A 57,486-nucleotide genomic window follows, 5' to 3' on the forward strand; every position below is an offset into this window, starting at 1 on the left:
GCGCATTTGCCCAGAATCGGCAAACCACACCACAAGGAAAATTACGGGTTTCCATGCCCACTGAGTTCAAGGAATTTGCCCTGGTGTCGTTCCTCGAGAAATTTACCCGTCAGTATCCTCAGGTTTGCATTGAGTTGGATTTGTCGGCAAGACGGGTGGACTTGATTGTGGAGCGTTTTGATATTGCCATTCGTATCGCTCCTGCTTTGCCCGATGACAGTACATTGGTTGCTCGCAAAATAGCGGTACTGAATAATGGCCTTTATGCCAACCCGTTTTATCTGAAAAAACACGGCACGCCTTCATCACCCGAAGATTTACTCAAGCACCAGGGAATGGTATTGATTAACAGCCGGGGAGATTTTCTCCCCTGGAAACTGAATAACGGTAAAGAAGAATGGGTGGGCTTGCCCCTGCACAGGATTTCATCGAACTCGCTAGGCCTGCACCAGGATCTGGCCGCTCAGGGCATGGGTATTGTAGGGCTGTCAGAAATGTTTGCACGTACCTATGAAAAAGAAGGCCGTCTGCTGCGCGTCTTGCCAGAGTGGTCGATGCCTGCCGATACGGTCTGGTGCGTCACCCCCGGAAGACGGCTGTTACCTACCCGAACACAGGCATTTATTGATTTGTTCAAGCAGGAAATGCAAGACTCATAATTGAAATCATCCCCTGACTTGAATTCACGCACATAACCGGGCAGCAGAAAACCACCACCTGAACGCATAGCGTTTAGTGGCGGTCGTTCATTTTTATTTAAACGCATTCACCGGTAATTTTAAATAAACAAGCCCGTTGTCTTCGGGTTCTGGCATATTGCCCGCCCTTATGTTTACTTGCAGGGAGGGCAAAATAAGGCGTGGCATGCCAAGGGTTTTGTCACGAGCCCGGCGCATTGACACAAACTTTTCCAGACTGATGCCTTCCTTCACATGAATATTATGCTTTAACTGGTCTGCCACCGTGGTTTCACACGCATACTCCCGATCGTTAGGGGCGTAATCGTGACATACAAAGATACGGTAATTACCTGGCAGACTTAATATTTTATGAATGGAACGATAGAGTTCGGCAGCATCACCACCCGGAAAATCGGCACGGGCAGTACCACCATCGGGCATGAAAATAGTATCACCAACAAAAATGGCATCACCAATAATATGACTCATGCAGGCAGGCGTATGACCAGGCGTATATAAGGCGGTAGCTGTCAGATGACCAATTTTATAGGTCTCGTTTTCTTTGAACAAATAATCGAACTGACTTCCATCACGCGCAAAACCCGGACCGTCATTAAACAATTTTCCAAAGGTTTTCTGAACCGTGGTTATTTTTTCACCAATGGCGATTTTCCCACCCAGGGCCTGTTTGATATAGGGAGCGGCGGACAAGTGATCGGCATGGGCATGCGTTTCAATAATCCACTCGGTTTGCAAACCCTGTTGCTTAACCGCCGCAATAATGGCGTCTGCCCCCTCATAACTGGTTGTTCCCGATGGATAATCAAAATTCAAAACAGGATCCACAATGGCACAGGCCTTGGACAACGGGTCTTGCACAATATAGGAATAAGTATTGGTTTGTTCATCAAAAAAAGCAGTCACCAGCGGTTTGATTAATTGATCGGTTTGCGGGATGTTTGAATCATTCATGGACGGAGCACTCCTGTTATAGGGTAATAATAGTCTTGTCGCTATTATATCAATAAATCATGAAATTTAAATATATTGATATTTATTGATTGTTACTATCGCAATGCCTATAATTACAGCATTCTTCAATTATACGGATCCATTATGCAAGACATGGCTGCCAGTGCCGAGAAAGCGGCCCGCTTTTTAAAACTTATCGCACATCCTCACCGTTTGCTGATTTTATGCGCGCTTCTTGAAAGCGAGCGTAACGTTACCGAATTGACCAAAATCGTTGGCATCAGCCAAACGTCCATGTCCAATCACCTGGCCAAATTGCGTAGCGAAAATGTGGTTGATTTCACGCGCGATCAGCGTACTTTGACCTATCGTTTAAGCACGGCAAACGCCGAGCCCATTATTGCCGCCCTGTACAAAATTTACTGTTCCGGCTCTGGGGCTGAAACAAACCAATAAATAGCCTTATAACGCCAGTGGCAATATATTTAAACCCTCCAAAAAAAACCGGATCCGATAAAATCAGCAGACCCGTTTTTTTATTTTCAAAATGACAAGTTGATCGAACAGGCGGAAATAATCATCCTTCAGAAAGATCAACAGGCCATATTTGTCATGTTACGCTCTGGCTTTTCGTATGATGCCAAACAAAGGCCACACCAGCAAGGCTCCATAAACACCAATGCCAATGGCCATTGATATATTCAACAACCAGTCGGGAAGATAGTTTAGTTCAGTTACCGAAGAATCCACCCACCATGGGACGCCAAAAAACGCGGCAACTGCCACCAATAACCCCACCTTCCAGCTAAGTGGCCAGCTGCCTTTCCAGTTAAGCGGTTTCCTGGCCATCGCCCACACATAAGCGGCTATTAACAACACCGCCATTACTGTTGGCAAAACAGGACTTAACAAAAACCATTCATACAAAATATTCAGGCCCAGTAACAATTCAGTCATTATGTTCTCCTAAACTAAGCCTTGCCTTTAAGGACAGCCATATAAGCAGGTTTTAACAATTCGTCTTCCAGGAACCAGGCCAGGTAACTGTCCTTTAAAGGATCGATAAGCGGCATGGTGGGAGTCAGCTCCCCGGCATAGTTGAATTCAACCAACCAGGCCGAGCCACGGCGAATGAGCATGGGGCACGAAGTATAACCATCAAATATCTGGTCTGCCGGCTTGCCTTGCATTTGTTGCAGCAGGTTATGCACCATAATAGGTGCACTTTTCTTGACGGTGGCCGCTGTTTTACCGCGTGGCGTACCATTTACATCACCCAATCCGAACACATTCGGGTAACGGGTATGCTGCAGGGTTCCCTTATCCACATCAAGCCAGCCTTTTTGTACGCCATCTGCAACCACCAGACTGCTTTGCCTTACCGCATCAGGGGCATACATGGGAGGTACCACATGCAGAAAATCATAATCTTCTTTATGGACAGCACCATCCTGATCGGTAAAGTAAGCGGTTTTCGCTGAAGGATCAACCCCGGTCAGTTGCCGGTGAAAATGAACTTTGGTGCTAACCGGCAAGGCTTCCCAGCGCTTTAACACCAGATCATTAACTGTTTTCACACTGAAAATAGAGGTGGATGGCGCAAAAAAATCAACCTGTGAATTGTTTTTAACGCCTGACTCATTAAGCCAATCTGCCACCATAAAGGTCATTTTCAGAGGCGCACCGGCACACTTCATGAAGGTGGGTGCCAGTGTCATGACGGCACGGCCACCTTTCTGACGAAATGCATCAATGGCTCTCCAGGTATTGGCGGCGGCATCGGGACTATGGTAGACACTGCCCACACCATTTTGGCCAATAAGAGAAGGGTCCATACCCTCGATTTCATCATATTTTAAAATCAGCCCCGTGGCGACAATCAGGTAATCATAATCAAATTTTTTGCCAGAAACGGTTTGCACCTGGTTCAGTTCCGGCTCAAAACTGGCAACCGCTTCTTGCACCCAATCAACCCCGGGTGGCATTAAGCGTTCATTGCGATCACGGACACTTTGGGTGGAATGCCAAATACCGGTTGCCAACAAGGTATATCCCGGCTGGTAATTATGTTCTTTCTTGGCATCAATAATGGTAATTTTGGCGTTCGGAAGCTGCTTGCGCAAACGATGAGCAGCCGCTAAACCGGCCAGGCCACTACCTGCGATCACAATACTGACATTTGCATCCAATACTGTTTGAGCAGAAGCAGTTTGAGTGACAGGAATCAGGCCAGACATGCCAAGACCTGAAGCCCCCATGATTTTGATAAGTTTTCTTCTGGCTGCAGATAACTCCGGCTTGGTATTAACCATATTCTCTCCTTGGTGAGATTTATGTAAAAACATAAAGTTCTTATATCACAACCATTATAGTTTGTAACAAAAAATATATCAATATATTTAAATGTATAGATATAAATTATCGCGCTACCAAATCTTCATCTTCAGATACAGAACCTATTTTATAGATGAATTCATTGGTTTGATCAAAAAATGCTCAAAAAAACGGGGTAAAATAAAATTCCAGCCTGTGGATAACTGCTAAGAAAATGATTTGTGGATAACTTTTGTATGAAAAGTTCATAAGCAGATCTTCAAATTTTTGTGGATAACTTGTTCAACTTTATCCAATTTCAAAAAGAGCATGAGTAAACAGCAGAATTTTGCTGTAATTTATTGAAAATAAAGAAAATTATAGGGTAAACAGACTTATCCACAGAGCATCTGTCTATTCATCATTTATATATGAATAAGTTTAACAACATAAAAGAAAACCCAAAAACAGCATAAACACCTGTTTTTGGTAATTTTCAAAATTGTCCTGAAAATATAAATTTTGGCCAATAAAAAACTGCATTTATCAGAGGATTCAATATCCAGTAATAAATGCAGTATTAAAAAATCTTGCCGTAAAACCGGCTTTAATAACTGAAAAACCGGTTTTTACAATTTTGCCGGTTCAACACCTGCTGCTTTGGCCGCTTTCCCCCAATTTTCAATTTCTTTTTCAATAAATGCCTGGCTTTCTTGCGGACTGGCAATAAAAACTTCATTGCCAATCGTCGCCAGTTTTGCTTTAAGCTCAGGATCCTGCAAAATTTTGTTCATGGTTTTATTTAATGTCTGGATGGCTTCATCAGGGGTGCCGGTAGGGGCAATCAATGCAATCCAGGCAGTGGCATCAAAATCGGGGACACCCAGTTTATCCAGTGGCTGTACGCCTTCAAAAGCCTGGGCACCACTTTTATTGGCAACGGCAAATACTTTCAGGCGCCCGTCCTGGACCAATGGTTTGATCGCTGGAGCCGCTTCAAACATAACACTGGTATCACCACCCACCAAACCTGCTACCGCGGCAGTGGCACCCCGGTAGGGAACGTGCAGCAAGCTAAGGTCGGTAGCCTGTTTGAACATTTCCATGGTTAAGTGATTGGTTAAGCCAATGCCACCTGAACCATAATTGATTTTGCCCGGATTCTTTTTAATATGGTCAATCAGTTCCAGGACTGTGTTTGCCGGGAAATCGTTGCGGGTCACCAGAAACAGGGGCACCATGGAAACCATGCCAACGGCCGTGAAGTCTTTGGCTGGATCATAAGGCAGGTTGGTATAAAGTGATGGGTTAATGCCCAGTGGACCCGATGCGGCAATAAGCAAATTATAACCATCGGGTTTGTCCCTTTTGGCGGCTTCCACGCCAATAATGCCACCCGCACCACCTTTGTTTTCAACCACAAAAGGCTGCCCCAGTTCTTTCGAAAACTGTTCTGCCAGCAAACGGGCAATCACATCGGTGGTTTGACCGCTGGGATAGGGTACGGTAATACGAACGCTTTTTTCAGGATAAGCGGCCAAGGCTGCAGTAGTAACAAGTGTGCAACCCAGTAAAACTGAAGCGATAAATTTCTTCATATATTGTCTCCATAAGGAAGGATGAATAAGTTCTTTATTGAATAACATTATTTAATTAAACTTTTGGTTTACTCATTGTCTTTCTGCCATGTGGTAATCAGGCGGAAGTTGTTTTCAATATAGAAGTTGTCTGAGGCCGCCAGCAGGCGGTTTGATTTGTCAAAATAAACTCGGGTAATGCGTAAAGCCAGGCAATCTGGTTTAAGTTGCAGCGCCTGTATGCCTTGATGGGGCATAAGGCATGCACCCACTTCCTGATGAACTTTTTCGATTTCCTGATTGAATTCCGTTTTTAAAAGCTCAAAAACACTGGGGTGGTTACCTTTAAGGCGGTTTTTAAGACTTTTGAAAGCAGGATTCAGGTAAATGTGTGAATAGGAAATCAGCAAATCATTCTTGACCAGTTTGCGGTAGGCGTGTAAACGGACCAGTTTTTCGTTAAGCGGTACAAGCAGCTGTTGCGCTATGTCCTGATCGGCCAGTATGGTTTCATGGGCAAAGGGTTCAATGCGGGTTTGTGCGGTATACAGCATTAAATCATTCATGGAACCAAAGGTTGACACATAGACCGATTGGTTTTGTATGGGGGTTGCCGAATTGACAACCGTTCCGGTACTGGGTGACCGGGTAATCATTCCTTTTTCGGCCAGACGACGGGTGGCTTCACGAACCGTATGCCGGCTGACGCCATAAATAGTGCTTAATTGTTCTTCGGTTGGCAAATAGCTGCCTACCGGATATTTGCCTGATTCAATATCCGTGAGCAAGGTTTGATGCAACCATGCATAACGGGGCATCCGCTTGTTGCCGGATTCCCTGGGGGTGGACTTTTTCAGGGGAACAGATTTTTGTTGCATGGCCGGGTTCGTGAATGTCTGGATGGAAGATCATAATTCATATTTAATATACGTACAATTATAAATTATTAAAGTATTTGATTTAATTGAATTTAATTGATAAATATTTATAATGTACGTACAAAAGAAAGTAAATATATTAATGCCTGTGCAAATAAATTTATATAGGGACAAACATGGTTTTTGAATTAACCGGATACGAAACAATAACAACCGAACTGCGTCATGAGCACGTCCTGGTCGTCACCCTTAACAGGCCGTCTGCCGGCAACTCGCTAAATACGCAAATGGGTCATGATTTACTGGATTTATGGAATCGTCTGACGGCCGATGCCGGTCCGGTTCGCTGCGTTATTCTGACGGGGGCACAAGAAAAAATATTCTGTGCTGGCGGCGACCTAAAAGAGCGCAATGGCATGACCCGTGAACAATGGCAAAAGCAGCATGAACTGTTTGAACGCATGTACTGGACGCTGGTTGATTTGCCGGTTCCCGTGATTGCGGCTGTTAACGGGCATGCTTACGGGGGCGGTTTTGAAATGGCCTTAAGCTGCGATTTTATTTATGTTGGCAGCCATGTCCGGTTTGCCTTGCCCGAAGTTGGCCTGGGTATCATGCCAGGTGCCGGTGGAACACAAAACCTGCCACGCGCGATTGGAGAGCGGCGGGCCAAAGAAATTCTCATGACGGGTAAACCGTTTACGGCAGAGCAGGCCCTGGAATGGGGCCTGGTGAATAAAGTTTGCGAACCCGCTGCTGTTCTTGACGCCGCATTGGAAACGGCAACGGTGATTGCCGGTAATGCGCCGCTTTCGGTGAAACAAATCAAGAAATCCGTGCGCTATGGCGGCCAAATGGAATTGCGTACCGCTTACCGTTTTGAAGTGGAAGCCTATAATCATTTGGTTGAAACCGAGGATCGCTATGAGGGTGTGCTTGCCTTCAATGAAAAGCGCAAACCGGTCTTCAAAGGCAAATAAGCAAAATTTAATTCAGGATAAGAAAAATGAATAGTCTGACGCAGGATATTGTCCATTTTATTAGCCAGTTTGATCAATATCCGGTTGATCCGGAGGCATATCGCCTGGCCAAAATTGGCATCATGGACAGCATGGCTTGCATGTTTGCCGGCAGTGAAGAGCCGGTGGTGCAAATTCTGGAAAAGCATTTTGGCCAGCGGGCAGGCAATGGCCAAACTGATGTAGCGGTGCCTTTTCTTGAACAAAAACACTTACCTCTGGAACAGGCGGCTTGCCTGTGGGCAACCGCAGCGCATGCCCTTGATTATGACGATGTAGCCATGTCGGCGCATCCCAGCACGGTACTGATGCCGGTTGTGATGACGGGAGGTATTCATTTGTCGGCATCTGGGCAAGCGGTGTTAAATGCCTATATTTTGGGGTATGAGGTGTGGGCCGAGCTGTTTGCCCGTGAAAAAGACCCCTACCATATCAAGGGATGGCACCCGACTGCCATTTTCGGCACCGTGGCAGGGGCCGCCGCCTATGCGTATTTAAGCCGATTGCCCCAGGCCTTGATTGCCAATGCACTGGGAATTGCTGCCAGCATGGCCAGTGGGCTGGTGGCCAATTTCGGTACGATGACCAAACCCCTACATGCAGGACGGGCAGCCAGTATGGCCATAGAGGCCGTGGAACTGGCCCGTGCAGGCATTACCGCCTGTCCGGATATTTTCGAGCATCGGGCCGGTTTCCTGAAAGCCACTTCGCCGGCAGGCAATGTGGATACCCAGACACCCGCCACATTGGGTCAAACCTGGCGGCTGGTGCAGCAGGGATTGAATATCAAGCAATATCCGGTTTGTTATTCCGGTCACCGGGTGATAGATGGCACCTTGGCCATTATCAATAAAGAAAATTTTAATCTTGAAGATATTGAATCTATTGTCGCCACTATTGGCCAGCCGCAGGCATCCATGCTAAGGAACCCATGCCCTGCAACGGGCCTTGAAGCCAAGTTCAGTCTTGAGTTTGATATTGGCTGTGCATTGCTGGTTCGCAAAGTGGGGTTGGCGGAGTTGAGTGATGATTTTGTCAAAAGGACTGATTTGCAAGCGATATATCCGAAGATACGCATCACGATTACCGATGAGCTTGATCCGGCAGATACCGCTTTCGCCTTGCATGACCGGGTTGTTATTGCATTGAAGGATGGCCGTGTATTTGATTCGGGTAATATCCGTTACCCGATCGGGCATGCCAATTTGCCACTGGATGCCGAAACACTGAAAGCCAAATTCATGGATTGCCTGCAGATCTGGCACAACCATACGGGTATCACCGGCAAGGCCCAGCCATTGTTTGACGCATTGTCCGGGCTGGCGCAACAGGATAATATCCGCGTTACCCTGGACGGGATTTTTGCCTGAATATGACACGACCTTCTGTCCGTTATGTCCGGACAGTTTGTTAATGATGAAGAGAATATGACTATGCTTGCTTCAGAACCCTGCGGTCCGCTTAAAGGTATCCGTATTATTGATTTGACATCGGTGGTGATGGGGCCATTTGCCACGCAGATTCTGGCTGATCTGGGGGCCGATGTGATCAAGGTTGAGTCACCCGCCGGGGATACCACCCGGAATATGGGCTATCGGCAGCATAAAGGTATGGGAGCCAATTTTCTGCATTTGAATCGTAACAAGCGTTCGGTTGTACTGGATCTTAAAACGACGGAAGGTCGTGAAGCCTGTCTGGCCCTGGCTAAAACCGCGGATGTTTTTTTATACAATGTGCGCCCGCAGGCAATGGGCAGACTGGGTTTGTCTTATGAGGCAGTGAAAGCCGTCAATCCGGCAATTGTATATGTAGGGGCTTATGGCTTTGGCAATGAAGGCCCTTATGCCGGGCGGCCTGCCTATGATGACCTTATCCAGGGCATGACCGGTATTCCAAGCCTGTACAGCGAGCAAACCGGTTTGCCACCGCGTTATGTGCCTTTGACCATGGCAGACCGGATTGTGGGTCTGCAGGTGGGTATTGCCATCCTGGCGGGTGTATTGGAAAGCCGGCAATCGGGGCAGGGGCAGTCAATTGAAGTGCCCATGTTTGAGACGATGGCGCAGTTTGTGTTGAATGATCATTTTGGCGGTGCCACGTTTGACCCTCCCAAAGGCGAAATGGGTTATTCCCGTTTGCTGGTGGAACCACGTAAACCGTATCAGGCGGCAGATGGTTATGTTTGCGTGATTGTGCACACCGATGGGCATTGGCAGCGCTTTCTGGACCTGGTGGGCCGACCCGATTTGCTGGTGCCAGGTTCAGTATTTGAGTCGGTGGAATCCCGGGCCCGGCATGTGAACCAGGTATATGGTTTTCTGGCTGACATGATTTTGGGCAATACCGTTGCCTATTGGGTTGAAACCCTGTCGGCGGCAGATATTCCGGTTGCCCCCTTGAATCAGGTGGAAGATTTGCTGGAAGATCCTCATTTGCAGGCGATGGGACAGATTGTGAAAATGGTGCATCCCACCGAGGGTCATTTACGTACGGTGGCACCAGTGGGTAATTATTCACGCACCCCGCCCGGTATTTACCGGCATGCCCCCAATTTGGGCGAACATACTGAAGAAATTTTGCGTGAAGCGGGTTTTTTGCCTGAATCCGGCCTGCCTTGCGAAAAGTGAAATCCAGTGGTGGTGACCTGAATGTGCATGTGGAGGAGCCATTAACATGGCTGGTGATCTGTCATGCCTGAAATTCGGGTGCAATTGCGGTTAAAATCGTTGTCTTTAAACGGAGAACGATTGCATGAGTCAGAAAATCAGAGTGGGTATTGCCGGTTACGGCAATTTAGGTCGTGGTACGGAACTTGCCATTGCAAAAACACCCGATATGGAATTGGTAGCGGTATTTACACGTCGTGATCCAGCCGATGTTGCACTGGTCAATAAAAACGTACCTGTGTACAAGCTGGACGATATTGCCCAATTTCAGGACAAAATAGATGTACTGGTATTGTGTGGTGGTTCGAAAAGCGATTTGCCCGAGCAGGGACCGGCTCTTTCTGCCTTGTTCAACACGGTTGACAGTTTTGACACGCATGCCAAAATTCCGGAGTATTTTGAAGCAGTGAACAATTCGGCCGAACTGGCTGGCAAGACATCCCTGATCGCCATTGGCTGGGATCCGGGTCTGTTTTCAATTAACCGTCTGTTTGGCGAAGCCATTTTGCCAGAAGGCGCTACTTATACGTTCTGGGGCAAGGGCTTAAGCCAGGGGCACTCTGATGCGATTCGCCGCCTGCCGGGCGTTAAGGCCGGTGTGCAATACACCATTCCGGTGGAAGAAGCCATGAACAAGGTACGCAGTGGTACCATGCCTGTACTAAGTACCCGTGAAAAACACAAGCGTGATTGCTATGTGGTGTTGGCCGAAGGCGCCAGTGCCAGTGAAGTGGAACGGTCGATCGTGACCATGCCCGATTATTTTGCCGATTACGACACCACGGTTACTTTTATTACCGAAGAAGAACTCAAACGTGATCACGCGGCCATGCCGCATGGTGGCTTTGTGATTCGCAGTGGCAAAACCGGTACGGGCACCAACCAGGTTATGGAATATTCACTGGCGCTGGACAGCAATCCTGAGTTTACCTCCAGCGTGCTGGTGGCCTATGCCCGTGCCGCTTACAGATTGAACCAGATGGGTCAAACCGGCGCGAAAACAGCGTTTGATGTGCCACCAGGTTTGCTGTCGCCCAAGAGCGCTGCCGAGTTGCGCAAAGAGTTGCTTTGACATCCTCCCCTCCCTCTCGCTAACGCTCGGCCCCAAGGGGCCAGGGAAGGGGATTCCTGCCGTGTTTAGCCCACAGGGGCTAACTCACCTCGGTGGGTTCCTGCTGCAAGTGCAATGCCTGGTTATACACATACCGACAGGAACCGGCAAAGCTGCGCATGGCGCGCTGCTGTTGGCCATTGGGCATCAGTTCGAATCGGTAGGCTTGAAGGCGTTGCATAGGGTTAGTATAACCCCGTGCTATCCATCCCCACCATGAATGATGGGGCTTTCCGCACTTAGTGGTAAATATTCGTTACCACGCAGGAGCGTGGGGACCACTAAGTTCTAAAAAAACAGGCTGTATATACTGCATCCTGTTTAAAGCCGCTGTCGCAAACCGTATGTGACAGCGGCTTTTTTATGCGTGTTCTATCAATACAGATTGGCCCTTTGAACAATCACCATTGAGCCATTGCCAGCTTTCAATGAGTTTTAGTTTGCCATTCTGTTCTGTGAGTATAGTGCTATGGCATTGGCCTGCACGTATGTCATCATTCAGGTTTACATGATGATAGAACATGGTAAATGTATTGTCGCCCGTCATTACGCCAATCAGGTGTCCTTTTTTAATGGCACCTCCTGAATAAACGGCTTCTATTTGCTTGCCATCCTGTTTATAGTTAAAAACGGTTTCGCCAGATACCTCTCCATTTGCTGTATTTTCTGCATTTATAAATTTTTTATTATTTAAAATATTTGCCATTATCTATTCTGATTTAATTTGAAATTAATTTCAGTTTATACGATTTTTTTTGAATTAAGCCTGGACGGCAATCAGGTTGCGCACCTGACGCGCGGCTTCAAGCACTTCACCGGCCGTCATGCCGACAGGGCCAATGCCCTGTGATACCAGATAATCGGCTGCGGCGCCATGCAACCATACCGCTCCGGCAATGGCCTGTTCAGGCGTGATACCCTGTGCCAGACAGGCGCCAATCATGCCTGCCAGCACGTCACCGGTGCCTGCTGTGGACAGGCCCGGGTTGCCGGTGTGATTAACCGTGATCTCACTTTTTGGGCTGCAGATAACGGTTTGATAGCCTTTCAGGACCGTCCAGGCGGTATATTTTCCTGAAATTTGTCGTGCTGCCTGATTCCGGTCTTTCTGGATATCGGCAGTGGTGCAACCCAGCAGCCGGGCCGCTTCACTGGGGTGAGGTGTCAAGACCAGTGAACCCTTTTCATGGGAAAGCGCAAAGGCGTGTTCAGACAAGAGGGTCAGGGCATCGGCATCCAGTACAATGGCGGCATGCGGATAACGGTTGAAGAGGGTTGCCAGGCAATTTTGCGCCAGTGGTGTCAGGCCCATGCCGCAACCGGCCACCCATGCGCCAATATCTTCTTTGCCCAGCAGTTTGCCTGCCGTATTGAGCATGAGTTCGGGCTGCACGGTATCGACTTCCAGTGGTTGGCTGTCCTGGGTAAAACCGACATGAACCCGTCCTGTACCCTGTTTCAGGGCCGCGCGCGCTGCCAGCAGGGCCGCACCCACCATGTTTTTGCCACCGGCCAGAATGCCCAGGGTACCAAAAGTACCCTTGTGGCTGTCCAGGGGGCGGGGCTGGCACAGTTCCGGAAAATGCTGTCGGGCGAAGCGGGTATATTCAATAATCATTTAAAGTTTCAACTTTTTATGATGGTGTGTTTATACGGAAGGCGCGGCAGAAAAAACCACATGGCTCCAGTGAACCTCATTGCGACCCAGCGTGTCACCCTTGTGAACACTGTGATGCAGCAGGTGCAGGCCATGTGCCTTGCCCAGTTCAATTACTTCCTCATCGGGAATATCAAACATATGGCGGTCGACAGGTACCGGACCATGACGCAGGGACAGGGACATGACGCCATTGGGCAGGAGCAGGCCTTTGCAAACGTGCATGGCGGTTTCCCTTTCTTTTGGTGTCAGGTGCATCCATACCGCGGTTAACAGTAGCAGGTCATACTTTTTTTTGCTGGCGGTAATGGTGTGCAAATGGGGCAGGTTATCGTCAATCCAGTTGATTTGTTCCTGGGCATGCAGTTGCTGGCCATGTTCACGCATACCGGCAGTGGGTTCAACGGCATCCACAAAGTGGCCAGCCCGAGCCAATGCGGCGGCATCGCGACCGGTACCGGCACCAATATCCAGAATGCTGGCCAGTTTGTCGTGAATGGGGTAATAGTGCATGACGGCCTTGTGGACTTTTTCAAACGTGACGCTTTCATAGTCTTTGGCGAATTTTTCGGGCTTTTGAGCGTAACCTCGTGTTCCTGGAACAGATGACATCATGATTATGTAATATGAAGAATGTTAAAAAGATGGAATAATCATAGCGCAATCAGGGACTGCTGGAAACGTTGGTATTTATTCCGCAGTCAGGCAAGCAAGTCAATCATCAGGAAACAGGCATGGAGAATGCAGACACGATTGTGTCCATCAGGGAACTGGACAAAACATATAAAAACGGTTTTAGTGCGCTTAAAAAGGTCAGTCTTGATATTCGGCGCGGGGAAATCCTGGCCTTGCTGGGGCCCAATGGTGCCGGTAAAACCACCTTGATTGGCATCGTGACCGGTTTGCTGAATGCGACCGGTGGCAGCGTAACTGTTGATGGCATGGATATTGTCCGGGATGCCAGGAAAATACGCCCCAAGATTGGTCTGGTGCCCCAGGAGCTGTATACCGATGCTTTTGAAACCGTCTGGGCCACTGTCAGCTTCAGTCGGGGACTGTTTGGCAAGCCGTCCAATCCGGCTTATATCGAAAAGGTATTGCGTGATCTGTCATTATGGGACAAACGCAAGAACAGGCTTTTGAGCCTTTCCGGAGGTATGAAGCGGCGAGTGTTAATTGCCAAGGCCCTGGCCCACGAACCGGACATTTTGTTTCTGGATGAGCCCACTGCAGGGGTGGATGTGGAACTTCGTCATGATATGTGGCGTATGGTGCGTCGTTTACGGGAAAACGGGGTAACCATTATTTTGACCACCCATTACATTGAGGAAGCTGAAGATATGGCAGACCGGATTGCGGTGATCAATCATGGTGAAATTGTGCTGGTGGAAGAAAAAGCAACTCTGATGCGTCAGTTGGGCAAAAAAGAGCTGCATGTGCAGCTCAATACTCCGCTGATGTTTATTCCGCCCGAGTTGGCAGCATTTCGGTTGAGTCTTGCCGATGGGGGTAAAACACTGGTTTATAGCTATGATACCCAGCAGGAGCAGGGCGGTTCCGGTAATATCGCTTTATTTCTGAAACGGCTGGGCCAATCGCAGATTGAATTCTCCGATCTGAAATCAAAGGAAAGTTCACTGGAGGAAATTTTTGTCAATCTGGTCAAGGAGCGGTCATGAATTGGTATGCCATTAAAGCCATTTACCTGTTTGAAATGAACCGGGCTTTCCGGACCCTGACGCAAAGCATTGCTTCGCCGGTATTGTCCACTTCCCTGTACTTTGTGGTGTTTGGTGCGGCCATCGGTTCGCGCATGGGGCAGGTGGACGGGGTCAGTTACGGGGCGTTCATCATACCCGGCCTGATCATGCTTTCCCTGCTTAGCGAGAGTATTTCCAATGCCTCGTTTGGCATTTACATGCCACGCTGGTCGGGAACCATTTACGAAATACTGTCGGCGCCGGTCTCTTTTGTGGAAGTGGTTGTTGGTTATGTGGGGGCGGCAACCACCAAATCGGTTATGGTGGGTGCGTTGATATTATTAACAGCACGGCTGTTTGTGGATTATGAAATACAGCACCCGGTCTGGATGCTGCTGTTCCTGTTTCTGACAGCGGTCACGTTCAGCATGTTCGGTTTTATTATTGGCTTGTGGGCGGAAGGCTTTGAAAAACTGCAAATCATTCCGTTAATGGTGATCACACCGCTTACTTTTCTGGGTGGCGCGTTTTATTCCATCAATATGTTGCCCGAGTTCTGGCAGAAAATTGCTTTGCTGAACCCGGTGGTCTATTTGATTAGCGGTTTTCGCTGGAGTTTTTACGGTGTATCCGATGTTAATCACCATATCAGCCTGGGCATGATCGTGGTGTTCCTGTTTGTTTGCCTTGGCTTTATTGCCTGGCTGTTCAGGACCGGTTACAAGCTTAAGCAATAACTGTGATGGTCGGTCACAAAAAAACAGCCCCTTGAGCATTACATTCAAGGGGCTGTTTGCCATTATGTGCCATATAGGGACCGTATCAGGCGCTTTTATCCTGATCGTCCGCATGACTGTTGGTATCTGAAGTGCCGTCAGTGTTGCTGTTACTGTCTGGATTTTCAGGGGTGCTGCCAGCATCATTGCCGTTCTCGGTATTGGCGTTGTCCGTAGTGACCAGTTCCACGACCTTGGTGCGTGACATCATGCCTATGAATTCATCATTTTCATCGGTAACGGCCAGCGGCTGATCAGACTGCAGCATATGGGTCAGGACGGCATCCAGGCCGGTGCTGGCCGGCACACTGATAATATCCTTGACCAGACTGGAAATATCACGCAGCCCGCTTCTGACCGCCTGTTCGGCATCGCTAAAATGCAGGATGCCGGCAATCAGATTACCATCAAGCACGGGGGCAAATTGGTAATCGTACTGTTTCATTCTTTCCAGTGCCAGTGTTGGACGGGTCCGCATGGACAGGGTCAAACGGGTTTGGTTGACGGCATGGCCCGCATTCAGGATCTTGCTGCGGTTGACATCCTGCAGGAATGCCTCGACATACTCATTGTTGGGTGAGAGCAGGATATCTTCGGGTGTGCCCTCCTGGATCAGTTCTCCGTCCTTTAGGATGGCAATCCGGTTGCCCAGCCGCAGCGCCTCATCCAGGTCGTGGGTAATGAACACGATGGTTTTGTTCAGGCGCGATTGCAGCTCCAGCAGCTGGTTTTGCATTTCCCGGCGAATGAGAGGGTCAAGCGCTGAAAAAGCTTCATCCATGAGCAATATTTCAGCATCGGTGGCCAAGGCCCGTGCCAGGCCAACCCGCTGTTGCATGCCGCCGGACAGCTGGCTGGGGTATTGGTTTTCAAAACCGGCCAGGCCAACCTGTTCAAGCCAGTAACGGGCGGTTTCCTGTGCCTTGTCTTTGTCAACTCCCTGGATAATCAGTCCGTAGGCGGCGTTTTCCAGGGTGGTTTTATGGGGCAGCAGGCCAAAGCGCTGGAACACCATACTCATGGTTTTCTGGCGGAATTTTTCCAGTTCTTTTTTGCCCAGTTTCATCACATCGGTGCCATCAACCAGGATCTGGCCGGCGGTGGGTTCGATAAGCCGGTTGAAGTGGCGGATTAACGTGGATTTTCCCGAACCGGACAGGCCCATAATGACATAAATGCTGCCTTCTTCAATATTCAGGGAAATATCTTTCAGGCCCAGGGTATGCTGGCTTTGGGTTAGCAACTCTTCTTTGCTCATGCCCCGTTTGACGGCATCCAGCCATTTTTCCGGCTGTTTGCCGAATATTTTGTAGATATTCTTGACTTCTATTTTGCTCATTGTGTACCCCTGATCTGTTTGCGTTTTCCATAAGACTGGGTAATGCGGTCAAATAGCACGGCAAGAATGACAATCCCCAATCCTGCCAGCAGGCCGCGGCCCACTTCCAGGCGGTTAATGCCCAGCAAGACCTCATAACCCAGCCCGCGGGCACCAATCATGGAGGCAATCACCACCATGGAAAGCGCCATCATGGTGGTTTGGTTAATACCGGCCATGATGTTGGGCAGGGCCAGGGGAATTTGCACACCAAACAACTGTTGTGTGCCAGAGGCACCAAAGGCCTTGGAGGCTTCCAGCACTTCGGCGTCAACCAGACGGATGCCAAGGTCGGTTAAGCGGATAACCGGTGGTACGGCATAAATGACGGTGGCGATAATAGCCGGAATTTTACCCAAGCCGAACAGCATCACGACAGGGATCAGGTAAACAAAGCTGGGCATGGTTTGCATGATGTCCAGCACGGGGAGCATGATGGCGCGGAACCGGTCGAATTTAGCCATGAGAATGCCCAAGGGAATACCGATAAGGATGGAAAGTCCGGTGGCCATGATCATGAGCGAGAGCGTTTGCATGCCGGCGTCCCACAGGCCAAGTGCACCCAGCAGGAATAGCAGCACACCCATACCCAGGCTGAAACTGAGGCGGCGGCTCATGCCATAGGCAATTAGCATGGTGGCAATAATGACGCTCCACCAGGGCGCATTCCGTAATAATTGTTCAAGCCAGACCAGGGCGGTCAGGAAGGGTTCTGCCAGGCTGTTAAGGGTATCGGCATAGTTCATGACCAGGGTATCGACAAAGTTGTCAATATCGTCACGTATGCCACGAGGGGAAATGAGTTCTGGAAACATAAGTTATCCGTTTTTTAGATGGAAGAGCAACCGCGACCAGCCCGGTTCCCGTGGAAGGGAAACGGGCCGGAAGCCGTTGTTTTTTATTGTGACGGTAATTCTTACAGGGAGGATTGGACGCGTTGTGCCACGTCTTCGGGAACCCATTGTGTCCATGTGTCGGCATGGTTTTTCAGGAACCACAGCGCAATATCGCGTGGATCATCCCCGGTTTCTTCCATGCGTGCCATGGCGGCATCCAGGACGGGAAGAGGGAGTTTTACTTTAGAGAAAAATTCGGCCAGTTTGGGCGCCTGATTGGCAAACTCCACGTTAATGCCGGTGAAGACCGGGTTTTCAGGATAGGCTGCCGGTTGTGGATTTTCACAGTTCAGGGAAGTCAGGCAGCGGTTTTTTTCTTCATCGTATGGCGGCATTTCAAGCTGAACCAGTTCCAGGGAACTGACCAGCGGTGTCGGGAACCAGTAGTAGAAAACAAAGTCCTGTTTGCGTTTGTAGGCAGAGGTCAGGGCCGCTTTTTGTGCCGCACCGGTGCCGGGTGAGTACATATTGAAGCTGTCTTCAAGATTGAAGGCTTTATGCAGGTTGTTGGTAACGACTTCACAGCCCCAACCGGCCGGGCAACCGTAAATGCGGCCTTTGGAGGGGTCTTCGGGATCTTTGAATTTGTCTTTGTATTTGACCAGATCGGCAGCGGTTTTCAGGTCGGGGTATTTTTCCGCCGTGTATTTGGGAATGAACCAGGCTTCACCACCGGTGAAAATATCGCCGGTTTTTTTGACTTTGCCTGACTGGACGGCCTTTTCCCATGGGTCACGCACACTATTGAGCCAGACTTCGGGCTTGACATCCAGGTTGCCGCGCTCAAGGGCGGCAATGGCGGGCAGGGTTTCGGTGGGCAGGATATCGGTTTTGCAGCCATAGCCTTTTTGCAGGATATAGCTTTCGATATCCGCCAGGATAAGATTGGATTCCCAATTCATGCCACCAATATTGATGGGGCGGTTAACTTCACATTGAGGGGTGTCAGCAGCCTGGGCAGATTGGGCCAGGCCCAGGATAGCCATTGAAAAAATGGTTGCTGAGAGGAGTTTATTAGGTTTAAGCATGGCGCTAAGCCTCCTTAAGTTTCGCAGGTTACTGAAGAATAACTGTGCTTGCCAAAGAGGGTGTGCGGAAAACGGCACTGCCGTCGATACATACCAACATTAATTGAAGGGTGAAATAAATTTACCCATTGACAGGTTAAATCATGTGAGTGACATGATGAACACAATTTGAATATATAAATTTTATAGACCGTCAGTTTAACAAAAATAATCATATTTATCAAATATTTCCATTTAATTTATTTTGTTTAATATGTAATTAAATAATTATTTAATATTTAAAGTTATTTGTTTTTGAGATTTTGACAGGTAAAAAATTGAATTATTTTTTTTCCGTGAATATTTATTTTCTGGTTTTTTCATCATGCTTTTTTGGGTGGCCCGTGTGGGTTGCACTGTGATTTCAGCCAAAGGAAATGACTGCCTGGAACACGTCTGGCAATTTGTGGCGGGATTGCCCTTAATGAAAGGCCAAATTAAGCTATGATTAGGGGCAGGAGGATGGGAGCGGTCAGATTCATGGTCTTCTCAACGAAACAGACGCCAAATGAATGTTTATGGATACAAACAATAAAATTCTTTTCTTTGGAGATACGCATGGCGGATTTGATCATTGCACTGAGATTGTCAGGCAAATCAAACCCCAGGCCATTGTGTTTCTGGGAGATATACAAACACCGTATCCGTTTCATGAACAACTGGCCAATATCATCAATCTGACTGAGGTCTGGTGGATTCACGGCAATCACGATACCGACACCGAACAGCAATACGACAATCTGTTCCTTTCCGAATTGAAACACCGTAATTTAAGCGGCCGGGTGTGTGAGGTGGCGGGAGTGCGGATTGCCGGCCTGGGAGGGGTCTTTCGCGGAAAAATCTGGGATCCGGCCAAGCCTGGCTGGAATTTTTATTCTCCTGAGGCGTTTATTGCCGGGGGCGGTTTCCGTGCCAGCTGGCGCAATGGCGTGAATCTGCGGCATCGCAGCACGATTTTTCCTTCCGAGTACGAGGCCCTGTTAAAAGAGAAAGCCGATGTACTGGTGACGCATGAGGCGCCCTCGTGTAACCGTTTCGGCTTTCAGGTGCTCGATGAGCTGGCCCGTCATTTGGGCGTGCATACGCATTTTCATGGCCATCATCATGATAATTACGATTACAGCGCTCATTATGCACGTATGGGCTTTCGTACCTTTGCGGTGGGTTATCGGGGGGTTACGGCCCTGGATGGCCGCATCATCTTGCCCGGTGAAATGGATGGCCAGCATGAAAACCGGGTGGCCAGGATATTGCACGGCGGTTAATGGCAGATAACGGCGTTGATGCCTTGTAAATGGGCGGCAGACGGGAAGGGGTCTGTCTTGACATTACCCTTGTGGGAAGGTTTAAGATAGGCGTGTATTTTCAATCTTGTTTAAGCAATAGGAAACCATCATGGAAAAGGAATTGGAATTTAAGGTGGATGGCATGAGCTGCGGCAATTGTGTCGCCCATGTCAAGAAAGCCCTGGAGGAAATAAAGGGTGTAGAAGCTGCCCAGGTCAGTCTTGAAGAAAAAACGGTGAAAGTCAGCACCAATGGCCAGGTCAGCATGGCACAAATCCGGCAAGCCATCGAAGACGCCGGCTATGATGTGATTTGAATGCCATTGACCTATCATCATGATATGAAAACGCCCTGGTACCTGGAATGTCTTCCTGCCAGGGCGTTTTCAGCCAATAACAGGCTGGCTGGCCTTAGTGTGGAACGGGAAAATCATTCCCAATATCGGCGGTCCCGGTATTGACGATTGTTCTGGTAGCGGCGGTTGTTATCGTACGTGCGTCGGTAGTACCGGTTATCACGATCGCGGCTACGGCGGTATGAACGGTCATCATCCCGGTAAAGCTGATTGCCGATCAGGCCTCCAAGGGCTGCACCACCTACAGTCACCAAAGGGTCACCTTCGGAAACCACGGCACCCGCCAAACCACCCAGTGCGGCACCACCTACGGTGGCGGTTGTACGTTGGTTGCTGTTGTAGCCATACCGGTCATATCCGGCACATCCGGTAATAGCCAGGCTGAACAGCCCAATCAGAATAATGCGACTTTGGCTTTTGAGGTTCATCATCAACTCCTTGCAATGTCAAACGCTGTCAAGCTCATCATCTCAAATGTAAGGAGAACGGATTGTTATTGTCCGCAACAGATGTTTCCAGATTTGGCTATGACGCTTTTTGGAAACCTATTGAAAAAAACAGTAGAATCAGTCAGTTGTCGCTCGTTCTGTTTCCATGGGAAATTGCATGAACAGTGCTTTTCCCAGGGCAGGGTTGATGTGGCTGTCCAGGAATCCCTCTTCTTCGTAGAGCTGACGTGCCGCCGTATTGCCTTCAAGGACTTTAAGGGTGATTTTGCAGCAACCCAGGTTTTTGGCCAGTTGTTTGACCCGGCCAAGCATGAGCTTGCCAATACCCTGGCCACGATAGGGCCTTAACACCGCAAAGTCCTGGATATTAAGCAGGGGTTTGCAGGTAAAAGTGGAGAAGCCTTCCATGCATAAGGCTATTCCAGCAGGCTGTTGTTGGCGGAAAGCGAGAATCGTGTAGATATTGCTGCGTTTTTTCAGGGAGGAAATCAGGTTTTTCTGTACATGGGCTGATAACTCCTGCCCACCGCCGGAGGGGTCGGAAGCGTAATCATTCAAGACAGTTAATATTGCCGCAGCGTGAGCCGGGTTTTCCAAATCGGCAATAATGAGGTCAATCATGAGTATTCCTTACTTTTATTTAATTTGGGTGTATTTCAAGTCGATATAGCCAACGGGATGACGCAGTATTCCACTGATATTTTCTTTTTGCAGATAAATTTGATTATAGAAAAAAAGCGGAAAAATGGGCATTTCGTCAAACAGGATCTTTTCAGCCTGTAAAAGCAGATCCCAGCGTTTTTGGGCATCCGGCTCGGTGTTCGCCTGGTTAACCAGACTGTCGTATTCAGGGTTGACCCAACCGGTGCGGTTCATGGACGAGTTGCCCAGGAAACTTTCCAGTGAGTTGTAAGGGTCGGCATAATCATTGACGAAAGAACTGCGTGAGAATTGCAGTTCAAGCCCGCGTTGCTTGGCATAAAAAACCTTGCTTTCAATGCTTTGCAGCTGGATATCCACACCCAGGGTTTCCCGGTACATGTTTTGTATGGCCTCGGCAATTTTCCGGTCGCTGGGGTTGTTGATATAGCTAAGGGTGACAGGGGGCAGGGTTTGGTAATTTTCATCGGCCATACCCTTGGCAAGGTGCTGTTTGGCGGCTTCCGGGTTGGTGCTTAGCAGATGGCCGCTTTCTTCACGGAAATCTTTGCCATTGGGGCCGGTAAAACCCGGTGCCACAAAACCGTAGGCGGCCTGGCGTCCCTGTTTGGTGACATATTTCACAATGTCTTCCTGGTTGACGGCCAAGGCAAATGCCTTGCGGATATCCGCATTCTGGAAAGGGGGCATTTGGGTATTGAAGCGGAAGAAATAACCGCCGGCCTGCGGTACATTCCTGAAGTCTTTATGGTCTTTGACTTTATCATACAGGGCGGATGGCAGGGGCGAGGGTGTCATGTCCAGTTCGCCGGTGCGATACATCTGATACGAGGTGTTCGGGTCATTGACCATGGCAAAATCCACGGCATCAATTTGTACACTGGCGGCATCCCAGTAATGCGGGTTTTTTTCAAAGCGCATGTTTTGCGCATGTTTCCAGTCTTTTAGCAAAAAAGGCCCGTTACTTACATAGGTCTTGGCTTCGGTATGCCATGTTGGGTTGGCCTGGGCCACTTTCCGGTTAAGGGGTGCGAAGTTCGGATTGGTAATGACATTAAGGAAAGAGACATTGGGTGCTTCCAGTGTGATTTCCAGGGTGTGATCATCCAGTGCCCTGATGCCCGGATCCTGGCCTTTGCCCTCGTTGAAGGCTTTGGCACCGGCAATGGGGTAAGCCAGAAAAGCGGCTGGTGAAGCGGTTTCAGGGGCCAGCATGTGGGTCCAGCCGTAAACGAAATCATGGGCTGTTACCGGGTCGCCATTGGACCACCTGGCGTTGGCACGCAACTTGAAGGTATAGGTTTTTCCATCATCGGAAACCTGCCAGCTTTCGGCGGTGGCCGGGGCTGCCAGATGCTGCTCATCGAGCCTGACCAGGCCCTCAACCAGGTTGTTGAGCGGTTCCCAGGAAATCAGGTTGAAACCGGCGGCCGGATGCAATGAGGTCGGTTCCTCGGTGTTGTTCAGGCGCAGCACCTTTTCAGCTAAAGCGGGACCAGACAGGGTGGTCGTCAAAACGCTTACAAGACAGGCAGCCAACAGTTTTTGTTTCATGGGGAATATCCTTCGTTAAGCAGTTGCGTGATTGCCTGTTTTGTTTTACAGGCAGGCGGATAAATTACTACGGGTGCGTAAGTCTTGCAACCAGCACAGGCTTTGTTGAGTGTGACTGATTGTAGTGAGTTTGGGCGGGACTTTGTCGCAAATAACCAGGGCCTTGGGACATCGCTGGTAAAAACTGCAGGCCGGTGGCGGTGAAAACAGGTCAGGCGGCTGACCGGGAATGGGCTGCAGGCTTTCGCGCGCCATATCCAGTCTCGGGACAGATTGCAGCAAACCCTGGGTGTAAGGGTGTTGCGGATGATAGAAAATATCCCGTTGGGAGCCCGATTCCACACACTGCCCGGCATACATGACGGCTACCTGGCTGGCAATTTGTGCCACCACCCCCAGGTCATGGGTGATCAGGATGATGGAAATGCCGGTGGCGGCCTGGATATGGCTGAACAGGTCCAGGATTTGTGCCTGTATGGTTACATCCAGGGCCGTGGTAGGTTCATCGGCAATCAGCAGTTCCGGTTCACACATCAGGGCAATGGCAATGACCACGCGCTGGCGCATGCCTCCCGACAATTGGTGCGGATACTGGCCCAACCTTTCCTGTGGATTGGCAATACCGACCAGGGAAAGCATTTTTTCGGCTTTTTGTCTGGCAATATCAGGCGTCAGGTTTTGATGCCTGATAACGCCTTCGGTTAATTGTTCCCCAATGGTCAGGGTGGGGTTCAGTGCTGTCATCGGGTCCTGGAAAATCATGGCAATCCGGTTGCCCTGCAGCTGGCGCATGGCCTTTGCATCCAGATCCAGCAGGTTTTGTCCCTTAAACAGGATTTCACCCTGGGTAATCCTGGCGGAGTGCTTTGGCAACAGCCCCATGATGGCATTGCAGGTAACCGATTTGCCGCAGCCCGACTCACCTACAATGGCCAGGGTTTCACCGGGTCGCACGGTGAGCGACAGGTCACGTACGGCATGAATCTGTCCGCCATGGGTGCGGAACTGGATTGAAAGATGTCGAATTTCAAGCAAGGCAGGTGTATTCATCGCTATTTCTTCAGTTTTGGGTCCAGGGCATCCTGCAGGCCATCTCCCAGCACATTGAAGGCAAACATGGTCAGGGAAATGAACAGGGCCGGGAAAAACAATTGCCACCAGTCACCGGACAAGATAACGGGTAAGGCATCATTGGTCATGACACCCCAGCTGGCATGGGGGGCCTGTATGCCCAATCCCAGGAAGCTCAGGAAAGCTTCCGCAAAAATCGCGCTGGGTACGGTCAGTGTCATTTGTACAATAATGGGGCCCATGGTGTTGGGCAGCAGGTTTTTACGGATAATGCGGCCGGTGCTGGCACCGAAGGTTTGTGAGGCCGTGACAAACTCGAGGTTTTTGAGTTGCAGGACCTGGCCGCGCACGATCCTTGCCATGCTGATCCAGCCGGTGATGGTCAGGGCAATGATAATGGTTAACAGGCTGGGTTTCATGACTACCATTAGCAGGATCACCATGAGCAAATAGGGCAGGCCATACAGGATTTCGACAATACGCATCATGACGGTATCGGTTTTGCCGCCTTTCAGGCCGCTGTATCCACCGTATGCCACTCCAATCACAAAATCAATCAGGGCCGCCATGAATCCGACAAACAGTGAGATCCGGGCACCTTGCCAGGTCCGGGTGAAGACGTCTCGACCCAGGTCATCGGTGCCAAACCAATGCAGGGCTGAAGGTGGCAGGTTTTGGTTTCTGAGGTCCTGGGCGGTGGCGGAATAAGGGGAGAACAGGGGGGCAAACAGGGCCATACCGATCAGCGCCAGCAAAAATACCAGCCCGAGCATGGCCAGTTTATTGCGGCGCAGTCGTTGCCAGGCATCCTGCCAGTAGGAAACATAAGGCCTTTGCATGGCCTGATGGCTATCTTCCGGGTTTTTAACGGCCGGTTGCAGCCATTCGGGCGGAAAATGGTCTTGCTCGTGTCCGCTCATGCCTGCGCCTCTTTATGGTGAAGTCGTATGCGGGGATCCAGCAGGCAATATGCCATATCGACCAGAAACAGCATGAAAACCAGAATGGTACTGTAGAAAACGGTGGTGCCCATGATAACGGGATAGTCGCGGGTGCTGATGGAGTCGATGAAATAGCGACCCATACCTGGAATGGCAAAAATCTTTTCGATCACGAAAGTACCGGTCAGGATGGAGGCCATCAGGGTGCCCAGCAGGGTCACGACCGGCATGAGCGCATTGCGCAGGGCATGCCGGATAACCACCCGCATGGGTGACAGGCCTTTGGCACGGGCCATTTTGATGTAGTCCTGCGTGAGGGTTTCAAGCATGCTGGCGCGAATCAGTCGGGCAATGATGGCCATGGGGGCGGTCGCCAGGGCGGTTACCGGCAACACCATATGCATGGGCGTACGCCATGTGGCGGCCGGAAACCAGCCCAGATTGACGGCAAATTCCTGGATCAGCAGGGTGGACAGCACGAAATTGGGGATGGAAATGCCCAGTACGGCAATGCCCATGCACAGGTGGTCAATCAAGCCATTATGGTGTAGGGCGGCCATGACGCCCAGCACCAGGCCCGAAACCAGGGCAATGCCAATGGCCCACATGCCCAGTTCGAATGAAACCGGAAAACCGCGGCCAATCAATTCATTGACGGTGGTATCGGGATTGGCAATGGACGGTCCGAAGTTGAAGGTGGCAATTGATTTCAGGTAGCTGAAGTACTGGATGTACAGGGGTTGGTCAAGTTGGTGGAAGGCGCGCAGGTTCTCTTGCACGGCAACACTGGTTTGCCGGTCCTGTTCAAAAGGAGAGCCCGGAATCAGGTGCATCAGGATAAAAGTGAGCGAGGCGATCGTGAGGATCGTGCCGATCATGAGCAGGAATCGTTTGATGAGGTAGTTTTTCAAGTTAGCGGTTTCCTTCGGCAATGAGGTGGCAGGCGGCAAAATGGCCCGGTGCATGCTCTTTCCAGACAGGAGCCTGTTGCCGGCAAATGGCCTGTGCCTGCGGACAGCGGGTATGAAATACACATCCGGCCGGTGGATTGATGGCACTGGGCAGTTCGCCCTTGAGCAAAATACGTTGCCGCTGTTTTTCCAGATCGGGGTCGGGCACCGGGATTGCGGAAAGCAATGCCTGGGTATAAGGGTGCAGGGGATTGGCATATAACTCATCGCTGGCAGCCACTTCGGCCATCTGGCCCAGATACATGACACCCACCCGGTCTGACAAGTATTTCACCATGGCCAGATCATGGGCAATAAACAGGTAAGTGAGGCCTTTTTCTTGCTGCAGGCGTTGCAAAAGCAGCACAATCTGGGCCTGGATGGAGACGTCAAGGGCCGAAATCGGTTCATCGGCAATGATGATATCCGGCTCGAGAGCCAGTGCACGGGCAATGCCTACGCGCTGGCGCTGGCCACCCGAGAATTCATGCGGGTAGCGGTGTGCCTGGGTGGGACTTAACCCCACTTCTTCAAGGAGTCTGTAAACATGTTGGCGCAGGGCGTTTTTGTCTTTATGAACCTGATGGATTTCCAGCGGTTCGGCAATAATTTCAAAAATGGTGGCGCGTGGGTTAAGCGAGGCGTAAGGGTCCTGGAAGATCATCTGGACCTGGCGGCACCTTGTTCTGTTGTCTTGTTCGCTTGCCTGGTGGATATCTTTGCCATGAATGTATACCTGGCCTGCCGTGGGCGGGTACAGGCCCATAATGGTGCGTCCCACCGTGGACTTGCCGCAGCCGGATTCTCCCACCAGGCCGAATGTTTCACCTTGATGGATATCGAATGAAATACCGTTCAGGGCCTTGACGGTCTGGTGTTTGTCGATGGAGAAATGTTTTTTCAGTGCCCGGACGGATACCAGCGGCAGGTTATTGTTCTTATGGATGGCCATGACAATGCAATGTAAAAAAGTCTTGTTGGGACGATTTTAACAGCAATGATGGTGTAAACCCATGGTCTGGCGCAGGGATAAGGGTTAGGCCGGATCGTTTTTTTGCATGGCCAGGCGCATGACCGGAAAGGTCAGCCAGGCATAGATGCCAGCCAGAGCCGCGCAGGCGATGCAGAGCCAGGGCAAATGGGTGCTGACATAAAGCCATTTGAAGGTTTCAATACTGAGGGCGGACATGAACATCATGATCAGGCTCATGGCACCGGCCACCACGCCTTTGGGAGCCGTTGAGGAAAGCAGGGTCAGGCGGTACAGGACGGCAAAACTCAAGCCTTGGGCAAAGGACAGCAGGCTCATGCCCACAATCAGCCCGGCCAGGGTAAAGGCGGGCAGCAGACCGGCCAGCAACAGGCTGAGTCCACCCAGAAAAACCAGTGGCAGTGCATAGTAGACGGTTTGACCAAGTGGAACTTTCCCGGACAGGCGGGCCAGGGTCAGGTTACCCAGGATCAGGCAGGCAAAAATGGGAATCTGGGATTTGGCATAGCCCAGGTTATCCAGGCCAAGGTCTTTGACCAGAAAAACCGGAGACAGTCCGATCCAGATCAGCATGGGTAGTCCGATAATCGGACTGAACAGGGCCAACTGCATGAACGTCCGGTTGCGCAGAATGGTTTTGTAGTGGGCCAGGACGCTGCGGATGGGCTCTTTGGGGGCATGCAGGTCAACGGTTTCGGGCATGTGGCGAAACAGGCCAATCAGGCTCAGGCAGCAAATGCCGGCAATCAGGATGAACCCCCAGTGCCAGGACGCATAACTGATGAGGGCGGCACCGGCCAGCGGGCCCAGCAGGGGAGCAATAAGCGCAACATTGGCCATCAAAGCCATGACTTTAATGGCGGTGCTTTCCCGAAAGGCTTCCTGGATACTGACATACCCTACCGCTCCGATGAAGCAGTGCGACACACCCTGCAGCAGTCGCATGAACATGAAGCTTTCAATATTGACCGTGAACAGGATCAGGATATTGGTAATGGCGTAATACAGTGTGCCAGCCAGCATGACCCGCCGCCGTCCATACCGGTCAGACAGGGGGCCGATCAGCCACATGAGGAGGGCACCACCCAGAATGTACAGCGACATTGAAGAGGCAACCCAGCTGTCATCCACCTTGAATTCATGCGTAATGGTGAGCATGGCTGGCTGCACCAGGTCGTTGCCAATATAAACCGCAAATTCAAACAGAACCAGTGCCACTGGAAACCAGATGAGGTCACGTTGATGTTTTTTAGTGTGGGTGGGTGTCATGAATGGGAAAACAGCTAAGATATTGGTACAACGATAGTGAGTCTGGCTGAAAGATGGAAAGTGGTGATTTTTGTACCGGGCATTTGCGTTGGTATTGCGTATTTCGGTAAGGAGTATAGCAGCTTGAATAAAGTGAGCTGTATTTTTTTGTCTATATTAATGCATGAGCAGATTATTAAACAGTCAGGTTGGAAAATCTATATATGATTAAACGTTAGTATGTTACGTTAGAAAAAAATCAATAACAAAAATAAACATAAATTATTGATTGAGACCGTTTTTTTATTTAAAAGCTATAGGGAGGTAAGTTGTGCGTATAGGTATACCCAAAGAAAGTTTGCAGGCAGAGACCAGGGTGGCGGCAACGCCAGCAACGGTTGAACAGCTGCAAAAACTGGGCTTTGATATCATGATTGAACATTCGGCAGGCCAGTTGGCCAGTTTTGATGATCAGGCTTATATCAATGCAGGAGCACAAACAGGCACACGACAGGAAGTATGGCAATCAGACCTGGTTTACAAGGTTAATGCTCCTACTGATGAAGAAATTGCCTTGCTCAGGGAAGGCAGTACGCTGGTGAGTTTTATCTGGCCGGCCCAGAATCCCGAGCTGGTGCAAAAGCTGGCTGGCAAGCAGATCAACGTGCTGGCCATGGACATGGTACCGCGCATTTCGCGGGCCCAGTCGCTGGATGCGCTGTCGTCCATGGCCAATATTGGCGGTTATCGTGCCGTTATTGAAGCGGCTCACGAGTTCGGCCGTTTCTTTACCGGCCAGATCACGGCCGCCGGCAAGGTGCCGCCTGCCAAGGTGCTGGTGATAGGTGCCGGTGTAGCTGGCCTGGCCGCCATTGGCACGGCAGGTTCTTTAGGGGCCATTGTACGGGCTTTTGATACCCGTCTTGAAGTGGCCGAGCAGATTGAATCCATGGGTGGCCAATTCCTGAAACTGGATTTTGGTGATGAAAACGGTTCGTCGTCAGACGGTTATGCCAAGACCATGTCCGAAGAGTTCATCCGTGCCGAAATGGCCCTGTTTGCCGAACAGGCCAAGGAAGTGGATATCATTATTACCACTGCCCTTATTCCGGGTAAACCGGCCCCCAAGCTGATTACCCGTGATATGGTGGACAGCATGAAACCGGGCTCGGTTATTGTGGATATGGCCGCTGCCGCCGGTGGCAACTGCGAATATACCCGTGCCGGTGAAGTCTTCATGACCGATAATGGCGTCAAAATCGTGGGGTACACCGATTTGCCCGGTCGTTTGCCGGCCCAGTCTTCGCAGCTGTATGCCACCAATCTGGTGAATTTAAGCAAATTGCTGTGCAAGGATAAAGACGGCCAGATTGATATCAATCAGGAAGATGTGGTGTTGCGCAATATGAGCGTGATTACCCAGGGTGCCGTTACTTTCCCGCCCCCGCCCATCAGTGTGTCGGCAGCGCCTGCCGCCGCTGCCAAGCCGGTTGCCGCGGTTAAAAAAACCGAGCCGAAATCGGTCCGCTTCAAGTTGGGGGTATTGGCCGTACTGCTCGTGCTGTTTGGCATGGCCGGTGCCTGGTCGCCCCCCGAGTTCCTGTCTCACTTTACGGTTTTTGTGCTGGCTTGCGTAGTGGGTTACTACGTGGTCTGGAACGTGACCCATTCCCTGCATACCCCGCTTATGTCGGTCACCAATGCGATTTCCGGCATTATTGTGGTGGGTGCCTTGCTGCAAATCGGGCATGGCAACGGGTTGGTCAGTGTGCTGGCATTTATTGCCATTCTGATTGCCAGCATCAATATTGCAGGGGGCTTCCTGGTTACGCAGCGCATGCTGAAAATGTTCAGAAAAGACAAGGGTGAATAATATGTCTCAAGGTTTGGTTATGGCGGCATATATTATTGCCGCATTGTTGTTCATTGCCAGTCTGGCGGGCTTGTCAAAACAGGAAACCGCCCGCAATGGCAATACATTCGGGATTGCCGGCATGGCGATTGCCCTGCTGGCCACCATTTTCAGCCAGAATGTGGAAGGCCTGGTCTGGATTATCATTGCCATGATCATTGGTGGTGCCATCGGCATGCGTCTGGCACAAAAAGTGGAAATGACGCAAATGCCCGAGCTGATTGCCATGTTGCACTGCTTTGTGGGTCTGGCGGCGGTTTTTGTAGGCTACAACAGCTATATCACGGCCGACAGCCATGGCACTTTGTCAGGCGCCATGCAGAACATTCACCTGGGTGAAGTTTTCCTGGGCGTGTTCATTGGTGCGGTAACCTTTACAGGCTCCATCGTCGCTTTTGGCAAACTGCGCGGTTCCATCAGTTCCAAGGCCTTAATGCTGCCACATCGTCACAAGCTTAATGCGCTGGCATTGCTGGTGTCATTCCTGCTGATGTGGCAATTTATTGCTTCTGGCGGTTCAACCTTTGCGCTCATTCTCATGACCCTCATTGCCCTGGCATTTGGCTGGCATTTGGTGGCTTCCATCGGGGGCGCCGATATGCCGGTCGTGGTGTCCATGCTCAACTCCTATTCGGGCTGGGCGGCGGCCGCGGCGGGTTTCATGCTGTCCAATGACCTGTTGATCGTGACGGGGGCCCTGGTGGGTTCATCGGGGGCGATTCTTTCTTACATCATGTGCAAGGCCATGAACCGGTCTTTCATTTCGGTGATTGCCGGGGGTTTTGGCAATGATGCCGTTGCCAGTGGCAGTGATGAGGAAATGGGTGAATATCGTGAAATGGTACCCGAGGAAGTGGCCGAAATCCTGAAGAATGCCAGTTCGGTCATTATTACTCCCGGCTATGGCATGGCCGTGGCCCAGGCCCAGTATCCGGTGGCTGAAATTACCCAGCACTTGCGCAATAAAGGGATTAACGTGCGCTTTGGTATCCATCCGGTGGCGGGCCGCTTGCCCGGTCATATGAACGTGCTCTTGGCCGAAGCCAAGGTGCCTTACGATATCGTGCTTGAAATGGATGAAATCAACGAGGACTTTGCCGATACCGATGTGGTGCTGGTCATTGGTGCCAACGATACCGTGAATCCGGCCGCCAGCGAAGACCCGACCAGCCCGATTGCCGGCATGCCGGTTCTTGAGGTCTGGAAAGCACAACAGGTTATCGTGTTCAAACGCTCCATGAGCACGGGTTATGCCGGTGTGCAAAATCCGCTGTTCTTCAAAGACAACAGCTTTATGTGTTTTGGTGATGCGAAAGGAACAGTAGAGTCCATATTACGCGCTTTGTAATGTAGGCATCCACAGGGCTATAATCGTTTTTTTACGGTTTAGCCCTGTTTCTGTTTTCATGTCTCAATCTTTTCCCTTGCCCGTTCGCGATGGTATTGTACCCAGCCGCCTGTATTTGCCACGGGAGCAGCAATGGCCCGATTTGTTCAGTTTTCTGCTGGTGAAATTTCCGCATATGTCTCCGGACATACTGCGTGAGCGGCTGGCTCGTGGAGATATGGTGGATGCCACCGGTGTACCCATGCGGCTGGACAGTCCTTTTATCGCGGACAGCTGGTTGTGGTATTACCGCGAGGTACCGGCCGAAGTGAATGTCCCTTTTGAGATATCGGTGCTGTACCAGGATGAATGTCTGGTGGTGGCTGACAAACCCCATTTTCTGGCCAGTATCCCGGGGGGGCGTTATTTGCAGGAAACCGCCCTGATCCGTTTACGCAAACAGCTCAATAACTTTGAGTTGAGCCCGATTCACCGTCTTGACCGGGATACGGCGGGTTTGCTGCTTTTCTGTGCCAATAAACGCCATCGGGGTGCCTACCAGACCTTGTTCCAGACACGTGATGTGTACAAAACCTATGAGGCCATCGCTCCCTTCAAGACCAGTCTGGAATTCCCCCTGATACGCGAGAGCCATATCCGTAAAAGTGCGCAGTATTTCACCATGGAAGAAGTGGCCGAGGCGCCCAACAGTCGTACCCGCATCAGCCTGTTGGCGCATAACGGGAAATGGGGCCATTATTTGCTGGAACCGCTGACCGGTAAAAAGCACCAGCTGCGGGTGCATATGAATGGTCTGGGCATACCGATTTGCAATGATGAGTTCTATCCGGCTTTATTGCCTGCCCGTGAAGAGGACCACTTTGACAGACCTCTGCAACTATTGGCCCGTTCAATTGGTTTTACCGATCCGGTGACCGGTCAGGCGCGGTTTTTTGAAAGCCGCAGAACGTTGGAAATGCTGTCTGATATGACCGAAACCTTGTCGCGTTAATCCGTTGCAGCTTGGTGCATGACACGTGATGTTAATGCGGCGTGGTATCGATAATGCCAAGGTGATTGGCGACATTGCGTTCCAGAAAGAACTGGCGCGAGGGCAGTTCATTGACGCGGGTGCGATTGATAATCATGGTGCTGCTGCCGCCGCCATCCAGGTTCAGGGCATTGTTCACATTCATTTTTTTAAACAGGCGTGCCAGCTGGTTCAGGGTATATCCCTTGAAATTGGCCTGGCGGCCTTCCACCACGACCAGGTATAGGTAGCGCTTATTGTTGCTAAGGCCCAGGGCTGTGCGGGGATGTTGGCCACGGGCGTTTGAATGACATATTTTCGAGCTGCCATTCGGGCAGATATAACGGCCATTTTTAAGGGTTTGCCAGCCTGAGATAACCGTATGCCAGGCGGGGTTATAAGCCGTTTTTCGGTTGGGGGCCTCGATGAAACAGCGATTGTTAATGGTACAGGCCAGAAAAGCGTGGTGGGGGGTATCGTAGCTGCCCGGCCAGAGGATGCCATTGCTGACATTCAAACCTTGTGGCTTGTTGTTTTCATCAAAGAAAGCACCGTTGATGGCGACGGTTGTTTGATTGGGGAAAGCAAAGTTGGATGTGGTTTGATAGGCTTGTTTGATGGGGGTGCCAATGATTTGAATGCCGGGGCAGTGAAGGTCGATTTTGGCAATATGAACCCGGTTCTGATCTGTTGTTTCATATTGTATGCATGGACTGACCTGTTCTTGGGCATGTACCAGGGGGGACAGCAGAAGACCCAGTACCGGCAAGAGACGAAGCAGGAGAAAATGAAGCATGCTCAGGAGGATCGGTGACGTTCAATCCTGAGCGCGCACCATAATGCCAGCCAGCATGTCAGTAACAGGACCAGCCAGTAAGCAACGGTGCCCACCCAGAACCGGGTATTGGCGTGCTGGCCATCGAGGACGCCCAGTACCTCACCGGTATAAGGGTTCAGGAAAATGCTCTGGTTATATAGTCCGTTTACCTTGAACTTGAACTGGGCACTGCTATCGGGGGACTGATCAATTTTTGCGCTAACCAGAATGGCATTGGCAGGAAGGTATTTACGGGCTTCCTCGTAAAGGATTTGTGACGGTATGGGGTCCTGGTTTTGTTCTTGAACATAAAACCGGTCATGGTAGGCCCAGGAGTCGATATGAGTATTGTAGAAATTGGTAATCGCGTTGCAAGCCAGAATGGTGATGACCGGAATGAGGAGCAGGGCCAGATAAAAATACCAGCGATAGCGCATGCCGTGAGCAGCGTATTCCTTCTGCCCTGAATAGGAGGTGTTCGGGGTTTGCATGTCAGTTTCTGAATTGACTTTTTCCATCGTCCTGATCTTGGGTGACGTGGTGTGTCTGGTAGGGAATCCCATGCGGAAAAAACGGCAGATGGGGCCCTGCAACCTTTCAGCCTTGTGTGATTTTGATGATCCTATGTGCTTGAGTTTACTACCATTTAAAAAGGTAAGGCAAGCAATAGCTTTTATTTTAAGGGTTTTTCGCTTAAATTCTGTTAATTCCGTTGAAAATGAAATTGACTTTACTGCTTAATCATGGTTAAACCCCATGCCTTGGGGGAAGGTGCATGGGGTTTATGAATAAGCGGCTTATGAACGATATTGTGCCTTGGCAACCTGACGCCAGTGATGCAATAGCGGCTCGGTATAGCCATTAGGCTGAGTCAGGCCCTTGAAGATCAGGTCACTGGCGGCCTGGAAGGCGGGAGAGGTATCAAAATTGCCAACCATGGGGCGGTAAGCCGGATCGCCTTCATTTTGCTTGTCAACTACGGCAGCCATGCGTTCCAGGGTTTTGCGAACCTGCTCTTCACTGACAATGCCATGGCGCAGCCAGTTGGCAATGTGCTGGCTGGAAATGCGCAGGGTGGCCCGGTCTTCCATTAGACCGATGTCGTGGATATCGGGCACTTTGGAGCAGCCAATACCCTGATCCACCCAGCGCACCACATAACCCAGGATACCCTGGGCATTGTTGTCCAGCTCCTGCTGTTTCTCTTCTTCGCTCCAGTTGGTGTTTTCTGCCACGGGGATGGTCAGGATGCGGTCAAGGTAATCGCTGGTGTCACCTTCCAGGCTTTTCTGGACTTCCTTCACATTAACCTGATGGTAATGCAGGGCATGCAGGGTTGCCGCGGTAGGTGAAGGCACCCAGGCGGTATTGGCACCGGCTTTCAAATGGCCGATTTTCTGCTCAATCATGGCAGCCATCAGGTCTGGCATGGCCCACATGCCCTTACCGATTTGTGCCTTGCCCACCAGGCCGCAGGCCAGGCCGGTTTGTACGTTATTGCGTTCGTAGGCATCAATCCAGGCGGTTTGCTTGATATCGGCCTTGCGGATGACCGGGCCGGCTTCCATGGACGTGTGGATTTCGTCACCGGTGCGGTCAAGAAAACCGGTGTTAATGAAGGCGATGCGCTCTTTGGCTTCAAATACGCAGGCTTTCAGGTTGACGCTGGTACGACGCTCTTCATCCATGACGCCCATTTTCAGGGTATTGGGGGCCAGGCCCAGCAGTTGTTCGGTGCGACTGAACAGTTGGGTGGCAAAGGCAACTTCGTCGGGGCCATGCATTTTGGGTTTGACAATATAGATGGAGCCGGTATGTGAGTTGCGTTCGCTGCCTTCACGTTTCAGGTCATGAATGGCGATCAGGCTGGTAATGACGGCGTCCATGATGCCTTCAGGGACCTCATTGCCGTTTTCGTCAAGGATGGCCGGATTGCTCATTAAGTGACCGACGTTACGGATAAACATGAGCGAGCGGCCCTGCAGGGTTGCTGTTTCACCGGTTTTGGTGGTGTACTGGCGATCGGGGTTCAGGGTACGGGTCATGGTCTTGCCGTTTTTGACGAAGGTATCACTCAGGGTACCGTTCATCAGGCCCAGCCAGTTACTGTAGGCCAGGACTTTGTCTTCGGCATCGACAGCGGCGATCGAGTCTTCACAGTCCATGATCGTACTGAGAGCGGATTCGAGTAACAGGTCTTTGACACCGGCCAGGTCCTGTTTGCCAATGGGGTGGTTGCGGTCGATCTGGATTTCAAAATGCAGGCCATTGTGGCGAATCACAAGTGCTTCAGGGGTGTTGGGATTGCCACGGTAACCCAGGAAGCAGGCGGGATCGGCCAGCGTGGTTTGGCTGCCGTCTGTGAGGGTGGCACAAAACCCGCCCTGATTGACGCTGTATTGGCTGACATCTTTGTGTGAGCCCTGGGCCAGCGGAATGCTTTGGTCAAGGAATTCGCGGCCATAGGCAATGACTTTTTCACCGCGCACAGGGTTATAGCCTCCGGTGCTGGTTGCGCCATCGTCTTCGCTGATGGCATCGGTACCATACAGGGCATCGTACAGGCTGCCCCAGCGCGCATTGGCGGCATTCAGGGCATAACGCGCATTGGTAATGGGTACTACCAGTTGCGGGCCACCCTGGTCGGAAATGGCGTAATCAATGTTGGCGGTACTGACCTTGAAGTCGGTCGGTACGTCTTTCAGGTAGCCGATTTTTTTCAGGAAATCCTTATAGGCAGGCATGTTTTGGATGGGGCCCGGGTTGGCGCGGTACCAGTTGTCCATTTCGGCCTGGATGCGGTCACGCTCGGCCAGCAATGCCTTGTTTTCAGGGGCCAGGTCATGGATAAGCTGGTCGAACCCTTGCCAGAAAGCGGCAGGATCGACACCGGTACCCGGCAGGGCGCGGGTATCGATGAAGTCTTTCAGTACGGTGGCTACCTGCAAACGGTGGCATTGGGTTCTTTCAGTCATGTCGTGCTCCTGTCATGGAAATTTTTTTTGCGTATATTTGAAGAATGATGATGCTATTATGACGCGATGCACACTAAGCCTCAAGGTGCCTGGGGTAAACACAGTTTTTACTTTTAGTAAAAAGCGATATTTATTTTGAGTTTATAAATGGAAGCATTGGTTCATGCAAAACCTGTTCAATCATTATCCTGAAAAGGCCTTGCTGGTCGAGGGCGTGGCCGGTAGCGGGAAATCCACCCTGATTGCGGAAGAGGCCCGGCATTGCGTGCCTGGTGCACCGACTTTGCTAATGACATTCAGCCGTGCCGGGCGTGATGTATTAAGTGGCTATATGCAAAAACGGGGGCTGGTTTCGGCCGAGCAACCGAATCTGACCATCAGTACGATTGACGGTCTGGCGCATCAGCTGTTGCGTCGCCTGGGGGATGAACGTTATGTGCTGGAACGTACCGCTGTCGTGCGGGAATTGTTGCCACAACTGGTGGAAGAAGCCTGTGAAGAAGGTTTTGACTGGGAATTCACGGCACCGCAGATTAATGAAGAACACATGAATGCGCTGATGGCCGACATGGATTTTTTTCGTGCCTCCAGGGCCTGGGAGGCCGAGTCGGCTGAAGATTGTGAGTTCATCTGCGAAGGCAAGCTAAATTTTGATTACCGTTTTGTGCGCCGCGTTTTTTATGCGTATGACTCGTACCGTGCCCATTGGCCCGGGCCCGAGGCAGGTACGGAAAGCCTTTTGCTGGATCCTTATGTGGCGCCTGCCCAAAGAGCCGGGTTGTTTGGGTTCCGGCTGATATCCGAGGCGGTGTTTGACCTGCTGGAGCGGCTCGAGTCAGAAACCCTGGATGAGCGCTTTATGGGCGGGTACCGTTTTGTGTTTATTGATGAGTTTCATGACACGACCCCTTTGCAGCTGGCCTTCCTGTTTAAGGTATTAAGTCCGCAGGCACGTATTATGGCGGTTGGTGACCGGATGCAGAATATTTTTGCCTGGCGGGGTACCGATACCGATGCGGTGTTTGATACCTATGTGCAGCACTATTCGGCCCGTACCATCCATTCCTTGCACACTTACCGTTTTGGCAATGCCCTGGCTGAATTGGCTGGCAAGCTGACGGGCCGGCAATTGCAGTCAATGGCCAAACATAAAACCGGCATTACGGCCGTAAAGGGTACGATGGCCGATTTGCTGCCCCATCTCAAACCGGCCCGTTTGCCGCATTTGGCGGTGGTTTGCCGCAATGGGGCAGATAAGGTTCGTGCGGCTTTTGATCTGTTCAATAGTGGCGATAGCGGCCCGGCCCTGGCTTATCCGTTGGTGAATACGTTTGCCGTCAGCATGCTGCTTTACTTGTATTCGGTACGCTTTCCCCGGTTTGCCCCCATGGTAAAAAAAATGGACGAGGCCGTGCTGCAGTTTTTAAGCTTGCCGCATTGCCTGCTGGACGAACAGGCCAAGCATGAAATTGCCCATAAGGCAACACCAGGCAGTTTGCGCATGTATCTGGATCTGCATTTGCGGGGTGGCTCGGTCAAAGGAGAAGCCTTTACCGATGAGATGAAAGTCGCCCTGCAATGGTGGCTTGATCATAAAAGCACAAAAGCCGGACTGGTGGCAGAACTGGAAACCTTTGCACGCATGTCAGGGGTGTTCAGTCTGGGGACTGCTCAGCATCGGGTGCTGGAACAGACCGCCTGGTCTTCGTGGCTGGGTCTGTTGCAATTTTTGGCTGACCGGCAGGCAAGTCTTGAGCAATGGCCTGCCCTGTATGATCGGCTTTTGGCCAGCTGGAAAACCCGGGGCGGGATCCGCTTTTATACCGTGAGTGAAGCCAAGGGACGTGAATTTGATGAAGTGCTGGTGTATAACGCAAGCCTGGCAGGATTCAGTACCCGGGGCAGTGATGATGCGATAGAACGCAACCGTTTTTACGTGGCCATTACCCGGACAAAAAAATCGCTGTTTCTGTTAGCGGGTTAGCTAAGTTCAACAGCGATTGATGGGGCAATATGTGCTTGATAAGGGTGTTTATTGGTCAACGAAAGCGCGTTCAACCACATAAGCGCCCGGTTTGGAGGTGCTGCCCTCGTTAAAACCGCGTTTTTCCAGAATGGGTTTCAGGTCGCGCAGCAGGCCAGGGCTGCCACAGATCATGACGCGATCTTCTTCGGGGTTGAGTTCAGGGACATTCAGGTCGGTGAACAGTTTGCCGTTTTCGATAAGATCGGTAATGCGACCCTGGTTTTCAAAGGGTTCGCGGGTAACCGTGGGGTAATATTTGAGTTGATTGGTGACCATTTCACCCAGGAATTCATTTTTGGGCAATTCATTGATGAAATAATCGCGATAACACAATTCGTTAACGAAACGTACGCCATGCACCAGAATGACCTCTTCAAAACGCTCATAGGTCTCGGGGTCGCGCATGATGCTCAGGAACGGTGCCAGACCCGTACCCGTTGACAGCATATAGAGCCGTTTGCCGGGCAAGAGATAATCGATGAGCAGGGTTCCGGTAGGCTTGCGGCCAATAATGATATTGTCGCCAACCTTGATATGTTGCAGGCGCGAGGTAAGCGGGCCGTCGGGAACCTTGATGCTAAGGAATTCGAGATGCTCTTCGTAATTGGGGCTGGCAATACTGTAGGCGCGTAGCAATGGTTTGCCATTAACCGGCAAGCCGATCATGGTGAAATGGCCGTTACTGAAACGAAGGGCCTGGTCGCGGGTAGTAGTAAAACTGAAAAGGCGATCTGTCCAGTGGTGGACACTTAATACTTTGCCTTCAAGAAAAGCTGCAGCCATAAACGATTGACCTGTTGGAGTTATTAAAAATAAAAAAGAATTTGTTATTCTACAAAAGAAAGCAAAATATTTTCTTGAATATAATCAAACTATCTTCTTTTAATTAATCAAAAAGCAGTAAATTACTATTAATTTCCTTTTTTTCGGGTTAATTCCCGCGTTTTCCAATTATTCAGTAATAAGTTTATAAACAGCTTGTCTATGGCTTGTGGCAGGGAGTCTACAAATATGGTTATGAAAGCATTTTCCAGAAAGATCTGGCAATGGGGTGTTGCTCCGCTGCTTGCCGTGTCGGTGTCCGTAACGACATACGCACAAGATGTGATCCGCATTGGTGAAATTAACAGTTATAAAACCATTCCGGCTTTTTTGGAGCCGTATAAAAAAGGGATTGATCTGGCGGTTGAGCAAATCAACCAGGCGGGTGGTCTGAATGGCAAAAAAGTGGAAGTCCTGATTCGTGATGATGCGGGCAATCAGGGCAATGCCATCCGCGAGGCCCAGCAACTGTTAACGCGTGACAAGGTTGATGTATTAACCGGCAGTTTCCTGTCCAATATCGGGCTGGCACTGGCCGATTTTGCCAAACAGAAAAAAGTGTTTTTCCTGGCTGGAGAGCCGTTAACGGACAAAATTGTTTGGGAAAACGGCAACCGCTATACTTACCGTTTGCGTGATTCCACTTATATGAAAGTGGCCATGCTGATTCCCGAAGCGGTCAAGATGAACAAAAAGCGCTGGGCCCTGGTGTATCCCAATTATGAATACGGGCAATCGGCTATTGAGTCATTCAAGAAATTGCTGAAAGAACAACAGCCCGATGTGGAGTTCGTGGCCGAGCAGGCCGTTACCCTGAACAAGATTGACGCGGGTAACGTGGTGCAGGCCCTGGCCGATGCCAAGCCCGATGCCTTGTTTAACGTCTTGTTCAGTACCGATCTGACCAAATTCGTGCGGGCCGGCAAAACCCGCCAGTTTTTTGACGACCTGCCGGTGGTTAGCCTGTTAACGGGTGAACCCGAGTATCTGGACCCTTTGGGTGAAGACACCCCCAAAGGCTGGTTTGTGACTGGTTACCCCTGGTATGCGATTGACACGCCCGAACATAATGCCTTCCTGAAGGCTTACCAGGACAAGTTCAACGACTATCCGCGTGCCGGTTCGATTGTGGGCTATGCCATGATCATGTCACTGGCCGAAGGAATCAAAGCGGCAGGCTCCACCGATACCGAAGCCCTGATTGAAGCCTTCAAGGGACTGAAAGTGCCCACTCCGTTTGGTGAAATTGAATACCGTGACATTGACAACCAGTCCACCATGGGCGCTTATGTGGGCAGGCTGGATGTCAAGGACGGCAAGGGTATCATGACAGATATCCAATATGTGGACGGTAAAGATGTACAGCCTTCCGATGAGGAAGTGAAAAAACTGCGTCCTGCCGAATAAGTCACAATGGAAGTCTCGGGTTTAATTGTTCAGCTGCTGAACGGTCTGGCGGGAACCTCATCCCTGTTTATGGTGGCTGCCGGGCTGTCATTGATTTTCGGGGTCACCCGGATTATTAATTTCGCCCATGGTTCCCTGTATATGCTGGGCATTTATATTGCCTATTCGCTCACCTCATGGCTGGGTGGCACAGCACTGGGATTCTGGGGGGGGCTGCTGGCGGCCGGCCTGCTGGTGGCCGTACTGGGTGTACTCATTGAAGTTTTTCTGCTCAGGCGCATCTACCGTGCCCCCGAACTGTTCCAGTTGCTGGCCACTTTTGCGCTGGTGCTGATTGCCAGCGATGCGGCCCATTGGTTATGGGGGCCTGAAGACCTGCTGGGCATGCAGGCCCCGGGGCTGGAAGGCGCCATACCCGTGTTGGGACGCATGTTTCCCACCTATAACATTTTCCTGATGATTATTGGCCCCCTGGTATTGCTGTTATTGTGGTGGCTGCTGAACCGTACCCGCTGGGGCACATTTGTGCGCGCGGCAACCCAGGATAAGGAAATGCTGGGAGCCCTGGGCGTTAACCAGGCATGGCTGTTTACCAGTGTGTTTGCTCTGGGTTCTTTTCTGGCGGGTCTGGGCGGTGCGCTGGAGCTGCCCAATGAGCCAGCCAGCCTGGGGCTGGACATGCGTATTATTGGCGATGCCTTTGCCGTGGTGGTTGTGGGGGGCATGGGCTCCATTACCGGCGCTTTTCTGGCGGCTTTGCTGATTACCGAAATGAAGGCCGTTTGTATCTGGCTGGGAACAGTACAGCTGGCGGGCCTGCAGATTGAGTTTTCCCAACTGACCATGGTGGTTGAGTTCCTGATTATGGCGCTGGTGCTGGTGTTCAGGCCTTGGGGTTTGCTGGGCAGGGAGCAGGCCGCTTCCCGCAATTCGGCCCCCATCGAGGCACCCATTCGTCCGGCAGGGCGCTTCCTTCAGGTAACCGCTTGCCTGACTTTGCTCTTATTAGCGGGTGTGCCCCTGCTGGAAGACAGGTTTCCCTATTTGATGATCCTGACGCAGGATGCCCTGATTGCCGTGTTGTTTGCCACCAGCCTGCATTTTATTGCCGGGCCGGCGGGCATGCATACCTTTGGCCATGCCGCTTATTTTGGTCTGGGGGCCTATGCCGCCGCTTTGCTGATGCAAAAAGCGGGTTTGCCTCTGGTGGCGACCCTGTTCATCGCCCCCCTGTTTGCGGCCCTGGGTGCCTTGGTATATGGCTGGTTCTGTGTGCGGCTTAGCGGTATTTACCTGGCCATGCTGACCCTGGCGTTTGCCCAGATTACATGGTCGGTCGTGTTTCAGTGGGACAGTTTTACGGGTGGCTCCAATGGCCTGATCGGGATCTGGCCGCCTGATTGGTTAAACAGTCCACAAGCCTATTACTACTTTACGCTTATCATTGTGGCAGGCAGTGTGCTGGCATTGCGTCGCCTGCTGTTTTCGCCGTTTGGTTATGCCATGCGGGCCGGGCGTGACTCGGTATTGCGCAGTGATGCGATTGGCATTAACGTGAAACATACCCAATGGCTGGCCTTTGTAATCGCCGGTCTGTTTGCCGGTCTGGCAGGGGTGCTGTATGTGTATTCCAAAGGCAGTGTTTCTCCTGAAGAATTGCATATCAGCAAGTCTGTTGACGGTTTGGTCATGGTGTTGCTGGGGGGCGTGCAGTCTTTGCTGGGGCCCATTGTTGGTGCATTTTCCTATACCGTGCTGCATGATTACGTAGTGGGTATGACCGATTATTGGAAAGCCCTGTTTGGTCTGGTTATTCTGGTACTGGTTTTATTGTTTCCTCAGGGTATTGCCGGATTCTTTGCCCAGCTGGGCAGGCGTTTTCAGGCCCGTCAGGCCATGACTCCCAAAGGACAGCCATGAGTTTGTTGCAGGTGAATGATCTTCATAAGTCCTATGGCGATTTCATGGCGGTCCGGGGGGTGAGTTTCAGCCTGGAGCCCGGTGAAATGCTGGCCCTGATCGGCCCCAACGGGGCAGGCAAGTCAACCACTTTCAACATGATTGGTGGTCAGGCCAGGGCCAATCAGGGAACGGTTCTGCTGAACGGTCAACCCATCCTGGGTCTGCACGCACGTGATATCTGGCAGCTGGGCGTGGGTCGCACTTTCCAGATTGCCGCCACTTTTGCCTCGCTCACCGTGGTTGAAAACGTGCAAATGACCCTGCTGTCTTTTCACCGGAAAATGTTTTCGTTTTTCAGGTCGGCCGCTGCACAATACCGGGAACAGGCCTTGGCTTTGTTGGCACAGGTGGGTATGGAAGACCAGGCCGACCGGCCCTGCAGCGAACTGGCCTATGGTGATGTGAAACGGGTGGAGCTGGCCATGGCCCTTGCCAATGATCCGGTTTTATTACTCATGGATGAGCCCACGGCAGGCATGGCCCCCCAGGAACGCAATGCATTGATGGCCCTGACGCATAAACTGGCCAGGCAGCGCAATATGGGTGTCCTGTTTACCGAACATAGTATGGATGTGGTGTTTGCCTATGCCGACCGTATTATTGTGCTGGCCGCCGGCTGGCTGATTGCCGAAGGCTCTCCCGATGAAATCCGCAACCATCCGCAGGTCAGGGAAGTGTACCTGGGCTCGGGAATCGGATTGGAAAAACTGAAAGAAGGGTTGACAACATGAGTGCCATCTTGCCGGAAAAAACCAAGCCGTCAGCGGGTGAAACAGATTTGTTAACGGTTGCAGGCCTGAATGCCTGGTATGGCGGGGCACATATCCTGTTTGATGTGAATCTGACGGTGGGCCGCGGTGAAGTGGTGGCCTTAATGGGCCGTAATGGCGCGGGAAAATCAACCACACTCAAATCCATCATGGGCCTGCTGGATCGCACCAGTGGCAAGGTGATTTTCATGGGCCAGGATATTTCACGCTGGCCACCCTACCGGATTGCCAGGTTGGGTCTGGGTTATGTGCCTGAAGACCGGCGGGTGTTTTCCGACCTGAGCGTGACCGAGAATCTGGACGTGGGGCGCCAGCCCGTGCGGTATTGGCCCGATGGCCGTGAAGCCGTTGTCTGGACCCGTGAATCCCTGTTTTCCCTGTTTCCCAATCTGGGCAAGATGCTGGACCGGCCTGGTGGCAAGATGAGCGGTGGCGAGCAGCAAATGCTGAGCGTGGCCCGGACCTTAATGGGCAACCCTTTCATGGTGCTGCTCGATGAGCCCTCGGAAGGGGTGGCACCGGTGGTGGTGGAACAAATGGCCCGCATGATACTGGCCCTTAAAGAAAAAGGGCTTGGTATTTTGTTGTCTGAGCAGAACCTGCACTTTGCTGAACTGGTGTCGGATCGGGCCTATGTGCTTGAAAAGGGACAAATCAAATATAGTGGTTCCATCCAGTCACTGATGGAAAATGAAGCGGTCAAACGGGCTTACCTGACGGTTTGAGTTTGAAGCGTGGATGGTATGTAACCAAAGGGATAAACATTAATGCCAAATAACCATGCAACACAAGCGCTTGCCGAACCCGCCCCTGTCACTGCGGCCCTGGTCTGGTTTCGCCGTGACTTGCGCTGTGAGGATCATGCCGCGCTTTATTATGCTTTGCGGGTCGCACAAAAAGTGTATTGTGTGTTTGTTTTTGATACCGATATTCTAAATGCCCTGCCCAGCCGTAAAGACCGCCGGGTTGAATTTATTCATCAAAGCGTTCTGGCCCTGGATGCCGGCTTGCATGCCCTGTCATTGCGTGCGGGCGGGCAGGGCAGTGGCCTGATTGTCAGGTATGGGGCGGCCCGGGATTGTATTCCCGAATTGGCCCGGCAGCTGGGCGTGCAGAAAGTATTCACCAATCGCGATTATGAACCGTTGGCCATCGCGCGTGACTAAAGGGTGGCGGCCAGCCTTGATGTCATGGGTATCGGGTTTGCCGATTTCAAGGATCAGGTGGTTTTTGAAACCCATGAGGTGTTGACGCAGGCGGGCAAGCCATACAGTGTTTTCACCCCCTACAAGAATGCCTGGCTGAAGAAAGTCGATGATTTCCAGCTTAAAGCCTATCCGGTTGAAAAATATGCCGCCCGGCTGGCCAGCAAACCACGGGGGGAAAGTATTCCTTCATTGGAACAGATGGGTTTTGAGTCCGGTACCTGGGCATCATTGTCCATGCCAGCCGGCAGCAGTGGTGCGCAAACCCTGTTTGAAGACTTCGCCACCCGGATGGCGCGCTATAAAGAGGCGCGTGACTTTCCGGCGGTCAAGGGGGTGTCGTACCTGTCGGTACATATCCGTTTTGGTACGGTGTCTGTGCGCAAGCTGGCCCGTTTTGCCCTGCAACACAACAATGACGGCGCGGCAACCTGGCTGTCCGAGCTGATCTGGCGAGAGTTCTATCAGGCCATTCTGTATCATTTTCCACATGTCGTGAACCGGTCTTTCCAGCGCGCCTGCGACCGCATCGTGTGGGATAGCAATCCCGGGTATTTTGCGGCCTGGTGTGAAGGCAGAACAGGTTATCCGATTGTGGATGCCGCCATGCGTCAGCTGAACCAGACCGGTTATATGCATAACCGGTTGCGCATGATCACCGCTTCATTCTTGTGCAAGGACCTGGGTATAGACTGGCGTGAAGGTGAAAAATATTTTGCCGATAAACTGAATGATTATGACCTGGCCTCGAATAACGGCGGCTGGCAATGGGCCGCCTCTACCGGGTGTGACGCCCAGCCCTGGTTCCGCATCTTTAATCCGGTGACTCAGTCAAGAAAATTTGATCCCGAAGGTAAATTCATCCGGCGTTATGTGCCCGAGCTGAAGCAGGTGCCTGATAAGGCCATTCATGAGCCCTGGCTGATGGCAGGCGTGTACTTGCCACCTATTGTGGATCATGCCCGGGCACGCGAACGCACCCTGTTGCGATACGGGGTGCTAAAGGATGATTTTTAGAATAAAAAGAAATATTTTCAGAATGAAATTTTAAGATTTTCATTTTCAGGGTGGTGATGGTTTCTCTCTTGCTGCTGCCTTTTTGGCGGCTTTTTTCTTTTCAGGCAGGGCCAGCATGGTGCCGCGGCAGTTTTCCGCACCACACAGGCATTGGTATTGCTTTTTCAGTTTGGCGGTCAGTTTATCGTCAATCACCAGGCCATAATCGTAAAACAGTTCTTCGCCGGCTTTGATATCCCTTTTGGCAAATACATACACCCGTTTTCCGTGGCGTCCTTCCTGGGTTTCACAGTTGGGGTCGCAGCTGTGGTTGATCCAGCGTGCATCGTTGCCACGCTGGCCACCATCAATGATTTTGCCTGAACTTAAGGAAAAGAAAAAAGTATGGAACGGATCATCGGGATTGACCGGAAACATGGCATCGGCCTGTTCGGGCGTAATGCGTTTGCCGGTGTATTCGATGATTTTGGTACCGGCGGGAATATCCCGCAGGGCAAACACCCCGTTGCCATGCAGTGTGGACTGGCGTACTTCATGCCATGGAGCACCGTTAACCTGTTTTTCCGGTTTAGCCATTTTTGGGTACACCGAAGCAGTGGTTCAGGGTGGGGAAAGAGCCATCACGGACCTGGTTGGCATAGGCTTCAACACCCTGGCGGATGGTTGCCTGCACGTCCGAAAATTGCTGGGCAAATTTTGGAATACGTGAACCGCTTAAATTGAAGATGTCTTCGGCCACCAGAACCTGGCCATCACATTCAGGCGAGGCGCCAATGCCAATGGTGGGGATTTTGACGTTTTGCGTAATGCGGCGGGCCAGCGGTTCGGCAGTGCCTTCAATCACGATTCCCCATGCGCCGGCCTGTTCCTGGGCAATCGCGTCATTGAAGATGCGGTTGGCGGCTTCTTCACTTAAGCCTTGCGCCTTGAAGCCGCCCATGGTGTTGACATACTGCGGCATTAAGCCAATATGGGCCAGTACGGGAATGCCACGGTCAACCAGGAAACGGGTGGTCTCGGCCAGGTATTCACCGCCTTCAAACTTCACGGCATCGGCACCACTGGCCGACAGCATTTTGGCGGCATTGCGAAACGCCTGTTCGGGTGATTCCTGGTAACTGCCAAACGGCATGTCCACCACAATGCAGGCCCGTTGGGTGGAACTGACCACCGCCTTGGCGTGGGCAGAAAGCTGGTCGGTGGTAATGGATAGCGTGTCATCCATGTTGTAGCCCACCATGGCGGTTGAATCGCCAATCAGGATCATATCTACGTATTCATCAATAATACGGGCAAAGGGTGCAATATAGGAGGTCAGGGATACAATTTTTTTCTGGCCCTTGTAGGCCATCAGCTGAGGAACTGTGATGCGTTTGATGTCAGCGTGAACACTCATTTCAGGATTCCTTGAAGGTAAAAACAGCAGGAAGAATGCGGATAGTTTAACGTGTATTGCGAGTGAGTTCAGACAGGAAAGAAGAAAATATTGATATTATCGAAGAATCATTAATCTGTTTATAAATCACCATGACTTCCCTGCCTACACAGAATACCGCCATGAATGGCGCCCAGGTTCTTCTGGAAACGTTGATTGCCAACGGCGTTGATACGATTTTTGGCTATCCGGGCGGTGCCGTGCTGCCGCTTTATGATGCCCTCTATGCCGAACCGCGCATTCGTCACGTTCTGGTTCGCCACGAACAGGCGGCCATGCATGCGGCCGAAGGTTATGCCCGCTCCACCGGTCGAACCGGTGTGGTGCTGGTAACCTCCGGGCCCGGCATGGCCAATACCACTTCCGGCCTGCTCGATGCCATGTGTGATTCGATTCCGGTGCTGTGCATCAGTGGCCAGGTAGCGACCGGTGCGATTGGTACTGATGCGTTCCAGGAATGCGATGCCGTGGGCATTTCCCGCCCGGTGACCAAATGGAATGCGCAAATCAGGCGTGTTGAGGATGTGACCGCTTTGGTGGCCAAAGCGTATAACCTGACGGCCTCCGGTCGTCCCGGTCCTGTATTGATTGATTTTCCCAAGGATATTCAGATGGCCACGGTACCGGCATCTGATGCCGATGTGAATGGTGAGGTACCGCTCAACGCGGTGTCACAGGTCGCCCCATCTGTATTGCAGGCGGCCACCAAGCGGGCGGCGGCCTTAATCGTGAATGCCCGGCGGCCGGTATTTTATGGCGGTGGCGGCCTGATCAACTCCGGTCCCGATGCCTGTGAAGTGTTCAGCAATATGGTGAATTATCTGGGGGCCCCCTGCACCCTGACCCTGATGGGATTGGGCGCTTTTCCGGGTACCGACAAACAGTTCCTGGGCATGCTGGGCATGCATGGCACGCTTGAGGCCAACCTGGCCATGCACCATGCCGACCTGATTGTTTGCGTGGGTGCGCGTTTTGATGACCGGATTACCGGGCGTCTGTCTGATTTTTGTCCGCATGCCACCAAGATTCACCTGGATATCGACCCGGCTTCCATCGACAAGGTGGTGCGTGCCGATGTGGCGCTGGTGGGCGACTGTTATCCTTTGCTGAAAGGGCTGTTTACTGAAATCAAGGCACTGGAACGCGATAATACCCTGCTGGATGACTGGTGGGCACGTATTGGCAAATGGCGTGAAAAAGACTGTCTTGGCTTCACGCCGTCCGAGACCTGTATTTTGCCGCAATACTTGCTCAGTACGGTGAATGCCTTAATTGAAAACCGTGATGCCATTGTCAGTACCGACGTGGGGCAGCACCAGATGTGGGCGGCCCAATACCTGAAATTCAACCAGCCCAACCGCTGGCTGACTTCGGGTGGTGCCGGTACCATGGGTTATGGCGTGCCGGCCGCCATTGGTGCGCAAATCGGCAATCCCGATTCACTGGTGGTCTGTATCAGTGGGGATGCCTCGGTCCTGATGAATATCCAGGAGCTGGCCACGGCCACCCAGCACCGGGCTCCGGTCAAGGTTATTTTGTGCAATAACCAGCACATGGGCATGGTACGACAGTGGCAGGAACTGATTCATGACGGGCGATACAGCCATAGTTACAATGATTCCATCCCCGACTTTGTGGCGCTGGCCCGGGCATTTGGCTGGGAGGCAGCCACAGTGTCAGACCCCAATGAGCTGGAAGCTGTGCTGCAAGAGTGCCTGGATTCCGAAGGCCCGTATTTCCTGGATGTGCGGGTTCAGGCACTGGAAAACTGTTTCCCCATGATGCCAGCCGGTTACGGTCACCAGCAGGTTATGCTGTCTGAAGATAACTGGTATGTGGAAGAGTAATAAAATCAAAAGGAATATACTTATAATTAAAAAGTATAAATCATCTTCTTTATATTATTTAAAATAAACATTATTAGAATACTTATATCGCCACGTTATATTCAAATAGCGTGGCGATATTTTTGTCTTAGGCATGGCATGCCCGTGCATGGATAATAGTCACTACGCAGAGTCACTTGAAATGAGTCATAGTTCCACAGAAATAAGCGGCTTGGACAAACTTGAAAAAAGATTACAAGAAGATTTGTCCCGCCTTGAGTTACCCGCCAAACCATGGGTGCGGGAACGAACCGTAAATGGGTCCAAGTTGTTGGAGGTGGCCATTATCGGGGGGGGTATGGCCGGTCTGACCGTTGCCGTTGCCCTGAAAAACCTGGGAATTTCAGCACAGGTGTTTGACCGTTCGCCCGCCGGCTTCGAAGGGCCTTGGGCAACCACGGCCCGCATGGAAACCCTGCGTTCCCCCAAACAGCTTACCGGTCCGGCACTGGGCTTGCCATCATTGACTTTCCGGGCCTGGTATGAAGCCCAGTTTGGCGCCAGGGCCTGGGAAGACCTGGACAAGATTCCGCGCCTGCAATGGATGGACTACCTGCGCTGGTATCGCAAGGTCATGGATATCAATGTGTTGAACGGGCATGCCATTACACGGGTGGCGCTTAACCCCGACCACTATATTGAATTGACGGTTGAAAACAGCGAAGGGAAGCACCGGGTACTTGCCCGCCGATTGATTCTGGCTACCGGCCGTGACGGGCTGGGTGGTCCATCGGTGCCAGAGTTTGCCCAAGACATTCCGCGTCATTTATGGGCCCATTCGTCTGATGAGCTGGATTACAACATCCTGGCCGGCAAGCGGGTTGGGGTGATTGGTGCGGGTGCCTCTGCCATGGACAGTGCGGCCACCGCGCTTGAAAGCGGTGCAGCCAGTGTTGACTTGATCATCCGTCGCCAGGATATTCCCCGCGTGAACAAAGGCAAGGGCTCGGGCAATCCGGGGATTACCCATGGTTTTGCCCGCCTGCCTGATGAATGGAAATGGCGGATTCGCCACTATATCAATGTGCAGCAGGTACCGCCGCCACGTGGCAGCACCTTGCGTGTCTCCCGCCATGAAAACGCCCGTTTCAATGTAGGCTGCCCGATTGAAAAAGTGGAGGTGCGTGACGAGCAGCTGTTTGTGCACACGCCCAAGGGTATTTTCAATCTTGATTTCCTGATTTTTGCCACCGGTTTCAAGATTGACTGGCAATTGCGTCCCGAATATGCCAGTTTTGCACCTTATGTCCGCACCTGGAAAAGCCGCTATGCGGCACCGTTGGGTCAGGAGGATGCCGAATTGCTCGCTTGTCCTGATCTGGGGCCTTATTTCGAGTTCCAGCCCAAGAACGGCACTCCGTTGGTGGGCCTTGAAAATATCCATTGCTTCAGTTACCCGGCCGTGGCCTCGCACGGGACGGTTTCCGGGGATATTCCGGCGATTTCGGAAGGCGCGCAGGTACTGGCCAAAGGTATTGCCGGTTCGCTATACAATGAAGATGTTGCCTATTATTATGAGCAGCTGGAGGCGTACGAAGAGCCGGAACTGGAAGGCGACGAGTGGGAGCCGGCTCCTGCACCCTCCCAACCGATGGGTGCTCAATGACGATATGGTTGATTAAGCGCGTTTTGCAGGCCCTGGTCATTGTGTTGCTCATGACCATGATTGTGTTTCTGGGACTGCATGCAATCGGCAACCCGATTGATATCCTGATTGGCCCTGATGCCGACCAGCGGGATCGTGCGCTTGTAATTGCCCAGCTTGGCCTGGATCAGCCCTTATGGATGCAATACCTGAAGTTCCTTAACGGGGCCATTCATGGTGATCTGGGTAAAAGCTTTATCTATAACGAATCTGCAATCAAGCTGGTTTTGCAGCGATTGCCGGCTACCATGGAGCTGGCCTTTGCCGCGCTGTTCATGGCCATTGTGGTGGGCGTGCCGCTGGGGTTGGTGGCGGGTCTGACTCCGGACAGCAGGCTTTCACGCATCATTATGGCTGGCAGTATCATGGGTTTTTCCCTGCCCACTTTCTGGGTGGGTTTGATGCTGATCATGGCGTTCAGTGTCAACCTTGGTTTGCTGCCGTCCAGCGGTCGCGGGGAAACTGTCGAGGTCTTTGGCCTGCAATGGTCTTTCCTGACCGCCAATGGCCTGTATCACATGATTTTGCCGGCCATCAACCTGGCTCTGTTCAAGGTGTCGCTGGTCATTCGCTTGACACAAGCTGGCGTGCGGGAAGTCATGCCCCTGGATTACATCAAGTTTGCCCGGGCCAAGGGGCTGTCATCATTGCGCATTATTACCGTGCATGTGCTGCGTAATATCATGATTCCGCTGGTGACCGTATTGGGCCTTGAATTGGGTTCCACCATTGCAGGAGCGGTTGTCACGGAAAGCATATTTTCCTGGCCAGGTGCAGGCAAGTTGATCCTGGACAGTATTAACGGGTTGGACCGTCCAGTGATTCTGGCGTATTTGATTATTATTGTTTGTGTGTTTGTCACCATCAACCTGTTGGTGGATATTGCTTACCGCTTGCTTGACCCGCGTGTAAGGCTGGAGAAAGCATCATGAACCATAAAGTACAGGGAATTGATAAAACACCGGCAGCCCCCGGCGAGTCCTTGCTGCGGGAATGGGCCAGCGCTTTTTTTGCCTCGAAACTGGCCACGATTGGTTTGGTGATTGCTGTTATTCTGGCCCTGGCCGCTATTTTTGCACCCTGGATCACGCCGCAAAATCCTTATGACCTGCTGCAGCTGGATATTCTTGATTCACGCCTGCCGCCAGGCAGTGAAAATGGCCTGGGTACGTTTAGCTATTGGTTGGGTACCGACGGACAGGGCAGGGATTTGTTGTCCGCCATTGTTTACGGCCTGCGCATCAGCCTGATGGTAGGTCTGGGCTCGGCCCTGATTGCCAGTGTGGTGGGAACCATCGTTGGTGTCATGTCGGCTTATTTTGGCGGCAAGGTAGATGCTTTTATTATGCGTACCGTCGACCTGATGCTGTCTTTTCCTTCCATTCTGATTGCCATGATGATATTGGCTTATCTGGGCAAAGGCATTGGTAATGTCGTCCTCACGCTGGTGGTGCTTGAGTGGGCTTATTATGCCCGCACGGCAAGGGGGCAGGCACTGGCGGAAAGGCAGAAAGAATATGTCGAGGCTGCGCTCAACCTGGCCATTCCGCAGTGGCGTATTATGTTGCGGCATATTTTGCCCAACTGCCTGCCGCCCCTGATAGTCATTGGAACCTTGCAGGTCGCCAGGGCCATCACCCTTGAGGCCACCATGAGTTTTCTGGGTTTGGGCGTGCCCATTACCGAACCCTCATTGGGTCTGCTTATTTCCAATGGTTATCAATACATGCTGTCGGGGCAGTACTGGATCAGCATGTTCCCGGGTATTACCCTGCTGTTAACCATCGTGGCGCTGAATCTGGTGGGTGACCGTTTACGTGAAATTTTCAATCCGAGGTCATTCAAATGAGTCAGGACCTGTTATTGGATGTACGGCATCTGAAAACGCAATTTCACACCAAGGCGGGTGAGGTACCGGCGGTTGATGATGTTTCCATTCGCCTGGAAAAAGGTAAAATCCTGGGCCTGGTGGGGGAGTCCGGTTCGGGCAAATCCGTGACCGGGTTTTCTATCATGGGCCTGATTGATGAACCCGGCCGGGTGGTGGGAGGCGAGATATATTTTCAGGGCCAGGATTTAAGGGCTCTTTCAGCCAAGCAAATGCGGCAACTTCGGGGCAACCGGATCGCCATGATTTTTCAGGATCCGATGATGACCCTGAATCCGGTACTGCGGATTGACACCCAGATGATTGAAACCCTGCAGGCACATGAAAAGATCAGCTACCGGCAAGCCTGGGAGCGATCCCGCGATACGCTGGGGCTGATGGGTATTCCCAGTCCTGAAACCCGCCTCAAAGCCTATCCGCACCAGCTGTCTGGTGGTATGCGCCAGCGGGTGGCGATTGCCATTGCCATGCTGCTGCGTCCCGATCTGATCATTGCTGATGAACCAACCACTGCGCTGGACGTGACCATACAGGCACAGATTCTGTCTGAGGTGCAGAACCTGACACGCCAGTATGGCACCGCACTGATCTGGATTACCCATGATTTGTCTGTGGTGGCCGGGCTGGCCGATGATGTGTCGGTTATGTATGCTGGCCGGATTGTTGAATCGGGCACGGTTGACCAGGTGCTTGACCGGCCGCAACACCCGTATACGGTTGGGCTGATTCACAGCTTGCCCGGCAATAATGTACGTGGACAGCGTCTGACACAAATCAGGGGCATGACGCCCAATTTGCTGGACTTGCCGGCGGGCTGTGCGTTTTCTCCCCGTTGTCCAAGGGGCAGCCGTGCCTGTGAGGTGCGGCCTGAGTTTACCGATCAGGGTGGGCAACATCTGGTACGCTGTTTTCATCCTGGCAGCCAGCTTACAGGAGGTGTCGCATGAGCCAGGATCTGCCTTTGCTTCGCCTGGACCATGTTTCAAAACGTTTTGGCGAAAAGAAAATCGGGCCTTTGGGACGTTTGGGGCAAAAACTGGGCCTGGTTTCGCCGCCTGCAGTCACCGCGGCCGTCAGTGATGTCAGTCTTGAGGTTTTCAAGGGTGAAGTAGTGGGGTTGGTGGGCGAGTCCGGTTGTGGCAAGTCCACTCTGGGCCGTATGGCAGCCGGCATCCTGAAACCCAGTTCCGGAGATATTTATGTTGAAGGACAGAATGTCCGTCAGATGAGCTCCCGTGAACAGAAGCATGCCCAGTTACGCATACAAATGGTGTTTCAGGACCCTTATGCCAGCCTGAATCCCCGTTTGCGGGTGAGTGATATTGTGGGAGAGTCCCCACTTATCCATGGCCTGACGACCTCCCGTGAGCTGGACAGTTATGTGTCTGCCCAGCTGGAGCGGGCAGGCTTAAGTGCCACGTTCAGAAACCGTTTTGCGCACCAGTTCAGCGGAGGACAGCGCCAGCGTATCGGGATCGCCCGTGCACTGGCGGTGCAACCGGATATGCTGGTGTGTGATGAAGCGGTGGCAGCGCTGGATGTATCCATTCAGGCCCAGATCCTGAATTTATTTATGGACTTGCGTGAAGAGCTGGGGTTGACCTATCTGTTTATCAGTCACGACCTGAGTGTGGTGGAGCATTTGTCAGACCGGGTGGCGATCATGTATTTGGGCAAGATTGTGGAAAGCGCTTCTGCCCAAGACATCTTCAGTCATCCCAATCATCCTTATACCCAGGCCTTGCTGGCGGAAATTCCACGTATGGGAGAACGCAAGAGGGTGTTTACCACTATTAAGGGAGAAATCCCCAGCCCATTGAATCCGCCCCCGGGCTGCCATTTTCATCCCCGTTGCAAGTATGCAATGGCGCGTTGTAAAACCGAAGTGCCGAAGTTGAAGGGAATTGCCATTAATCATATCAGCGCCTGTCATTTGAATGACATGCCCTGGAAAGATGGCCAATAAATTTAAATTCGAAATTAAACAAAGTGAACATTTGTTTTGAAAAGGAAGGAAACTGAAATGAAAAAACGATTATTGGCAATAGTGGCTGCAGGCGTTTTGTCTGCCGGCAGTCTGGCCCAGGCGGAAGATCTGAAAATCGCGTTTGCCGACAACCTGTCGTCGCTCGATCCCCAATTGAACAACTTTGCCGGCGACCGTTCGGCCGGATTGTTCTTTTTTGACATGCTGGTGAACAATTACCACAACAAATTGTTGCCTGGCCTGGCCACCAGCTGGAAAAACATTGACCCGAATACCTGGGAATTCAAGCTGCGCCAGGGTGTCAAGTGGAGTGATGGCCAGCCTTTTGTGGCGGATGACGTCGTGTTTTCCATTAACCGCCTGATTAACAAAGTGCCCGGCTCGGTGGCACCGTTTACCGGCTATGTGCGGACCATTGAGAGCGTTACGGCCCAGGATCCTGAAACCCTGATTATCAAGACTAATGTGCCCAATCCCGATTTGCCACTGAACCTGGCTTCGGTGCATATCGTGAGCAAGCATGGCACTGAAAACGCCAGTAGCGAAGATTTCAATTCGGGTAAGGCCCTGATTGGTACCGGTCCTTACACGCTGTCTTCTTATACTCCCGGTGCCCGTATTGTGGCCGAGAAAAATCCCGGCTATTGGGGTGAGCAGCCAATCTGGGATAAGGTTGATTATGCCTATACCGCCAATGCCGCTTCACGTACTGCCGCCTTGCTGGCCGGAGACGTTGACGTGATCGATAAAGTATCGGTTTCCGACCTGCCAAAACTGCAAAAAGAACCCAAGGTAAACGTGTTTGCCTACAACGGCCTGCGTGTGTTCCTGTTGCAGCCCAGCTTTAACCCGGCTGTCAACAAATACATTACCGACAATAATGACAAGCCCCTGGACAAGAATCCGCTGCTGGATGTCCGGGTACGCGAGGCGCTGTCACTGGCCATTAACCGCGAAGCCATTGCCGACCGTATTTTGCAAGGGGGCGTAACAGTGGCCAGCCAGTGGATGCCTGAAGGCTCTATTGGTTATAACCCTGATATTAAACCGATTGCCTTTGATGCCGCGAAAGCCAAGGCCCTGCTGGCCGAAGCCGGTTACCCTGATGGGTTCAAATTGACGGTTCACGTGCCCACCGATCGGTATCCGCTGGCACCGGAAACCGTACAGGCGGTTGCCCAGTTCTGGACTCGGATTGGTGTCAAGACCCATGTGGAAGTGGTGCCTTGGGCGGTTTATTCCAGCGCGGCCCGCAAGAATGAATATGCCATGTCTGTGATTGCCTGGGGTAATGGTACCGGTGAGGCCAGTTATGCCATGGTGAATATTCTGGCAACCGTTGATCCGGATAAAGGATTGGGCGCTTCCAACTGGGGCCATTACAGTAGCGAAAAACTGGATGGTTACCTGACTCAGGTCACTGCCGAGTTTGATGATGCCAAACGTGAAGCCCTCATGCGTGATGCTGCGGTGGCGGTTTCTGAAGAAGTGGGTATTATCCCCCTGTTCCATTACAAGAACATTTGGGCGGCTAAAAAAGGCCTGGTGGTCAAGCCCTTAAGTTCAGACCGTACGGTACCTGCCATGGTAACCAAGGAATAAATGCATATGCCAAAAGCGAAATTAACCATCACGCCACAAGATGCGCTGATTGATGTACCCCGCACGATCCGGATAGAGAGTCTGGTACCCGAAACGGTGGTTATTGTTATTGCCTCCACGGTACGTGGCGATGGCATCGTGTGGCAAAGCCGGGCACGCTTCCAGGCCGACAGGGATGGTGTGGTTGACTTAAGTCTTCATGCCCCATTGGATGGCTCGTATTCAGGCGTGTCCGCCATGGGTATGATCTGGTCACAAACCCCGATCAGGGAAGGTGAGCGTGAGGTTTTTCCGCTTGATGTATTACGTCCTTTGGAAACCGAGATCCGGGTTGCCTATGATGATCGGGTGCTGCTGGGCTGTTTCAGTCAGCGCCTGGCCAGCGAAGGCGTGAAGCGGATTGAAATCCGGGAAGAAGGCCTGGTGGGTACCCTGTTTGTGCCTGCCACGGCGGGTCCGCATCCGGCCATCATGATTATGAACGGTTCGGGGGGCGGTATTAATGAACCCCGTGCGGCCCTTTATGCTTCGCATGGCTACCTGGCTTTTGCGCTGGCCTATTTCAAGGCGCCTGGCCTGTCTGACTATATTTCCAATACACCCCTGGAATATTTCAAAAAGGGGCTGGACTGGTTGCGTAAAACCCATAAACCTTACAAGGATTTTGTGGCCATTAACGGACAATCGCGTGGTGGTGAACTGGTCCTGTTGCTGGGTAGCCTGTTTCCTGATGATGTGTCTGCCGTGGTGGCTTATGTGCCAGCGGCTTTGGTGCATAGCGGACAGAATGCGGCTGATCCTGAAGTGGGGCGGGATGGCCCGGCATGGTTGCTGAATGGACAGGAAATTCCCCATCTCTGGAAAGACAATAAAACCGCCACCTGGGCGCCTTTTGATGAAGGGCCACCCCCGCACCGGCATGAAAAGGCCATTCTGACCGCCTTGCAAGACAAGGAGGCCGTGGAGCGGGCCCGAATTCATGTGGAAAATATCAAGGGGCCGGTTATTTTGCTGTCAGCCACCGATGACGGTTCCTGGCCTTCCAGCCTGTACAGCAAGATGGTTTATGACCGTCTTAAGAGTCTTAATTTTCCTTATGATGTGCACTGGATAGATACACAGGATGCCGGTCATAGCATTGTTTTTCCGTATGTGCCCACGACACAGCTGGTGTACACCCATCCGGTATCTGGCAAAATCAGTACCAGTGGTGGCCGTGCCGATACCAATGCCCAGTCGGATGAACGGACCTGGACCGGAATCAGGAAATTCCTGTCCGAGGCTGTGCTGAATCATGATCGGCTGAAAGACAATGATGATTCCAATAAAGATAATGTTTTAAATTAAAGATAAAAGGAATGATGATGAGCAATTCTGATTCAACCGACCTGATTGATGACTTGCTGGGCCTGGATCCGCAAGGCAGCACCCACGCGGCAAGACATTTCAGGATAAAAGTGCTTAAAGGCACACAGGCCAGTTACGATGCCCTGTTCAGTCCCGCGGTTGGCCTGTCGCTAAGCTACCGCTGGCTGGTGGCCCTGTATGCCAGCCGCCTGTCAGGCGCCAATGAACTGG

Annotated in this window: 53 protein-coding genes and 2 pseudogenes (2 of these 55 running past the window's edge); 29 read left to right on the top strand and 26 right to left on the bottom strand. The window is 51.5% G+C overall.

The annotated features are described in order from the left end of the window. Positions 1–659 carry the 3' portion of a LysR family transcriptional regulator gene (locus HCX92_RS00260; protein WP_169292916.1) on the top strand. The gene continues 241 nt to the left of window position 1, outside the view, so 659 of the gene's 900 nt are visible here — the last part of the coding sequence; the start codon falls outside the window, past its left edge; its stop codon occupies positions 657–659. A gap of 93 nt (positions 660–752) precedes the next feature. On the opposite strand, the gene HCX92_RS00265 is transcribed toward HCX92_RS00260, so the two are convergent. Continuing rightward, positions 753–1,652: an MBL fold metallo-hydrolase gene (locus tag HCX92_RS00265; RefSeq protein ID WP_169292917.1), complete on the bottom strand. Its 900-nt coding sequence runs from the start codon at positions 1,650–1,652 to the stop codon at positions 753–755. Between the two features lie 144 nt (positions 1,653–1,796). Between HCX92_RS00265 and HCX92_RS00270 the strand changes: the two genes are divergently transcribed. After that, the gene (locus tag HCX92_RS00270; protein ID WP_169292918.1) at positions 1,797–2,108 is read left to right on the top strand and encodes a helix-turn-helix transcriptional regulator; all 312 of its coding nucleotides are present in this window, start codon (positions 1,797–1,799) and stop codon (positions 2,106–2,108) included. A gap of 159 nt (positions 2,109–2,267) precedes the next feature. Here HCX92_RS00270 and HCX92_RS00275 read toward each other — a convergent pair whose 3' ends face one another. The 4 genes from HCX92_RS00275 to HCX92_RS00290 all read right to left on the bottom strand — a co-directional run bounded on the left by HCX92_RS00275 (position 2,268) and on the right by HCX92_RS00290 (position 6,420). Beyond that, positions 2,268–2,609: a hypothetical protein gene (locus tag HCX92_RS00275; RefSeq protein ID WP_169292919.1), complete on the bottom strand. Its 342-nt coding sequence runs from the start codon at positions 2,607–2,609 to the stop codon at positions 2,268–2,270. A gap of 14 nt (positions 2,610–2,623) precedes the next feature. Beyond that, positions 2,624–3,964: an NAD(P)/FAD-dependent oxidoreductase gene (locus HCX92_RS00280; RefSeq protein WP_169292920.1), complete on the bottom strand. Its 1,341-nt coding sequence runs from the start codon at positions 3,962–3,964 to the stop codon at positions 2,624–2,626. A gap of 630 nt (positions 3,965–4,594) precedes the next feature. Beyond that, complete coding sequence (locus HCX92_RS00285) at positions 4,595–5,563, bottom strand: tripartite tricarboxylate transporter substrate binding protein (RefSeq protein ID WP_169292921.1); 969 nt, start codon at positions 5,561–5,563, stop codon at positions 4,595–4,597. Positions 5,564–5,631: 68 nt separating this feature from the next. Then, a complete protein-coding gene (locus HCX92_RS00290) occupies positions 5,632–6,420 on the bottom strand; it encodes a GntR family transcriptional regulator (RefSeq protein ID WP_169292922.1) in 789 nt (262 codons plus the stop codon). 176 nt (positions 6,421–6,596) lie between these two features. On the opposite strand from HCX92_RS00290, the gene HCX92_RS00295 reads away from it, so the two are divergent. The 4 genes from HCX92_RS00295 to HCX92_RS00310 all read left to right on the top strand — a co-directional run bounded on the left by HCX92_RS00295 (position 6,597) and on the right by HCX92_RS00310 (position 11,177). Further along, positions 6,597–7,400, top strand: a complete 804-nt coding sequence (locus HCX92_RS00295) for an enoyl-CoA hydratase/isomerase family protein (protein ID WP_169292923.1) — start codon at positions 6,597–6,599, stop codon at positions 7,398–7,400. Between the two features lie 26 nt (positions 7,401–7,426). Further along, entirely contained in the window at positions 7,427–8,809 is a 1,383-nt protein-coding gene (locus HCX92_RS00300) for an MmgE/PrpD family protein (protein WP_169292924.1), read from the top strand. 57 nt (positions 8,810–8,866) lie between these two features. After that, a complete protein-coding gene (locus HCX92_RS00305; protein ID WP_169292925.1) occupies positions 8,867–10,066 on the top strand; it encodes a CaiB/BaiF CoA-transferase family protein in 1,200 nt (399 codons plus the stop codon). Between the two features lie 124 nt (positions 10,067–10,190). Further along, a complete protein-coding gene (locus tag HCX92_RS00310) occupies positions 10,191–11,177 on the top strand; it encodes a diaminopimelate dehydrogenase (protein WP_169292926.1) in 987 nt (328 codons plus the stop codon). Positions 11,178–11,274: 97 nt separating this feature from the next. On the opposite strand, the pseudogene HCX92_RS00315 reads toward HCX92_RS00310, so the two are convergent. The 4 genes and pseudogenes from HCX92_RS00315 to HCX92_RS00330 form a co-directional block, all read right to left on the bottom strand. Then, positions 11,275–11,397: pseudogene (locus tag HCX92_RS00315) on the bottom strand (helix-turn-helix domain-containing protein); the annotation flags it as partial. Positions 11,398–11,577: 180 nt separating this feature from the next. Then, complete coding sequence (locus tag HCX92_RS00320; protein WP_169292927.1) at positions 11,578–11,922, bottom strand: hypothetical protein; 345 nt, start codon at positions 11,920–11,922, stop codon at positions 11,578–11,580. Between the two features lie 54 nt (positions 11,923–11,976). After that, complete coding sequence (locus HCX92_RS00325; RefSeq protein ID WP_169292928.1) at positions 11,977–12,834, bottom strand: NAD(P)H-hydrate dehydratase; 858 nt, start codon at positions 12,832–12,834, stop codon at positions 11,977–11,979. 30 nt (positions 12,835–12,864) lie between these two features. Then, complete coding sequence (locus HCX92_RS00330) at positions 12,865–13,488, bottom strand: bifunctional 2-polyprenyl-6-hydroxyphenol methylase/3-demethylubiquinol 3-O-methyltransferase UbiG (protein ID WP_246587331.1); 624 nt, start codon at positions 13,486–13,488, stop codon at positions 12,865–12,867. Between the two features lie 119 nt (positions 13,489–13,607). Here HCX92_RS00330 and HCX92_RS00335 point away from each other — a divergent pair, with 119 nt between their 5' ends. Then, a complete protein-coding gene (locus tag HCX92_RS00335) occupies positions 13,608–14,552 on the top strand; it encodes an ABC transporter ATP-binding protein (RefSeq protein WP_169292929.1) in 945 nt (314 codons plus the stop codon). After that, entirely contained in the window at positions 14,549–15,310 is a 762-nt protein-coding gene (locus HCX92_RS00340) for an ABC transporter permease (RefSeq protein ID WP_169292930.1), read from the top strand. Before HCX92_RS00335 ends, HCX92_RS00340 begins: the two co-directional genes overlap by 4 nt. A gap of 85 nt (positions 15,311–15,395) precedes the next feature. Here the strand turns inward: HCX92_RS00340 and HCX92_RS00345 are convergent, their stop codons facing one another. The 3 genes from HCX92_RS00345 to HCX92_RS00355 form a co-directional block, all read right to left on the bottom strand. Continuing rightward, positions 15,396–16,688, bottom strand: a complete 1,293-nt coding sequence (locus HCX92_RS00345) for a glycine betaine/L-proline ABC transporter ATP-binding protein (RefSeq protein ID WP_169292931.1) — start codon at positions 16,686–16,688, stop codon at positions 15,396–15,398. Then, the gene (locus HCX92_RS00350; protein WP_169292932.1) at positions 16,685–17,542 is read right to left on the bottom strand and encodes a proline/glycine betaine ABC transporter permease; all 858 of its coding nucleotides are present in this window, start codon (positions 17,540–17,542) and stop codon (positions 16,685–16,687) included. Before HCX92_RS00350 ends, HCX92_RS00345 begins: the two co-directional genes overlap by 4 nt. Before the next feature lie 101 nt (positions 17,543–17,643). Further along, positions 17,644–18,651, bottom strand: coding sequence for an ABC transporter substrate-binding protein (locus HCX92_RS00355; RefSeq protein ID WP_169292933.1), 1,008 nt, complete (start codon positions 18,649–18,651; stop codon positions 17,644–17,646). Positions 18,652–19,208: 557 nt separating this feature from the next. On the opposite strand from HCX92_RS00355, the gene HCX92_RS00360 reads away from it, so the two are divergent. Then, on the top strand, positions 19,209–19,955 hold the full coding sequence (locus tag HCX92_RS00360) for a metallophosphoesterase (RefSeq protein ID WP_169292934.1): 747 nt from the start codon (positions 19,209–19,211) through the stop codon (positions 19,953–19,955). Positions 19,956–20,085: 130 nt separating this feature from the next. Further along, complete coding sequence (locus tag HCX92_RS00365) at positions 20,086–20,292, top strand: heavy-metal-associated domain-containing protein (RefSeq protein ID WP_169292935.1); 207 nt, start codon at positions 20,086–20,088, stop codon at positions 20,290–20,292. Between the two features lie 113 nt (positions 20,293–20,405). On the opposite strand, the gene HCX92_RS00370 is transcribed toward HCX92_RS00365, so the two are convergent. The 8 genes from HCX92_RS00370 to HCX92_RS00405 all read right to left on the bottom strand — a co-directional run bounded on the left by HCX92_RS00370 (position 20,406) and on the right by HCX92_RS00405 (position 28,216). Next, a complete protein-coding gene (locus HCX92_RS00370; protein ID WP_246587330.1) occupies positions 20,406–20,762 on the bottom strand; it encodes a glycine zipper 2TM domain-containing protein in 357 nt (118 codons plus the stop codon). Positions 20,763–20,897: 135 nt separating this feature from the next. Beyond that, positions 20,898–21,401, bottom strand: a complete 504-nt coding sequence (locus HCX92_RS00375; RefSeq protein WP_169292936.1) for a GNAT family N-acetyltransferase — start codon at positions 21,399–21,401, stop codon at positions 20,898–20,900. Between the two features lie 15 nt (positions 21,402–21,416). Further along, entirely contained in the window at positions 21,417–22,994 is a 1,578-nt protein-coding gene (locus HCX92_RS00380) for a peptide ABC transporter substrate-binding protein (protein WP_169292937.1), read from the bottom strand. Positions 22,995–23,039: 45 nt separating this feature from the next. Further along, positions 23,040–24,044, bottom strand: coding sequence for an ABC transporter ATP-binding protein (locus tag HCX92_RS00385; protein ID WP_169292938.1), 1,005 nt, complete (start codon positions 24,042–24,044; stop codon positions 23,040–23,042). Between the two features lie 2 nt (positions 24,045–24,046). Beyond that, positions 24,047–24,985 (bottom strand): ABC transporter permease, encoded by a 939-nt coding sequence (locus tag HCX92_RS00390; protein ID WP_169292939.1) that lies wholly within the window; start codon positions 24,983–24,985, stop codon positions 24,047–24,049. Beyond that, the gene (locus tag HCX92_RS00395) at positions 24,982–25,917 is read right to left on the bottom strand and encodes an ABC transporter permease (protein ID WP_169292940.1); all 936 of its coding nucleotides are present in this window, start codon (positions 25,915–25,917) and stop codon (positions 24,982–24,984) included. The genes HCX92_RS00390 and HCX92_RS00395 overlap by 4 nt, the downstream gene beginning before the upstream one ends. Before the next feature lies 1 nt (position 25,918). Next, positions 25,919–26,902, bottom strand: a complete 984-nt coding sequence (locus HCX92_RS00400; RefSeq protein WP_371808375.1) for an ABC transporter ATP-binding protein — start codon at positions 26,900–26,902, stop codon at positions 25,919–25,921. A 90-nt stretch (positions 26,903–26,992) separates the two neighbouring features. After that, the gene (locus HCX92_RS00405; protein WP_169292942.1) at positions 26,993–28,216 is read right to left on the bottom strand and encodes an MFS transporter; all 1,224 of its coding nucleotides are present in this window, start codon (positions 28,214–28,216) and stop codon (positions 26,993–26,995) included. Between the two features lie 310 nt (positions 28,217–28,526). Here HCX92_RS00405 and HCX92_RS00410 point away from each other — a divergent pair, with 310 nt between their 5' ends. The 3 genes from HCX92_RS00410 to HCX92_RS00420 are packed head-to-tail and all read left to right on the top strand — an operon-like array spanning position 28,527 to position 32,446. Continuing rightward, positions 28,527–30,068 carry a Re/Si-specific NAD(P)(+) transhydrogenase subunit alpha gene (locus HCX92_RS00410; RefSeq protein WP_169292943.1) on the top strand — a complete coding sequence of 514 codons (1,542 nt, stop codon included), beginning with the start codon at positions 28,527–28,529 and terminating at the stop codon, positions 30,066–30,068. A gap of 1 nt (position 30,069) precedes the next feature. Further along, positions 30,070–31,455 carry a Re/Si-specific NAD(P)(+) transhydrogenase subunit beta gene (gene pntB, locus HCX92_RS00415; RefSeq protein ID WP_169292944.1) on the top strand — a complete coding sequence of 462 codons (1,386 nt, stop codon included), beginning with the start codon at positions 30,070–30,072 and terminating at the stop codon, positions 31,453–31,455. Positions 31,456–31,513: 58 nt separating this feature from the next. Beyond that, positions 31,514–32,446: a pseudouridine synthase gene (locus HCX92_RS00420; RefSeq protein ID WP_169292945.1), complete on the top strand. Its 933-nt coding sequence runs from the start codon at positions 31,514–31,516 to the stop codon at positions 32,444–32,446. A gap of 31 nt (positions 32,447–32,477) precedes the next feature. Here the strand turns inward: HCX92_RS00420 and HCX92_RS00425 are convergent, their stop codons facing one another. Then, positions 32,478–33,260: a phosphodiester glycosidase family protein gene (locus HCX92_RS00425; RefSeq protein ID WP_169292946.1), complete on the bottom strand. Its 783-nt coding sequence runs from the start codon at positions 33,258–33,260 to the stop codon at positions 32,478–32,480. Positions 33,261–33,262: 2 nt separating this feature from the next. Continuing rightward, complete coding sequence (locus tag HCX92_RS00430) at positions 33,263–33,772, bottom strand: PepSY-associated TM helix domain-containing protein (RefSeq protein WP_169292947.1); 510 nt, start codon at positions 33,770–33,772, stop codon at positions 33,263–33,265. Between HCX92_RS00430 and HCX92_RS00435 the strand changes: the two genes are divergently transcribed. Further along, positions 33,771–34,022, top strand: a complete 252-nt coding sequence (locus tag HCX92_RS00435; RefSeq protein ID WP_169292948.1) for a hypothetical protein — start codon at positions 33,771–33,773, stop codon at positions 34,020–34,022. The two genes, HCX92_RS00430 and HCX92_RS00435, sit on opposite strands and share 2 nt — an antisense overlap. A gap of 56 nt (positions 34,023–34,078) precedes the next feature. Here HCX92_RS00435 and HCX92_RS00440 read toward each other — a convergent pair whose 3' ends face one another. Continuing rightward, positions 34,079–36,256, bottom strand: a complete 2,178-nt coding sequence (locus tag HCX92_RS00440) for a malate synthase G (RefSeq protein ID WP_169292949.1) — start codon at positions 36,254–36,256, stop codon at positions 34,079–34,081. 163 nt (positions 36,257–36,419) lie between these two features. On the opposite strand from HCX92_RS00440, the gene HCX92_RS00445 reads away from it, so the two are divergent. Further along, positions 36,420–38,240 (top strand): UvrD-helicase domain-containing protein, encoded by a 1,821-nt coding sequence (locus tag HCX92_RS00445; protein WP_169292950.1) that lies wholly within the window; start codon positions 36,420–36,422, stop codon positions 38,238–38,240. 48 nt (positions 38,241–38,288) lie between these two features. Here the strand turns inward: HCX92_RS00445 and HCX92_RS00450 are convergent, their stop codons facing one another. Then, complete coding sequence (locus HCX92_RS00450; protein WP_169292951.1) at positions 38,289–39,065, bottom strand: ferredoxin--NADP reductase; 777 nt, start codon at positions 39,063–39,065, stop codon at positions 38,289–38,291. 234 nt (positions 39,066–39,299) lie between these two features. On the opposite strand from HCX92_RS00450, the gene HCX92_RS00455 reads away from it, so the two are divergent. From HCX92_RS00455 to HCX92_RS00475, 5 genes and pseudogenes are all read left to right on the top strand, one after another. Further along, positions 39,300–40,511 (top strand): ABC transporter substrate-binding protein, encoded by a 1,212-nt coding sequence (locus tag HCX92_RS00455; RefSeq protein ID WP_169293017.1) that lies wholly within the window; start codon positions 39,300–39,302, stop codon positions 40,509–40,511. A gap of 6 nt (positions 40,512–40,517) precedes the next feature. Continuing rightward, the gene (locus HCX92_RS00460; protein WP_169292952.1) at positions 40,518–42,431 is read left to right on the top strand and encodes an ABC transporter permease; all 1,914 of its coding nucleotides are present in this window, start codon (positions 40,518–40,520) and stop codon (positions 42,429–42,431) included. Beyond that, positions 42,428–43,204 carry an ABC transporter ATP-binding protein gene (locus HCX92_RS00465; RefSeq protein ID WP_169292953.1) on the top strand — a complete coding sequence of 259 codons (777 nt, stop codon included), beginning with the start codon at positions 42,428–42,430 and terminating at the stop codon, positions 43,202–43,204. Before HCX92_RS00460 ends, HCX92_RS00465 begins: the two co-directional genes overlap by 4 nt. Beyond that, positions 43,201–43,968 carry an ABC transporter ATP-binding protein gene (locus HCX92_RS00470; RefSeq protein ID WP_169292954.1) on the top strand — a complete coding sequence of 256 codons (768 nt, stop codon included), beginning with the start codon at positions 43,201–43,203 and terminating at the stop codon, positions 43,966–43,968. The genes HCX92_RS00465 and HCX92_RS00470 overlap by 4 nt, the downstream gene beginning before the upstream one ends. Before the next feature lie 42 nt (positions 43,969–44,010). Beyond that, positions 44,011–45,465, top strand: a pseudogene (locus HCX92_RS00475) (deoxyribodipyrimidine photo-lyase). 45 nt (positions 45,466–45,510) lie between these two features. Here the strand turns inward: HCX92_RS00475 and HCX92_RS00480 are convergent. Then, positions 45,511–46,041: an SET domain-containing protein gene (locus HCX92_RS00480; protein WP_169292955.1), complete on the bottom strand. Its 531-nt coding sequence runs from the start codon at positions 46,039–46,041 to the stop codon at positions 45,511–45,513. Next, entirely contained in the window at positions 46,034–46,861 is an 828-nt protein-coding gene (gene panB / locus HCX92_RS00485; protein WP_169292956.1) for a 3-methyl-2-oxobutanoate hydroxymethyltransferase, read from the bottom strand. Before panB ends, HCX92_RS00480 begins: the two co-directional genes overlap by 8 nt. Before the next feature lie 131 nt (positions 46,862–46,992). On the opposite strand from panB, the gene ilvB reads away from it, so the two are divergent. The 9 genes from ilvB to HCX92_RS00530 form a co-directional block, all read left to right on the top strand. Beyond that, positions 46,993–48,747 (top strand): biosynthetic-type acetolactate synthase large subunit, encoded by a 1,755-nt coding sequence (gene ilvB / locus HCX92_RS00490; protein WP_169292957.1) that lies wholly within the window; start codon positions 46,993–46,995, stop codon positions 48,745–48,747. A 181-nt stretch (positions 48,748–48,928) separates the two neighbouring features. Then, positions 48,929–50,392 (top strand): NAD(P)-binding domain-containing protein, encoded by a 1,464-nt coding sequence (locus tag HCX92_RS00495; RefSeq protein WP_169292958.1) that lies wholly within the window; start codon positions 48,929–48,931, stop codon positions 50,390–50,392. After that, a complete protein-coding gene (locus tag HCX92_RS00500; protein ID WP_169292959.1) occupies positions 50,389–51,363 on the top strand; it encodes an ABC transporter permease in 975 nt (324 codons plus the stop codon). The genes HCX92_RS00495 and HCX92_RS00500 overlap by 4 nt, the downstream gene beginning before the upstream one ends. Beyond that, positions 51,360–52,280 carry an ABC transporter permease gene (locus tag HCX92_RS00505; RefSeq protein WP_169292960.1) on the top strand — a complete coding sequence of 307 codons (921 nt, stop codon included), beginning with the start codon at positions 51,360–51,362 and terminating at the stop codon, positions 52,278–52,280. The genes HCX92_RS00500 and HCX92_RS00505 overlap by 4 nt, the downstream gene beginning before the upstream one ends. Further along, the gene (locus tag HCX92_RS00510) at positions 52,277–53,266 is read left to right on the top strand and encodes an ABC transporter ATP-binding protein (RefSeq protein ID WP_169292961.1); all 990 of its coding nucleotides are present in this window, start codon (positions 52,277–52,279) and stop codon (positions 53,264–53,266) included. The genes HCX92_RS00505 and HCX92_RS00510 overlap by 4 nt, the downstream gene beginning before the upstream one ends. Next, positions 53,263–54,285, top strand: a complete 1,023-nt coding sequence (locus HCX92_RS00515; protein WP_169292962.1) for an ABC transporter ATP-binding protein — start codon at positions 53,263–53,265, stop codon at positions 54,283–54,285. Before HCX92_RS00510 ends, HCX92_RS00515 begins: the two co-directional genes overlap by 4 nt. Positions 54,286–54,342: 57 nt before the next feature. After that, complete coding sequence (locus HCX92_RS00520) at positions 54,343–55,908, top strand: ABC transporter substrate-binding protein (RefSeq protein ID WP_169292963.1); 1,566 nt, start codon at positions 54,343–54,345, stop codon at positions 55,906–55,908. Between the two features lie 6 nt (positions 55,909–55,914). Then, positions 55,915–57,255, top strand: coding sequence for an acyl-CoA thioester hydrolase/BAAT C-terminal domain-containing protein (locus tag HCX92_RS00525; protein ID WP_169292964.1), 1,341 nt, complete (start codon positions 55,915–55,917; stop codon positions 57,253–57,255). Positions 57,256–57,272: 17 nt separating this feature from the next. Then, positions 57,273–57,486, top strand: partial view of a CMD domain-containing protein gene (locus tag HCX92_RS00530; RefSeq protein WP_248289958.1) — the beginning only. Its footprint extends 299 nt past the window's final position; 214 of the gene's 513 nt are visible here — the first part of the coding sequence; it begins with the start codon at positions 57,273–57,275; its stop codon lies beyond the right edge, outside the window.

The sequence above is a fragment of the Advenella sp. EE-W14 genome, assembly GCF_012923605.1.
In the GTDB taxonomy this organism is placed as follows: domain Bacteria; phylum Pseudomonadota; class Gammaproteobacteria; order Burkholderiales; family Burkholderiaceae_B; genus Advenella; species Advenella alkanexedens.

Bases quoted from the DNA above. Each gene is read 5' to 3' on its own strand.
- HCX92_RS00355 (WP_169292933.1), bottom strand. From the start codon at position 18,651: ATGCTTAAACCTAATAAACTCCTCTCAGCAACCATTTTTTCAATGGCT.
- HCX92_RS00445 (WP_169292950.1), top strand. From the start codon at position 36,420: ATGCAAAACCTGTTCAATCATTATCCTGAAAAGGCCTTGCTGGTCGAG.
- HCX92_RS00440 (WP_169292949.1), bottom strand. From the start codon at position 36,256: ATGACTGAAAGAACCCAATGCCACCGTTTGCAGGTAGCCACCGTACTG.
- HCX92_RS00295 (WP_169292923.1), top strand. From the start codon at position 6,597: ATGGTTTTTGAATTAACCGGATACGAAACAATAACAACCGAACTGCGT.
- HCX92_RS00510 (WP_169292961.1), top strand. From the start codon at position 52,277: ATGAGTCAGGACCTGTTATTGGATGTACGGCATCTGAAAACGCAATTT.
- HCX92_RS00430 (WP_169292947.1), bottom strand. From the start codon at position 33,772: ATGCAAACCCCGAACACCTCCTATTCAGGGCAGAAGGAATACGCTGCT.
- HCX92_RS00425 (WP_169292946.1), bottom strand. From the start codon at position 33,260: ATGCTTCATTTTCTCCTGCTTCGTCTCTTGCCGGTACTGGGTCTTCTG.
- HCX92_RS00505 (WP_169292960.1), top strand. From the start codon at position 51,360: ATGAACCATAAAGTACAGGGAATTGATAAAACACCGGCAGCCCCCGGC.
- HCX92_RS00360 (WP_169292934.1), top strand. From the start codon at position 19,209: ATGGATACAAACAATAAAATTCTTTTCTTTGGAGATACGCATGGCGGA.
- HCX92_RS00370 (WP_246587330.1), bottom strand. From the start codon at position 20,762: ATGATGAACCTCAAAAGCCAAAGTCGCATTATTCTGATTGGGCTGTTC.
- HCX92_RS00285 (WP_169292921.1), bottom strand. From the start codon at position 5,563: ATGAAGAAATTTATCGCTTCAGTTTTACTGGGTTGCACACTTGTTACT.
- HCX92_RS00325 (WP_169292928.1), bottom strand. From the start codon at position 12,834: ATGATTATTGAATATACCCGCTTCGCCCGACAGCATTTTCCGGAACTG.
- HCX92_RS00375 (WP_169292936.1), bottom strand. From the start codon at position 21,401: ATGATTGACCTCATTATTGCCGATTTGGAAAACCCGGCTCACGCTGCG.
- HCX92_RS00330 (WP_246587331.1), bottom strand. From the start codon at position 13,488: ATGATGTCATCTGTTCCAGGAACACGAGGTTACGCTCAAAAGCCCGAA.
- HCX92_RS00405 (WP_169292942.1), bottom strand. From the start codon at position 28,216: ATGACACCCACCCACACTAAAAAACATCAACGTGACCTCATCTGGTTT.
- HCX92_RS00305 (WP_169292925.1), top strand. From the start codon at position 8,867: ATGACTATGCTTGCTTCAGAACCCTGCGGTCCGCTTAAAGGTATCCGT.
- panB (WP_169292956.1), bottom strand. From the start codon at position 46,861: ATGAGTGTTCACGCTGACATCAAACGCATCACAGTTCCTCAGCTGATG.
- HCX92_RS00345 (WP_169292931.1), bottom strand. From the start codon at position 16,688: ATGAGCAAAATAGAAGTCAAGAATATCTACAAAATATTCGGCAAACAG.
- ilvB (WP_169292957.1), top strand. From the start codon at position 46,993: ATGACTTCCCTGCCTACACAGAATACCGCCATGAATGGCGCCCAGGTT.
- HCX92_RS00335 (WP_169292929.1), top strand. From the start codon at position 13,608: ATGGAGAATGCAGACACGATTGTGTCCATCAGGGAACTGGACAAAACA.
- pntB (WP_169292944.1), top strand. From the start codon at position 30,070: ATGTCTCAAGGTTTGGTTATGGCGGCATATATTATTGCCGCATTGTTG.
- HCX92_RS00265 (WP_169292917.1), bottom strand. From the start codon at position 1,652: ATGAATGATTCAAACATCCCGCAAACCGATCAATTAATCAAACCGCTG.
- HCX92_RS00525 (WP_169292964.1), top strand. From the start codon at position 55,915: ATGCCAAAAGCGAAATTAACCATCACGCCACAAGATGCGCTGATTGAT.
- HCX92_RS00460 (WP_169292952.1), top strand. From the start codon at position 40,518: ATGGAAGTCTCGGGTTTAATTGTTCAGCTGCTGAACGGTCTGGCGGGA.
- HCX92_RS00420 (WP_169292945.1), top strand. From the start codon at position 31,514: ATGTCTCAATCTTTTCCCTTGCCCGTTCGCGATGGTATTGTACCCAGC.
- HCX92_RS00320 (WP_169292927.1), bottom strand. From the start codon at position 11,922: ATGGCAAATATTTTAAATAATAAAAAATTTATAAATGCAGAAAATACA.
- HCX92_RS00500 (WP_169292959.1), top strand. From the start codon at position 50,389: ATGACGATATGGTTGATTAAGCGCGTTTTGCAGGCCCTGGTCATTGTG.
- HCX92_RS00350 (WP_169292932.1), bottom strand. From the start codon at position 17,542: ATGTTTCCAGAACTCATTTCCCCTCGTGGCATACGTGACGATATTGAC.
- HCX92_RS00470 (WP_169292954.1), top strand. From the start codon at position 43,201: ATGAGTGCCATCTTGCCGGAAAAAACCAAGCCGTCAGCGGGTGAAACA.
- HCX92_RS00515 (WP_169292962.1), top strand. From the start codon at position 53,263: ATGAGCCAGGATCTGCCTTTGCTTCGCCTGGACCATGTTTCAAAACGT.
- HCX92_RS00390 (WP_169292939.1), bottom strand. From the start codon at position 24,985: ATGAGCGGACACGAGCAAGACCATTTTCCGCCCGAATGGCTGCAACCG.
- HCX92_RS00450 (WP_169292951.1), bottom strand. From the start codon at position 39,065: ATGGCTGCAGCTTTTCTTGAAGGCAAAGTATTAAGTGTCCACCACTGG.
- HCX92_RS00465 (WP_169292953.1), top strand. From the start codon at position 42,428: ATGAGTTTGTTGCAGGTGAATGATCTTCATAAGTCCTATGGCGATTTC.
- HCX92_RS00310 (WP_169292926.1), top strand. From the start codon at position 10,191: ATGAGTCAGAAAATCAGAGTGGGTATTGCCGGTTACGGCAATTTAGGT.
- HCX92_RS00480 (WP_169292955.1), bottom strand. From the start codon at position 46,041: ATGGCTAAACCGGAAAAACAGGTTAACGGTGCTCCATGGCATGAAGTA.
- HCX92_RS00520 (WP_169292963.1), top strand. From the start codon at position 54,343: ATGAAAAAACGATTATTGGCAATAGTGGCTGCAGGCGTTTTGTCTGCC.
- HCX92_RS00385 (WP_169292938.1), bottom strand. From the start codon at position 24,044: ATGAATACACCTGCCTTGCTTGAAATTCGACATCTTTCAATCCAGTTC.
- HCX92_RS00275 (WP_169292919.1), bottom strand. From the start codon at position 2,609: ATGACTGAATTGTTACTGGGCCTGAATATTTTGTATGAATGGTTTTTG.
- HCX92_RS00495 (WP_169292958.1), top strand. From the start codon at position 48,929: ATGAGTCATAGTTCCACAGAAATAAGCGGCTTGGACAAACTTGAAAAA.
- HCX92_RS00340 (WP_169292930.1), top strand. From the start codon at position 14,549: ATGAATTGGTATGCCATTAAAGCCATTTACCTGTTTGAAATGAACCGG.
- HCX92_RS00290 (WP_169292922.1), bottom strand. From the start codon at position 6,420: ATGCAACAAAAATCTGTTCCCCTGAAAAAGTCCACCCCCAGGGAATCC.
- HCX92_RS00300 (WP_169292924.1), top strand. From the start codon at position 7,427: ATGAATAGTCTGACGCAGGATATTGTCCATTTTATTAGCCAGTTTGAT.
- HCX92_RS00380 (WP_169292937.1), bottom strand. From the start codon at position 22,994: ATGAAACAAAAACTGTTGGCTGCCTGTCTTGTAAGCGTTTTGACGACC.
- HCX92_RS00280 (WP_169292920.1), bottom strand. From the start codon at position 3,964: ATGGTTAATACCAAGCCGGAGTTATCTGCAGCCAGAAGAAAACTTATC.
- HCX92_RS00270 (WP_169292918.1), top strand. From the start codon at position 1,797: ATGCAAGACATGGCTGCCAGTGCCGAGAAAGCGGCCCGCTTTTTAAAA.
- HCX92_RS00455 (WP_169293017.1), top strand. From the start codon at position 39,300: ATGAAAGCATTTTCCAGAAAGATCTGGCAATGGGGTGTTGCTCCGCTG.
- HCX92_RS00435 (WP_169292948.1), top strand. From the start codon at position 33,771: ATGTCAGTTTCTGAATTGACTTTTTCCATCGTCCTGATCTTGGGTGAC.
- HCX92_RS00365 (WP_169292935.1), top strand. From the start codon at position 20,086: ATGGAAAAGGAATTGGAATTTAAGGTGGATGGCATGAGCTGCGGCAAT.